This is a genomic window from Kitasatospora sp. NPDC096147 (assembly GCF_044763225.1).
GTDB lineage: Bacteria > Actinomycetota > Actinomycetes > Streptomycetales > Streptomycetaceae > Kitasatospora.
This window is the reverse complement of sequence record NZ_JBIWFX010000023.1, coordinates 57,672-103,202: the sequence shown is the minus strand read 5'-3', so window position 1 is coordinate 103,202 and position 45,531 is coordinate 57,672. Positions and strand designations below refer to the sequence as shown.

The window sequence follows — 45,531 nt, the reverse complement described above, 5'->3', positions numbered from 1 at the left end:
CGACGACGATCTTCGCGGAGGTGGTGGCGCGGCTGGGGGCGGCCGCGTTAGAGCTTGCGAAGTCCACTGAGGACCCTTTCGAGCAGCGTGACGTCCGGCGTTCCGCCCGACTCTCCGGCGGCGGCGGGCTGGTGGATGGCGACGAGACCGGCCTCGGCCAGGTCGGCGACCAGGATGCGGGCGACCCCGAGCGGCACTCCGGCCAGCGCCGAGATCTCGGCCACCGACTTGACCTCACGGCAGAGGCCGACGATCCGGGCGTGCTCCGGCAGCAGCCCGCCGGTCCGCTCGGCGGCCGTGGTGGTCGAGATCAGGGCCTCGATCGCCAGCTGGTACCGGGGCCGGGTGCGGCCACCGGTCATCGCGTACGGGCGGACCAGCGGCTGCTGCTCGTACCCGTCGGACTGGTCACCGTAGCCGTTGCCGTACCCGTTGCTTCCGTACGGGCCGCCGGGTGTCGGGGGCGGGGTCATGAGGGTCCTCCTGGATGCTCTGGTCAGTGGCTGCGCTTCGGGATGACGGTCCGTCAGTGCAGCAGGCTGCCCTGGAGTTCCGCGCGCAGGGCCGGCGTCAGCACGGCTCCGGCGCGGTCCACCAGGAGGGCCATCTCGTAGCCCACGAGACCGATGTCGGAATCGGGGGCCGCGAGCACGGCGAGGGAAGATCCGTCGCTGATGGCCATCAGGAAGAGGAAGCCGCGCTCCATCTCCACGACGGTCTGGTTGACCTCGCCGCCCTCGAAGATCCGGCTGGCGCCGGAGGTGAGGGAGGTGAGGCCGGAGGCGACGGCGGCGAGCTGGTCGGCGCGGTCGCGGGGGAAGCCCTCGGACATGGCGAGCAGGAGCCCGTCGGCGGAGACCACCACGGTGTGGGACACCCCGGGGGTGCTGTCCACGAAGCTGGTGATCAGCCAGTTCAGGTTCTGTGCTGCCTGGCTCATCTGGGTCAACTCAACGCTCCTGCTGGTTCGAGCCGTAACCGGGGTTGTCCTGGGCGCCGCCGCCCTGCGGGCCGAAGCCGTCGAAGCGCGGCGGACGGGTCGGCATGCCGCCGCCCTGCGAGGCGGCCTCGGCACCGGCCTGGCGGCCCTGCTGGATGCCGCGGCGCAGGTTGGTCAAGCGGCCGCGCACCTCCTCGGGGCTGCGGGAGACCTGCGGACCGGTCAGCGGCGATGCCTCGGCGGTGCCCGAGACCAGGTTGGCCTGCGGGGTCCGGCGGGGCAGACCCGACAGGGTCAGCCCGTCCGACGAGGGCTCGCGGACCTGCTCGGCCCGGCGCCAGCGCTCGTCGTTGGCGGACGGGCGCCACGGCGCGTCACCGGGACCGGGGCCGTCCTGGCCCGGCTGCGGCCGGCCGTCCGACTGCGGCTGCGGCGGCTGCTGCGCCGGGGCCTGCGGCCGGGTGGGGGCCTGCTGAGCCTGCTGGGCCTGCGGCTGCGCGGCCGGAGCCTGCATTCGCTGGGCCGGCCGGGGCTGCTCGCCGAGGCCCGGCGCGGAGGTGCCGGGACGCTGCGGCTGGTACGACGGACGGGGGCGGGCCTGCGGGTCGCCGGTCGCCTCGGGCAGACCGCGAGCCGGCAACTCCGCACCGGGGGCGGGCTGCTGACGCGGCGTCCGCTGCGGAGCCGGGGCGCCGAAGCCGTCCTGGGGGCGCTGCCACTGCACGGTGTCGTCGAGACCCGGGCCGGTCGGCAGGGCCATCGGCTGACCCTGCTGCGGGGCCTGCTGCTGCGGCTGCTGCTGGAAGGGCTGCTGGAACGACTGCTGCTGGGGCACCGGGTTGGGCACCGACGGCAGCACCGGCTCGACCAGGCCGAGGCCCAGCGGGTCACGCGGGTCGATCTCGCTGGCCTCGAACCGCGGCCGGCTGAACTGCGCGGTGGACTCGGCCGCCGCCTCCAGCGGGGCCGGGGCCTGCTGCTGGAACTGCGGCTGGGCGGGGGCCTGCTGCGGCGCGGGCGCCTGCGGGCGGCCCTGCGGCTGCGGACGGCGACCGGCCTCGGGCTGGCCGGCCCGGCCGTGCTGCGGCTGCTCGCCCCAGCCCTCGGCACCCTGGGAGGCCGGCTCGGGGCGCTGGCGCTCCTGGCCGAAGCCCGGCTGCGGCCGGCCCGGCTGCTGGCCCTGCGGCTGCCCCGGACCCTGGCCCGGGCCGCGGCGCGGCAGCCCGGCACCCGGAGCACCGAGACCCGGAGCACCCTGCCCCGGAGCACCGGCACCCGGAGCACCGGAGGCACCCGGGGTGCGACGCGGCATCAGACCCTCGGCGGGGTTCTCCCGGCCGGGCTGGCCGCCGTCACGCAGCGACTGGCCCGCGTCCCGGGTGGGCAGGCCGCCCGCCGGAGCACCGGCGGCGGGGCCGCCGAACAGGTTGGGGGAGCCACCGGGCGCACCGGCCGGAGCACCCGGACGGCCACCGCCCTGCGGGCCCTGACCCAGCTGCGGCCGGCTGCCCGGAGCGCCGCCGGGGCGACCCTGCGGAGCCTGCGGGCCCTGGCCGAGCGCGGCGGCGCCACGGCCGGCCAGCGCCTCGGCGGTGCTGCCGCGGCCCTGCTGACGCGGCGTCGGACCGACCCCGCGCTGCGGGGTCTTGCCCGGGCCGCCGGGACGGCCGGCAGCCCGGCGGTCGGCGGAGGTGGTGACGTCGAGCGGGAGCATGACCAGCGCGGTGGTGCCGCCGGAGTCGCTCGGGCGGAGCTGGATCCGGATGCCGTGTCGCAGGGACAGGCGGCCGACCACGAAGAGGCCCATCCGGCGGGAGACCGAGACGTCCACCACCGGCGGGTTGGCCAGGCGCTCGTTGATGTCCGCCAGGTCGTCGGGGGAGAGGCCGATGCCGGTGTCGTGGATCTCGATCAGCACCCGGCCGTCCGGCAGCGCGTGGCCGGTCACCCGAACGCGGGTCTGCGGGCTGGAGAACGAGGTGGCGTTCTCCAGCAGCTCGGCGAGCAGGTGGACGAGGTCGTTGACGACCCGGCCGGCCACCTCGGCCGACGGCACCGAGGCCAGCTCGATGCGCTCGTACTGCTCCACCTCGGAGGCGGCGGCGCGGAGCACGTCGACCAGCGGGACGGGGCGGGTCCAGCGGCGGCCCGGGTCCTCGCCCGCGAGGACGAGGAGGTTCTCGCCGTTGCGGCGCATGCGGGTCGCGAGGTGGTCGAGCTTGAACAGCGAGGCCAGCTGGTCCGGGTCCGCCTCGCGGCTCTCCAGCTCGGAGATGAGCGACAGCTGACGCTGGATCAGGCCCTGGCTGCGGCGCGAGAGGTTGGTGAACATCGCGTTGATGTTGCCTCGGAGCAGCGCCTGCTCGGCGGCCAGTCGGACGGCCTCGCGGTGCACCATGTCGAAGGCGTGCGCCACGTGGCCGATCTCGTCGGCCGAGTCGACGCCGACCGGCTCGACGGTGACGTCGACGTCGTGCGGGTCGCTCTCGGAGAGGGTCTTGACCAGCTCGGGCAGCCGCCGCTCGGCGACGTCCTCGGCGGCGACCTGGAGACGGGTCAGCGAGCGCACCATCGAGCGGGCCACCAGGGCGGCGCCGGCGATGGCGACGATCAGCACCAGGGCGATCAGACCACCGTTGACCAAGGCCTGGGTGTCGGCCTCGTCCTGCAGGGCGCCGGCCCGGCCGTCGAGGTCCTCGAGCAGCTTCTTCTCGATCTTCTGCTCGTTGGTGATCTTCACCGTGGCGCTGTCGTACCAGTCCTTGTAGGTACGGGCCTCGGTCTGCTTGATGCCGTTCGGGTTGAGGACGGCCTTGCTGTACCGGTCGGCGTTGGCGATCTCCTGGTCCCGGGTCAGGCCCCGGCGCAGGGCCTGGGCCTCGGTGTCGCCGTAGATCGCGTTGAAGTTGGTGAGGGCGTTGTCCTCGGAGGTCTTCAGGCGGATGCCGAAGGTCTCGTCGGAGGAGGACAGGTCCGGGCCACCGGGGTTGGCGAGCGCGGCGCTGATCAGCGCGCGCTGCATCGAGGTGTTCTCCTTGGCCAGCGAGAACTGGTAGAGGCCACGGGTGATCTTGACCAGCTCGGTCGAGTTGGACGCGATCGCGATGTCCTGCGTGATGGAGAGCAGGTTCTTGATGATCACGTCGTAGTTGGTGATCGTGGCCTGGATGTTCTTGTGGTCGACGTAGGCGTTGCTGCGGGCCTCGGAGAGCTGGTTGAGGTCACGGCGGACCTGGAGCAGCAGGGCCTTGCCACCGGCGAGGTCGAGGTCGTCGAAGTTGTCCGCGCTGGCCGCGAAGGCCTTGCTCAACTGGTCCGAGACCTTGCGGGCGTTGGCGACGTCGTCGTCCTTCGCGCGCTCCGGGCCGCCGGTGGTCAGCGGGCCGGCGCTGAGGTCGCGCTCGCTCTGCAGGGCGTTCGCCAGGTCGGTGGCGGTGCGGGCCAGGTCGGCGAGGTTGGCCATCTGGGAGAGCTGGCGGGAGTTCTCCATCGAGGACTGCACGCGCAGGCCGCCGAGCGCCAGGGCGACCACCACGGGGAGGAGCAGCAGCGCGATCAGGCGGGTGCGGATCTTCCAGTTGCGCATGGCGAACCGGCTCAGACCGGTGGCCCGGCGGCGGGTCAGCGAGGTGCGCAGCCGTGAGCGTCCGCTCGGCTTCTCGTTCTGATCGGTGCCGTCGGCACCGTCCTGCGGCTCGGGCTCGCCGCCGCCTGCTATCTGCTCACCGGGTCCCGTGAGCGGCGCCGCCTGATGGGGGCCTGCCACGGGCTCACGCGACTCCGGGTCTCCCGCGGCGCCGCTGCCCCTCTTGAAACGTCCCTGCACTGGCGTCGCAACCTCTGGACCGGGCGCCCCTCCCCGCTGGCACGGTTCGGGACGGTGTCGAGTTTTTCCGTCGCATTCCAGCACAGCGTGGGAACTCCAACAAGGGGCGTTACCTGTCAGTGTCCTAGACCACCCAGCGCGCGCACCGTCTCACGGACTGTGCGGTAACAGGCCGGGAATACGGCGCTTTTCGGACACTCGACCGATACATGCCAAGCTGACCTCGGAGTGCCCGATCCGGTAGAGGTCCCGGAATGTCCGAGATATCGGATTTGAGGCGATGTCCCCGCCGTCGGTAAATGTCCGCGATGTGGCATTTCCCCGGCATTTTGTGAGCAAAGTCACAGCGGAATGTATAGCTAAGATCACGGCGACTGTGGAAGAAGATCAGCCTCCCGCGGCGGCCGACCGTCTACCCTTGTGCGCTGTGCCAGGCGTGAGCCTGCCCGGAATCACCCCGGCCGATTCCTCGAATCGGCCCCGAACCCAAGGTGTGACGCAATGTCCCAGCTCTCGAACGGCTCGACCGCCAACCCGCGCCGCACCACGCTGGCCTCGGTCGCGGACTTCGGCCAGCTGCTCGGCTCCCCGGCGGACCGCGCGGTCGAGTACGCCACCGAGCTGCCCACCGCGACCGCCAACCCGCGCCGCACCGTGCTGATGACCGCGCCGGCCCCGCGCCTGCCGCAGGACTGACGCGCACTCACGTCCCGAGGGGCGTCGGCCCGCCGTCGAGCGGTCCGGCGCCCCTCGCGTCATATCCTGGGTCCGTTCCAGTACAGGGCCCGGTCAGGCCGGTGCCCGACCGACCGAGAGGCTCCCCACCGTGCGCATCGCCAGGTTCTCCGTCCGGGAAGGAAGCCCTGCCGCCGGCAGCGTCTCCTTCGGAGTGGTCGAGGGCGACCCCGCCCAGCCCGACACGGTGGTGGTGCACGGCCTGGCCGGCCACCCGATCGTCTCGCTCCAACTGAGCGGCGAGAGCTACCGCCTGCAGGACATCCGGCTGCTCTCCCCGATCCTCCCCAACAAGGTGGTCGCGGTCGGCCGCAACTACGCCGAGCACGCCGCCGAGCTGGGCCACCAGGTCCCCGAGGTCCCGCTCACCTTCTTCAAGCCCTCCACCTCGGTGATCGGTCCGACCGAGGCGATCGCCTACCCGCCGTTCTCCTCCGACGTCCAGCACGAGGCCGAACTGGCCGTGGTGATCGGCCGGATGGGCCGCGAGGTGCCGGTGGCCCGGGCGTCCGAGGTGATCTTCGGCTACACCTGCGCCAACGACGTGACCGCCCGCGACGTCCAGCAGCGCGAGGGCCAGTGGGCCCGCGCCAAGGGCTTCGACACCGCCTGCCCGCTCGGCCCGTGGATCGAGACCGAGCTGGACCCGAGCGACCTGGCGATCACCTGCACCGTCAACGGCGAGCTCCGCCAGGCCGGCCGGACCTCCCAGATGGTCCGCTCGATCGCCGAGCTGATCGCCCACATCTCCGAGGCGATGACCCTCCTCCCCGGTGACGTCATCCTCACCGGCACCCCGGCCGGGGTCGGCCCGGTCCAGGTCGGCGACGAGGTCGCCGTCTCCGTCGAGGGCATCGGCACCCTCTCCAACAAGGTGGTCAAGCGTGGCTGACAACACCCCGGACCCGACCGTCCGGGTCCGCTTCTGCCCCTCCCCGACCGGGAACCCGCACGTCGGCCTGGTCCGCACCGCCCTCTTCAACTGGGCCTTCGCCCGCCACCACGGCGGCACCCTGGTCTTCCGGATCGAGGACACCGACGCGGCCCGGGACTCCGAGGAGTCGTACGGGCAGCTGCTGGACGCCATGCGCTGGCTCGGCTTCGACTGGGACGAGGGCCCCGAGGTCGGCGGCCCGCACGCCCCCTACCGGCAGTCCCAGCGGATGGACATCTACGCCGAGGTGGCGGAGAAGCTGCTGGCCGGCGGCCACGCCTACCGCTGCTACTGCTCCACCGAGGAGCTGGACGCCCGCCGCGAGGCTGCCCGCGCGGCCGGCCGGGCCTCCGGCTACGACGGCCACTGCCGCGAGCTGACGGAGCAGCAGACCGCCGCGTACGTCGCCGAGGGCCGCGCGCCGATCGTCCGGTTCCGGATGCCCGACCGCACCATCGCCTTCGACGACCTGGTCCGCGGCACCCTGAGCTTCGAGCCGGAGAACGTCACCGACTACGGCATCGTCCGGGCCAACGGCGCCCCGCTCTACACCCTGGTCAACCCGGTGGACGACGCCCTGATGGGCATCACCCACGTGCTGCGCGGCGAGGACCTGCTCTCCTCGACGCCCCGTCAGATCGCCCTCTACGCCGCCCTGGCCGAGATCGGCGTCGGCAACGGCACCACCCCGCGCTTCGGCCACCTGCCCTACGTGATGGGGGAGGGCAACAAGAAGCTCTCCAAGCGCGACCCGCAGGCCAGCCTCAACCTCTACCGGGAGCGCGGCTTCCTGCCCGAGGGCCTGCTCAACTACCTGGCCCTGCTGGGCTGGTCGCTGGCCGAGGACCGGGACCTGTTCTCGATGGACGAGCTGGTCGCCCACTTCGACATCGCCAAGGTCAACTCCAACCCGGCCCGCTTCGACCTGAAGAAGTGCGAGGCGATCAACGCGCACCACCTGCGCGAGCTGGCCCCGGAGGACTTCGTCCGCCGCCTGGTGCCCTACCTCCAGGCCCCCGGCCTGCTGCCGGCCGAGCCCACCGCCGCCCAGCTCGACCTGCTGGCGAAGGTGGCCCCGCTCACCCAGGAGCGGATGGTGGTGCTCTCCGAGATCGTCACCATGGCCGGCTTCCTGTTCGTCGACCCGGCCGCGTTCGCCCTCGACCCGGAGGACGCGGCCAAGGTGCTGAACGCCGACGCCCGCCCGGTGCTGGAGGCCAGCGTCACGGCCCTGACCGAGCTGGCCGACTTCACCCCCGAGCCGATCCAGGCCGCCCTGCGCGCCGCCCTGGTGGACGGCCTGGGCATCAAGCCCAAGTTCGCCTTCACCCCGCTGCGGGTCGCGGTCACCGGCCGCCGGGTCTCCCCGCCGCTCTTCGAGTCGATGGAGCTGCTCGGCCGCGAGGAGACGCTGCGCCGCCTGACGGCCGCCCTGGACGCCGTCCCGAAGGGCTGAGCCGCCGGCCGGCGGGGGGCTGCGTGACCAGCCGCGCAGCCCCCCGCCACCCGGCCTGCGGTTATGGATTTTGGAGCAGGGCCGGGAGTCGGGTAATGTTCTTTCTGCGCCGCCCGGGAGGGACAGGGCGAGGGACCAGAAGCCTCGTCAGGAAGCAACCAAGCGGTCGCAACGCCGAGTGAAACCCCGTCAGGGGCCGCGCTCTGGTGGGGTATGGTGTAATTGGCAGCACGAGTGATTCTGGTTCATTTAGTCTAGGTTCGAGTCCTGGTACCCCAGCGCAGTACGAGCAAGACCCAGCAGTACAAGCCCCCGTTGTGTAGCGGCCTAGCACGCTGCCCTCTCACGGCAGTAGCGCCGGTTCGAATCCGGTCGGGGGTACGCACCACAAAAGAACAAGCCCCCGTTGTGTAGCGGCCTAGCACGCTGCCCTCTCACGGCAGTAGCGCCGGTTCGAATCCGGTCGGGGGTACCAGATCCTCTCCACTGTCCCCGTCGGACGAGTTCGCAACCCCGGCACGGACGAAGCACAGGATCGCCAGCTTGCCCCCGTTGTGTAGCGGCCTAGCACGCTGCCCTCTCACGGCAGTAGCGCCGGTTCGAATCCGGTCGGGGGTACCAGAGCGAAAGGCCGGTGGGCTTCACAGCCCACTGGCCCGATGCTTTGTTGGGGTATGGTGTAATTGGCAGCACGAGTGATTCTGGTTCATTTAGTCTAGGTTCGAGTCCTGGTACCCCAGCCAGTAGGAAGCCCCGGAATTCCGGGGCTTTTTTGCATTTCCCGCACGGAAAAGGAGAACGGCCCCCGGAGGGGCCGTTCGGACGGACTCGATTCGGCGGTCAGCCGCGGCGGAGGGCCTCGGTGAGGCGGTTGGCGGCCTCGATGATGGCCTGGGCGTGCAGCCGGCCGGGGTGGCGGGTCAGGCGCTCGATCGGGCCGGAGACCGAGACGGCGGCCACCACGCGGTTGGACGGGCCGCGCACGGGGGCGGAGACCGAGGCCACGCCGGGCTCCCGCTCGCCGATGGACTGGGCCCAGCCGCGCCGCCGGACGCCGCTGAGCGCCGTCGCGGTGAAGCGGGCGCCCTGGAGGCCGCGGTGCAGGCGCTCGGGCTCCTCCCAGGCCAGCAGGACCTGGGCGGCGGAGCCGGCCTTCATCGGCAGGGTGGAGCCGACCGGGACGGTGTCCCGCAGGCCGGACAGCCGCTCGGCGGCGGCCACGCAGATCCGCATCTCGCCCTGCCGGCGGTAGAGCTGGGCGCTCTCGCCGGTGACGTCGCGCAGGTGCGTGAGCACCGGCCCGGCGGTGGCCAGCAGGCGGTCCTCGCCCGCAGCGGCGGAGAGTTCGGCGAGCCGGGGGCCGAGGATGAAGCGGCCCTGCATGTCCCTGGTGACCAGGCGGTGGTGTTCGAGTGCGACGGCGAGACGGTGGGCCGTGGGGCGCGCCAGACCGGTGGCGGCGACCAGCCCCGCCAACGTGGCGGGGCCCGACTCCAGTGCGCTGAGCACCAGAGCGGCCTTGTCGAGAACGCCGACGCCGCTAGTGTTGTCCATGCCCTAAGACTGCAGTCTCAGTCCGCGAGACGCAAGTTCAATTTCCTGAGAAACCCGCCACTCTTGGTGGAGCAGCCCGGCAGACACCCAGGATCGAGCCTCACCAGGCTGTCCACATCCTGGACAACAGAGACGAGCGGCCGGCAGTGCGGCCGGCTGGAGGGATTCCGATGGGACGGACACTTGCGGAGAAGGTCTGGGACGACCACGTCGTCCGGCGCGCGGAGGGCGAGCCCGACCTGCTCTACATCGACCTGCACCTGCTCCACGAGGTGACCAGCCCGCAGGCGTTCGACGGCCTCCGGCTGGCCGGCCGCACCGTCCGCCGGACCGATCTCACGATCGCGACCGAGGACCACAACACCCCCACCCTGGACATCGACAAGCCGATCGCCGACCCGGTCTCCCGGGTGCAGCTGGAGACGCTGCGCAAGAACGCGGCCGAGTTCGGCGTCCGGATCCACTCGCTCGGCGACGTCGAGCAGGGCGTGGTGCACGTGGTCGGCCCGCAGCTGGGCCTGACCCAGCCGGGCACCACGGTGGTCTGCGGCGACTCGCACACCTCCACCCACGGCGCCTTCGGCGCACTGGCGTTCGGCATCGGCACCAGCCAGGTCGAGCACGTGCTGGCCACCCAGACGCTGCCGCTGGCCCCGTTCAAGACCATGGCGATCACGGTCGAGGGCGAGCTGCCCGAGGGCGTCACCGCCAAGGACCTGATCCTGGCCATCATCACCAAGATCGGCACCGGCGGCGGCCAGGGCTACGTCCTGGAGTACCGCGGCTCGGCGATCCGCAGCCTCTCCATGGAGGCCCGGATGACGATCTGCAACATGTCGATCGAGGCGGGTGCCCGGGCCGGCATGATCGCCCCGGACCGGACCACCTTCGACTACCTGGAGGGCCGCCCGCACGCGCCGAAGGGCGCCGACTGGGACGCGGCCGTGGAGTACTGGTCCACGCTGACCACCGACGAGGACGCGGTCTTCGACGCCGAGGTGTTCATCGACGCGGCCGAGCTGACCCCGTTCGTCACCTGGGGCACCAACCCCGGCCAGGGCGCCCCGCTGGGCGCCAACGTGCCGCACCCGGAGGACTTCGAGGACCCGCAGGAGCGGACCGCCGCCGAGAACGCCCTGAAGTACATGGGCCTGGAGGCCGGCACCCCGCTGCGCGAGGTCGCGGTGGACGCCGTCTTCGTCGGCTCCTGCACCAACGGCCGGATCGAGGACCTGCGGGCCGCCGCGGGAATCCTGGAGGGCCGTCAGATCGCCGACGGGGTAAGGATGCTGGTGGTCCCCGGCTCCGTCCGGGTCGCCCTGCAGGCGGTCGAGGAGGGCCTGGACAAGGTCTTCACCGCGGCCGGCGCCGAGTGGCGGCACGCCGGGTGCTCGATGTGCCTGGGCATGAACCCCGACCAGCTGGCTCCGGGCGAGCGCTGCGCCTCCACCTCGAACCGCAACTTCGAGGGCCGGCAGGGCAAGGGCGGCCGTACCCACCTGGTCTCCCCGCAGGTCGCCGCGGCGACCGCCCTGCTGGGCCGCCTGGCCGCCCCGTCCGACCTGTCCGACCGCGCTTCTGTGGAGGTCTGAGCGCCATGGAGAAGTTCACCACGCACACCGGCCGGGCCGTCCCGCTGCGCCGCAGCAACGTCGACACCGACCAGATCATCCCGGCGCACTGGCTGAAGAAGGTCACCCGTTCCGGTTTCGAGGACGGCCTGTTCGAGGCCTGGCGCAAGGACGATTCCTTCGTGCTCAACCTGCCGGAGCGTCAGGGCGCCTCGGTGCTGGTGGCCGGCCCGGAATTCGGCACCGGATCTTCCCGCGAGCACGCGGTCTGGGCGCTGCAGAACTACGGTTTCCAGGCCGTCATCTCCTCGCGCTTCGCCGACATCTTCCGGGGGAACTCGCTGAAGAACGGCCTGCTCACCGTGGTCCTCCCGCAGGAGACGGTGGAGCGGCTGTGGGCGCTGACCGAGGCCGACCCGACCGCCGAGATCACCGTCGACCTGGAGGCCCGCGAGGTCCGGGCCGAGGGCGTCACCGCCTCCTTCGAGTTGGACGACAACGTCCGCTGGCGGCTGCTCAACGGTCTGGACGACATCAGCATCACGCTCCGGAACGAGGGTGACATCGCCGAGTTCGAGGCGACCCGACCCTCCTTCAAGCCGCGTACCCTGCCGGTCGCCTGAGGCTCCGAATCCTGACGCTCCACCGGATGGCCCACCCCCTCAGGGGGGTGGGCCATCCGTCTGTTCCGGGCCCGAGTTGAGCTCCGGATAAACCCCCGCGCAGCGCAACTCCGTACAGATGGCACAATCGTTGCATGCACCGGCACCATGAACCTCCGTACGGGGATGGCGAACCCGCCTCCTCGGAGGGGATGGACACCCCGGAAGTCACGGCGCTCTACGCGCTGGTGGCCGAGCGGTTGAAGCTGGCACACGACCGCGTTCATGCGCTGAACGTGTCAACCGAGGCAAAGACCGCTCTCACTCGTCAGCTCCTGATCGTCACCGAGACCGCCAAGCGCGATCTCCCGGGGGCGGCAAGGAGGTTGACGCGCTTTGTCCAGGACCTCGACGAGGGGCGCCAGCCGCTCGGATGAGGCGCCGAACGCGCAAATCCATTGCGACACTAGGGTGATTCGCGCGTTCAGTAATTGAAAGTCCGCAGATACATACCTAACGTGCGAAAAGAACGGATGGAATCATCCGGCGCTCGTTTCCGAAGGGGAAGACGTGAACAAGGCTCAGCTTGTCGAAGCGGTGGCCGAGCAGCTGGGCGGTCGCAAGGCTGCCGCAGAGGCCGTCGACGCAGTGCTCGACACCATGGTGCGTGCCGTCGTGGCGGGTGACCGCGTGTCGGTCACCGGCTTCGGCACCTTCGAGAAGGTCGACCGCTCCGCGCGGTTCGCCCGCAACCCGCAGACCGGCGAGCGGGTCAAGGTCAAGAAGACCGCCGTCCCGCGCTTCCGCCCGGGCCAGGGCTTCAAGGACCTCGTGGCCGGCAGCAAGAAGCTGCCGAAGGACGGTCCGTCGGTGAAGAAGGCCCCCAAGGGCTCGCTCACCCCGGGCAAGACCGGCACCACCGCCGCGGTCAAGCGTGCTGCCACCAAGCGCGCCACCACCGCTGCCGCCGCCGCTCCGGCCAAGCGCACCGCCGCGAAGAAGACCACGGCCGCCGCTGCCGCTCCGGCCAAGAAGACCGTGGCGAAGAAGACCACCGCCACGGCCACCAAGAAGGCCACCGCCGTCAAGAAGGCGACCGCCACCAAGGCTGCGGCCACCAAGGCGACCGCCACCAAGACGGCCGCCGCCAAGAAGGCCGCCCCGGTCAAGAAGACCACCACGGCCAAGGCCACCCCGGCGAAGAAGACCACCGCCGCGGCCAAGAAGACCACCGCGACCGCGAAGAAGACCGCGCCGGCGAAGAAGACCGCCGCCCGCAAGACCACCTCGCGCCGCTCCACCGCCAAGTAGTTCCTGGCGGAAGGTCAGCCGACGGCGGGTCAACTGCCGTGAGCCGTGGCGGCTCGCATCCGGGGACTCCCCGGAAGCGGGCCGCCACGGCTCTTTCGCGTGCCCGTCACGGGGTGGCGGACCGGGCCGGTCCGGCGGGCTGCTGACGGACGATCGGGAGCTCGTAGACGATCTCCCAGCGGGAGTCCGGGATCACCAGGTCCGCCGTCTCCACCGCCCGGCCGTCGGCGTCGTAGTACGTCCGCTCGATCACCGTCAGCAGGTCGTGCACCGGGATGTTGAGCAGGTGCGCCTGCTCCGCGGTGGCACGGCCGGGGCGCGGCTGCTCGACCACCCGGGTCACCGTGATGCCGATCGCGGCCATCCTGGTCACCACGTTCCGTCCCCGGTACGGCCCGAGTTCGGGGAAGAGCACCTTGGAGCTGCCGGTGACGGCCATCGGCTCCCAGCTGTCGGCCAACTGGGTCGGCCGGCCGTCGATCAGGAACTCGTAGGTGGTGTGCACGGTCTCGGCACCCGGCTCGATCCCGAGCCTGGCGGCGAGCTGCTCGTCGGCCCGGACCTGACTGTGCGTCTGGGACTCCTAGCCGCACCCCTCGCCGACGTCGCCGATGTCGAGCCGGAACGGCGCCGGACCGTCCAGGTCCGGGTGGAGCGAGCGGTACATCCGGTGCCGGGCCGGCGGCTGGCGCAGGAAGGTGCCCGAGCCCGCGTAGCTCTCCAGCAGGCCTTCGGTGATGAGCAGCTCCTGCGCCTTCTGGAGCTTGGTCGCCTTCACGTTGTACTCGACCGCGAGCTTGGCCCGGGACGGCAGGCGCTCGCCGGGCTGCCACTCACCGCGCAGGATGCGCTGCCGGAGCAGGTCAGCGATGCGGAGGTAGTCGCGCTCGGCATTCGGCATCTGACGCTCCTCACGGAGGCGGCCCCCGACGAGTGGGCAGGACGGGCGAACCGGGGCCAACCAGGGTTGACAATCTAATGCATCAGATGGAATCTAATTGCTTAGATTTACTGTCTGTGACCGTACGCTCGCGGGGAGAGTTGTTGCGTGCGAACCACCAGGGTGTTTGACGTGGCCAACCGGCTGGCCAGGGCGGCCGGCGCACGGGCGCGGGTCAGCCTCCGCGACGAGGGCGGCTACCGCGTCTACGTGATCCTGCCACGCGACATCGGCGCCGAGGCCCAACTCGCCGTCCTGGACGTGCTGGTCACCGCCGACCGGTTCGGGCACGACAAGGCCGAGACGGTCGAGGGCGTCTGGGCCGAGATCGACCCGGAGCCGGAGGAGCGGGCGTGAACGGGGAAGCACCGTCGTACGCGGTCGAGATCGAGGACGTCACCGCGCGGGCCGTCTTCGCCCGCCTGCCGGACGCCCTCGCGGCGCTCTGGGAGTCGCTCCGGGCGCTCCCGCTGGGGTGGACCCAGTACGAGGCGTACCGCTACTTCCTCGGCCCGGGGGCGGTCGAGCGGGTCACCGAAACGCTGGACCGGGAGGGTGAGTTGACGCTCTGCTTCGCGATGGCCGGGCGCTCGCACCTGGTGACCGTCGCGCTGTCAGGCCCCGGCGTCCCCGGCCGGGTCCGGGAAGGTCTGCAGGGTGAGGAAGACCACCCGGCGGGCCTCCCCGGCGCCCTCGGTCCGGATCCGCAGGCGCTGACCGGGACGCAGTAGCCGCAGGCCGCCGGCGTCGAAGGCGGCGGCGTCGAAGGGGACCGGGGTGCCGTCGTCCAGGAGGACGGAGCCACTGCGGGTCGCCGGGTCGAAGGTGTAGGAGGTGGCCTGCATGGGGGCAGCATAGCGAGCGCCGCCGCCACGGCCCCGCCGGTGACCGGCGCCGGGGAAAAGGGTCCCTTCGCGGCCTTCTTGTCGGTCGCCGATGCTGCGCGTGACTTCCCTGCGGCCTTGGGCCGGAGTGCGTGCGCTGCCCTCCGCATCCCGGGTCCCGGCCGGGAGGTGACCCCGTCTCGACGGCCCGCCCGCCCGCGCAGCGGAGCCGCACATTGCCGGCCCGGGCCGGTGTGGGTGCTCCGTCCTCCGCATCCCGGGTCCCGGCCGGGAGGTGACCCGTTCTCGACGGCTCGCCCGCCCGCGCAGCGGAGCCGCACATTGCCGGCCCGGGCCAGGAGGCGGTCGCCCTACCGGCAGCCGGCCTCGGCGGTGCGTCCGCGCGGCGCGGGTGCGGGGTCGGCCGGGGTCGGCCGGCCGTCGGCGGGAGGCCCACCGTACGTCCGTGCGTCAAGGACGGGGAGCAGGGCCGCCGTGTGCGGGCCGAGGCCCAGGGCGCGGGCCTCGTGGAGGTCCTCGCCGGTGTCGACGTCGCGGCGGACCGACGGCACGTGCGGGAGGTCGAGTTCGGCCGCGCCGGCGGCGGCGTGGCGGGCCCGGGAGCCGTCGCCGAAGCGCGGGTCCAGCGGGAGCCCGGGCGGGACGGCCAGGAAGGTGGTGCCGAGGCCGGGGGAGTCGGCGAGGAAGGAGCGGCCGGGGCGGGCGGCGGCCGAGGCCAGCACCAGGGCGAGCTCGGCGGGGCGCAGCGCGGGCAGGTCGGCGGAGAGGGCCGCCACGGGGGCGTGCGGGGCCAGCCCGTGGGCGCGCGAAGCGCCGTGCGCCAGGGCCGGGTTGAGCCCGCCGCCGGGTTCGTCGGCGACCAGCAGGGCACCGAGCCGGGCGAGTTCGGCCCCGGCCGCCGGGTCGTCGGTGACCACCAGCACCCGGGCGACCGCCGGGCAGGCCAGCGCGGCACGCACCGTGTCCAGGGCGAAGGCCAGCGCGAGTGCCGCCCGGCGGTCCCCGGCGAACGGGGCGAGCCGGCTCTTGGCCAGGGTGAGCCGTTTCACGGGCAACACCAGCGACCACTCGGGGTGGGGCGCGGGCGCGACGGCTGGTGCGGGGCGTACCGTGTCCTGGGTCATCGGCGCCATTCTGACGCCGGTGCGGGAATCCCGGCCAGGCGGCCCGCCCGTGACCGGCCGGGAACGCGCTCGACAGCGGTCGGGCCAGTGGCGAAACTGGTCCGCCGAGGACGTAACCCGTGGCACCCGGAGTGCCCCGGACGAGGAAAGAGGAGCAGGGGTGGCCCGCTCGAACGCCCGGTTCGGCAACGCCGACTACGGGATCTGGTACCGCTTCGCGGCCGTACTCGTGAAGCCGGTCACCACGGCCCTGGTGAAGCCGGACTGGCGCGGCTGGGAGCACCTGCCCGAGCGCGGCGGCTTCCTAGCCGTGGTGAACCACAACTCGGTGATCGACCCGGTGGTCTACGCGCACTGGCAGTACAACAGCGGCCGGCCGCCCCGGATACTGGGCAAGTCCCAGCTGTTCTCGGTCCCGTTCATCGGCTTCATGCTGCGCAAGACCGGCCAGATCCCGGTGTTCCGGGAGTCCACCGACGCGGCCGAGGCGTTCCGCGCGGCGATCGACGCGATCGACCGGGGCCAGTGCGTGCAGTTCTACCCCGAGGGCACCCTCACCCGGGACCCGGAGCTCTGGCCGATGACCGGCAAGAGCGGCGCGGCCCGGGTGGCGCTGATGACCGGGGCGCCGGTCATCCCGGTCGCGCACTGGGGCGCGCACGAGATCATCCCGCCCTACGGCCGGGGCGGGAAGAGCAAGTTCAACCTCTTCCCCCGGCACCGGGTGACGGTGGCGGCCGGCCCGCCGGTGGACCTGAGCAAGTACCAGGGCCAGGAGCTGACCGCCCAGGTGCTGCGGGACGCCACCGAGGACATCATGGCGGCGATCACCGAGGTGCTGGCCGGCATCCGGCACGAGGAGCCGCCGGCCGAGCGCTACGACATGCGCAGGGCGGCCCGCGAGCGGGCCGACCAGGCCGCCGCGAAGAAGCACCGGGCGGCCGGCACCGGCACCGAGGGGGCGGCCGAATGACCCGCTGCGCCGTCTTCGGCACCGGCTCCTGGGGCACCGCGTTCGCGCTGGTGATGGCGGACGCCGGCTGCGAGGTGGTCCTCTGGGGCCGCCGCAAGGAGTTGGTGGACGCCATCAACACCACCCACGCCAACCCGGACTACCTGCCCGGCACCCCGCTGCCGGCCAACGTCCGGGCCACCACCGATCCGGCCGAGGCACTGGCCGGGGCGGACTTCGCGGTGCTCGCGGTGCCGTCCCAGACGCTCCGTCAGAACCTCGCGGCCTGGGCCCCGCTGCTCGACGAGCGGACCGTGCTGGTCTCGCTGATGAAGGGCATCGAACTCGGCACCGCCAAGCGGATGTCCGAGGTGATCCAGGAGGTCGCCGGGGTCGGCTCGGCCCGGGTCGCGGTGGTCAGCGGGCCCAACCTGGCCCGCGAGATCGCCGACAAGCAGCCCGCCGCCTCGGTGGTGGCCTGCACCGACGAGCAGGTGGCCAAGCGGCTCCAGACGGCCTGTCACACGCCCTACTTCCGCCCGTACACCTCCACCGACGTGGTCGGCTGCGAGCTCGGCGGCGCGGTGAAGAACGTGATCGGCCTGGCGGTCGGGATGGCCGACGGCATGGGCCTGGGCGACAACACCAAGGCCACCCTGATGACCCGGGGCCTGGCCGAGACCACCCGGCTCGGCCTCACCCTGGGCGCCGACCCGTACACCTTCGCCGGCCTGGCCGGGATGGGCGACCTGGTGGCCACCTGCTCCTCGCCGCTGTCCCGCAACCACACCTTCGGCACCAACCTGGGCCGGGGCATGACGGTGGAGCAGACCATCGCCGCCACCCGGCAGACCGCCGAGGGCGTCAAGTCCTGCGAGTCGGTGCTCGACCTGGCCCGGCGGCACGGCGTCGACATGCCGATCGTGGCGGCCGTGGTCGACGTGGTGCACCACGGGCGGCCGACCCAGGAGGTGCTGGCCGGGCTGATGGCCCGTTCGGCGAAGCCCGAGCGGCGCTGAGGACTGACGGTCCGACACCGTGCGGGTGTCCTGCGCCGAGCTCGTGTCCTTCTTGAAACCGGCCGCACGGTAGTCTCAAATGCGATATGAGCATCGAACAGACCTCCCAGAACGCGGCCAAGCCGCGCGTTGCGATCGTCTTCGGCGGGCGCAGCTCCGAGCACGGCGTCTCGGTCGTCACGGCCGCCAGCGTGCTCCGGGCCATCGACCGGAGCAAGTACGAGGTGCTGCCCATCGGCATCACCCATGAGGGCCGCTGGGCCCTGGTCGGCGACGAGCCGGCCCGGATGGCCATCACCGACGGGAAGCTCCCCGACGTGGACGGCATCGCCGAGTCGGCCGAGGGCCAGGTCGCGCTGCCCGGCAGCCCGGCCAGCCGCGAGGTGGTCTGGAGCGAGCCCGGTGCCGCGCCCAAGGTGCTCGGCGAGGTCGACGTGGTGCTGCCGCTGCTGCACGGCCCGTGGGGCGAGGACGGCACCATCCAGGGCCTGTTGGAGCTCTCCGGGGTGCCGTACGTCGGCTCCGGCGTGCTGGCCAGCGCGGCCGGCATGGACAAGGAGTTCACCAAGCGGATCCTGGCCTCGCACGGCATCGGGGTCGGCAGCTACACCGTGGTCCGCCCGCGCGAGTGGGAGAGCGAGCAGGGCCGGGCCGCCGCCCGCGAGCGGATCGCCGCGCTCGGCCTGCCGGTCTTCGTGAAGCCCTGCCGGGCCGGCTCCAGCATGGGCATCACCAAGGTCAAGGACCTGGCCGGGCTGGACGCCGCGATCGACGAGGCACGCCGCCACGACCCCAAGGTGATCGTGGAGCTCGGGGTGACGGGCCGTGAGATCGAGTGCGCGGTGCTGGAGTTCGAGGACGGCCCGCGGGCCAGCGTGGCGGCCGAGGTGAAGGTCGGCGGCGACTTCGAGTTCTACGACTTCGAGGCCAAGTACATCGACTCCTCCGAGGTCGAGATCCCGGCGCGGCTGACCGCGCCGGAGCTGGCCGAGATCCAGCGGCAGGCGGTGGCGGCCTTCGAGGCGCTCGGCTGCGAGGGCCTGGCCCGGGTCGACTTCTTCCTGCTGGAGGACGGCAGCTGGATGGTGAACGAGATCAACACCATGCCCGGCTTCACCCCCATCTCGGCCTACCCGAAGATGTGGGAGGCCAGCGGCCTGCCCTACCCGGAGCTGATCGACCGGCTGCTGACCGCCGCGCTCAGCCGCTCCACCGGCCTGCGCTGACCACGGGTCAGCCGTTCGCCGTCCCCGGCTGCTGCGCCAGCCAGCCGGGGACGGCGGCCTTGATGGCGTCGGTGAAGGAGCTCAGCGGGTCGGCGTAGTTGGGGTAGGCGCCCTCGGGCACCCGGATCTCCACGTAGGCGTCCCGCAGCGTGGTGACGAAGTGGTAGCCGCCGCCCGGGCGCGCGCTCATGCCGAACTGGACGTCGTTCACCTCCGGCGCGGAGGCCAGCGGGTCGTCGTTGAGGTAGTCCGGCCGCTCGCTGCCGCAGACCAGCACGGTGCGCGGCGAGCTGCTCCAGGCGGCCGTGTAGGGCGAGGCGGGTGACGGGTCGTCACGCCGGTGGCCCAGCACAGTCTCCGGCAGCGCCCGGTCCAGCGCCTCGCAGGCGGCCACCGCCTTGCCGGTGGGCCTCGGCGGCTCGACGTCCTCCGGCAGGCTCCAGCTCCAGCCGAGCAGTCCGACGCAGGTCAGCAGGGCGGCCGGAGGAACGCCCCAGCGGACGGCGGCGGGCAGGCTGCTGAATCGGCTCACCCGGTGATGGTAGCCAGCCCTACAGGTTGACCACCGGGCAGGTGAGGGTGCGGGTGATCCCCTCGACCTGCTGCACCTGGGCGACCACCAGGCGGCCGAGCTCGTCGATGGTGGTGGCCTCGGCCCGGACGATCACGTCGTAGGGGCCGGTGACGTCCTCGGCCGAGATCACGCCCTCCACCTTGCCGATCTGCCGGGCCACGGCGGTCGCCTTGCCGACCTCGGTCTGGATCAGGATGTATGCCTGTACCACGGGGGACCTCCAGAGCGGGGCGGACGGACCGGGCGGTCTGATCACCACGCTACCGCTGACCCCCGCCGCTGGGGAGACCCCGGAGGGCGTACGCTGCGCCCAGACGGGGCGACAGGGCAAGTGGAGAGAGGGCGGCAGATGCAGGGGACCGTGGGCGAGCTCGGCGAGTTCGGACTCATCAGGGAGCTCACCGCCCGGCTGCCGACCACCCCGGCCGTGGAGCTCGGGCCGGGCGACGACGCCGCCGTGGTGAAGGCGCCGGACGGCCGGGTGGTGGCCACCACCGACGTGCTGATCGAGGGCCGGCACTTCCGCCGGGACTGGTCCACCGCCTACGACGTGGGCCGCAAGTGCGCCGCCCAGAACCTCGCCGACATCGCCGCGATGGGCGCGGTGCCGACCGCGATACTGCTCGGGCTGGTCGCCCCCGCCGACCTGCCGACCACCTGGGCCACCGAGCTGATGGACGGGCTGCGGGACGAGTGCCAGGTGGCCGGCGCCACCGTGGTCGGCGGCGACGTGGTGCGCGGCGACACCATCACGCTGGCCATCACCGCGCTCGGCGACCTCCAGGGCCGGGCCCCGGTGACCCGCTCCGGTGCCCGCACGGGCGACGTGGTCGCGGTCACCGGCTGGCTGGGCTGGTCCGCCGCCGGGCTCTCGGTGCTGGCCCGGGGCTTCCGCTCGCCGCGCGCCTTCGTGGAGGCGCACCGCCGCCCGGAGCCGCCGTACCACGCCGGCCCGGCCGGGGCCGACCTCGGCGCCACCGCGATGATCGACGTCAGCGACGGCCTGGTGGCCGACCTCGGCCACGTGGCCCGGGCCAGCGGGGTGGACATCGACCTGCGGGCCGCCGAGTTCGACGTGCCCGCGCAGATGGCCGACATCGGCCAGGCGGTCGGCATCGACCCGCTGGTCTGGGTGCTCTCCGGCGGCGAGGACCACGCGATCGTGGCCACCTTCCCGCCCTCGGTCCAACTGCCCGCCCGCTGGCGGGTGGTGGGCGAGGTGACCCGCCCGGCCAGCCCCGGCCGGGGCGGCACCGTGACGGTGGACGGCGCGCCCTGGGACCGGGCGGGCGGCTGGGACCACTTCGCCGCCGAGGAGGACTGAGGCGCGGGGATTCCGGTCGGCGTGCTCCGGGCGGATAGTGTGGGCCCGTCGGCAATGTCCGTTTCGACGGCTGTTGTCCGGCTCGTACGAGAATCCGACCAATCGAGCGGGAGAGCACGCCCCCATGCGCATCGGTGTCCTGACCAGCGGCGGAGACTGCCCCGGCCTCAACGCGGTGATCCGCTCGGTGGTGCACCGGGGCACCGACGTGCACGGCGACGAGATCATCGGCATCGAGGACGGCTTCCTCGGGCTGATCGAGGGCCGGTCCCGGCCGATCTCGCACGACGACGTGACCGGCCTGCTCACCCTCGGCGGCACCATCCTGGGCTCGGCCCGGGTGCAGCGCGAGCGCATCCAGTGGGGCGTGGAACACGCCCAGGAGCTGGCGGCGAAGCTCGGCATCGACGCGCTGATCGCGATCGGCGGCGAGGGCACGCTGACCGCCGCCCGGATGTTCAGCGACGCCGGGCTGCCGGTGGTCGGGGTGCCGAAGACCATCGACAACGACATCGACGCCACCGACGTGACCTTCGGCTTCGACACCGCCGTGCACGTGGCCACCGAGGCGATCGACCGGCTGAAGACCACCGCCGAGTCCCACCAGCGGGTGATGGTGGTCGAGCTGATGGGCCGTCACACCGGCTGGATCACCCTGACCGCCGGGATGGCCGCCGGGGCGCACGGCATCCTGATCCCGGAGAAGCCCTTCGACCTCGAAGCCGTCTCCCGGATGATCGAGGAGCGCTTCCGCCGGGGCAAGAAGTTCGCCATCATCGCCGTCGCCGAGGGCGCGCAGCCGGTGCCCGGCACGCTCCGCTTCGACCACGGCGCGGTGGACCAGTACGGCCACCAGACCTTCGGCGGGATCGGCAACCGGCTGGCCATCGAGCTGGAGAACCTGCTCGGCAAGGAGGCCCGCCCGGTGATCCTGGGCCACACCCAGCGCGGCGGCACCCCCACCGCCCGGGACCGGGTGCTGGCCACCCGCTTCGGCTGGCACGCGGTGGAGGCCGTCCACAAGGGCGCCTTCGGGCACTTCACCGCGCTGCGCGGCACCGACATCCAGCTGATCCCGGTGGCCGACGCCGTCCAGCAGCTGAAGACCGTCCCCGAGGACCGCTGGGCGGAGTCCGAAGCGGTGCTCTGAGCCGGGTTCGGTAGGTTGGCGCCCATGGTTGCTCCTCCTCGCGTACTCACCATCGCCGGATCCGACAGCGGCGGCGGCGCCGGCATCCAGGCCGACCTCAAGGCGATGCTCGCGCTCGGCGTGCACGGCATGAGCGTGATCACCGCCGTCACCGCGCAGAACTCGGTCGGCGTCCAGGGCTACTGGGAGCTCCCGGCCGAGGCGGTCCGGGCGCAGTTCCGCAGTGTGGTGGACGACATCGGCGTGCAGGCGGTGAAGACCGGCATGCTGGCCTCGGTGGAGCTGGTGGAGACCGTCGCCGAGCTGCTCGCCGGGGTCGGTGCCCCGGTGGTGGTGGACCCGGTCGGGGTCTCCAAGCACGGCGACGCGCTGCTCGCCGCCGAGGCGGTGGCCACCGTCCGGGAGAAGCTGCTGCCGGTCGCCACCCTCGCCACACCCAACCTGCACGAGGTGACCCAGCTCACCGGCATCGAGGTGGACGGCGAGGCCGGGATGGCCGCCGCCGCCGAGGCGCTGCTCGGGCACGGCCCGCAGTGGGTGCTGGTCAAGGGTGGCCACCTGGACGGCGAGGCGGCCGACCTGCTGGCCGGGGCCGACGGCTCGCGGCACTGGTACCGGGCGCCCCGGCTGGACAACCGGCACACCCACGGCACCGGCTGCACGCTGGCCAGCGCGATCGCGAGCGAGCTGGCCAAGGGCGCGGAGATGCCGGCCGCAGTGGCCGCGGCCAAGGACTACATCACCGGCGCGATCCGGGGCGGCTTCGCGCTCGGCGCCGGCATCGGCCCGGTGGACCACGCCTGGCGGTGGCGGTCCTGAGACGCACGGAAGGGCGGGCCCGAGGGCCCGCCCTTCCGGTCCGTCCGCTGCGATGCGTCCGTCGTGGTGAGCCCGTCGTGGTGCGCTCAGCGAGGGGGAAAGACAGAAAGCCGACCCGCCCTAGGGCGAATCGGCGATCTGGAGGACCGGCTAACCGGTCTGCGCGTCAGCGCGAGACCTTACCGGCCTTGATGCACGAGGTGCAGACGTTGAGCCGCTTCGGCGTCCGACCGACCGTCGCACGAACCGTCTGGATGTTGGGGTTCCAACGACGGGGGGTACGGCGGTGCGAGTGGGAGATGCTGTTGCCGAAGCCCGGCCCCTTGCCGCAGACGTCGCAGTTGGCAGCCACAGGAGTCACTCCAAGACTTCAGATCATTTACGTTCGAAAACCCCGGCTGAGCGACCGGACCACTAGCGTGGACCGGACCGGTTCAAGGGGTGCGCCCAGGTTGTTCCAGGCAACCGGGAGAGCATACAACGACCACTCCCGCTCAACGAAACTACCACGGTCCGGCCCATGATCGTCCCGGCGGTCACCCGCACCCACCACCGGCACCGACCGGCCCGTTCGCCGGATAACCTGCCAGCATCGCCCCATTCTTTCCGTCGCGTTCATCCGGAGGAGCCAGGTGCCGGCCACGCTAGACGCCACCACCGTCCGCACCTGGAGCCGCCTCGCGCTGACCGCCCTCGGTCAGGCCCGCGAGGAGATCGACGCCCTCAACGTGTACCCCGTACCGGACGGCGACACCGGCACCAACCTCTACCTGACGGTGGAGTCCGCCGCCGAGGCACTCGAACACGGCCCCGCCGACGGCGGGCTGGCCGAGGCCACCGCGCTGCTCGCCCGGGGCGCGCTGATCGGCGCCCAGGGCAACTCCGGGGTGATCCTCGCCCAGTGGCTGCGCGGCCTCGCCGAGGTGCTCGCCCACGGCGGCGAGCCCGCCGACCTGGGCCGGGCGCTGCGCCGGGCCGCCGACTCCGCCTACCAGGCGGTCGCCGAGCCGGTCGAGGGCACCCTGCTCACCGTCGCCGCCGCCGCCGCCGAGGCCGCCCAGGGCCAGGACGGCCGGGACGGGCTGACCGGCACCGCCGCCACCGCCTACCGGGCCGCCCGGGAGGCGCTGCTCCGCACCCCCGGCCAGCTGGCCGTGCTCGCCGAGGCCGGGGTGGTGGACGCCGGCGGCCGGGGCCTGGTCGCGGTGCTCGGCGCCCTCGCCGACGCGGTGGCCGGCAAGACCCCGATGGGCCCGGTGGCCCTGCGCCGGGACCACGGCCCGCGCCCGGCCGCCGGCTGCGAGGGCCACCAGCGCCCGCCCGGTCCTGGCCACCCCGCCTTCGAGGTGATCTACCTGCTGGACGCCCCCGACGAGGTGCTGCCCGGCCTGCGCCGCGAACTCGGCGCGCTGGGCGACTCCCTGGTGGTCGGCGGCGGCGACGGCCTGTGGAACGTGCACGTCCACGTGGACGACGCCGGGGCCGCCGTCGAGGCCGGCGTCCGGGCCGGCCGGCCGTACCAGATCCGGATCACCCACTTCGCCGAGGCCGCCGCCCGGGCGGGCACGGACCGCTCCGACCGCTCCGCGCCGGTGGCCGCCCGGGCCGTGCTCAGCGTGGTCACCGGCCCCGGGCTGGCCGAGCTCTGCGAGGAGGCCGGGGCGCACGTCCTGCTCGCCGACCCCGACCGGCCGCCGGCCAGCGCCGAACTGGCCGCCGCCGCCCGGCGGTGCGGCGCCCGGGAGGTGGTGCTGCTGCTGAACGACCCCGAGCTGCGGGCCGCCGCCGGTGCCGCCGCCGACCAGCTCCGGGAGGAGGGCGTGCGGATCGCGGTGCTGCCGACCCGGTCGCCGGTGCAGGGGCTGGCGGCGCTGGCCGTGCACGAGCCCGGACGTCGCTTCGACGAGGACGTGGTCGCGATGACCTCGGCGGCCGGGGCCACCCGGTACGCCGAACTCGTCGTCGCGGAGGGGGAGTCCTGGACGATGGCCGGGGTCTGCCAGGCCGGGGACGTGCTCGGCCTGATCGACGGCGACGTGGTCGCGATCGGGGCGGACCTGGCGGAGGTCGGCGAGGAGGTGCTCGGGCGGATGCTCGCGGCCGGCGGCGAGCTGGTCACCCTGGTCCTCGGCGAGGGCGCCCCGCCGTGGCTGGCCGAACGCCTGGACGCCCATGCCCGGCGCCAGCGCCCGGAGGTGGACACCGTCCGCTACGACGGGGGGCAGCAGGCGGTGCCGCTGCTCATCGGGGTGGAGTGACGGACGCTCCGCCCTGACGGCACGGCAGGACAGGCGCCCCACCCGACCCGCTGTCAGTCAGTTGCAGCGCCGAGTGGCGTGAGGCTCTGCTGATGTGCGGCTCCGCCGCGTGGGCACGAGCCGGAAGGCGCCCCACCGGCCACTGACCCGCTGTCAGTCAGTTGCAGTGCCCAGGGGCGCGAGGCTCTGCTGATGTGCGGCTCCGCCGCGTGGGCACGAGCCGGAAGGCGCCCCACCGGCCACTGACCCGCTGTCAGTCAGTTGCACCTGCTGCCTTCCCACCCCGCGCCCACGCGGCGGAGCCGCACATCAGCAGAGCCCCGCGCCCCTGGGCGCTGCAACCGGACGTCCCGCCTCGGGGTCACCCGGGCCGGACCTCGCCGTTCGCGGCGGACGGTGCGCGCCCGGTGTCGCTCCGGTGGTGTCCAATAGGGACAGTGGGCGCACTCGACGAATCCCTGACCAAGCTGGTCGGCGACCGCACCGCCAAGGTGCTGGCCGACAGCCTCAAGCTGCGCACGGTCGGCGACCTGCTGCACCACTTCCCGCGCAGGTACGTCGAACGGGGCCAGCTCACCAGCCTCGACGACCTGGAGGTCGACGAGCACGTCACCGTGCTGGCGCGGATCGAGAAGGTCACCCTGATCCCGTTCAAGGCCCGCAAGGGCGACCGCCTCGAAGTGGTGGTCACCGACGGCCGGGGCCGGCTCAGCCTGGTGTTCTTCAACCAGGGCTGGCGGCAGAAGGACCTGCGCCCCGGCAGCCAGGGGCTGTTCGCCGGGAAGGTCGGGGCCTTCAACGGCAAGCGCCAACTCGCCTCGCCGGACTACCAGCTGATCGACGGTGAGGAGGGTGGCGAGGCGGCCGGCCAGTTCGCCGGGCGGCTGATCCCGGTCTACCCGGCCAGCGCCCAGCTGCCCAGCTGGAAGCTCCAGCTCTGCGTCGAGCTGGCGCTCGACAAGCACCTGGCCGACGTCGGCGAGCCGCTCCCCGCCGAGCTGCGGGCCAAGCACGGCCTGATCCCGCTGCCCGAGGCGCTGGAGCTGATCCACCGCCCGCGCAACCAGGCCGAGAAGGAGCGGGCCCAGGAGCGGCTGCGCTGGGACGAGGCGTTCGTCCTCCAGGTCGCGCTGGCACAGCGCCGGGCGGCCGACTCCGCGCTGCCCGCGGTGGCCCGCCGCCCGTCCGCCGACGGGGTGCTGACGGCCTTCGACGCCCGGCTGCCGTTCACCCTGACGGAGGGTCAGCAGAAGGTGTCGGCGGAGATCTTCGCCGACCTGGCCACCGAGCACCCGATGCACCGGCTGCTCCAGGGCGAGGTCGGCTCCGGCAAGACCCTGGTCGCGCTGCGCGCCATGCTCGCGGTGGTGGACGCGGGCGGCCAGGCGGTGCTGCTGGCGCCGACCGAGGTGCTGGCCCAGCAGCACCACCGCTCGATCGTGGAGATGATGGGCGACCTGGCCGAGGGCGGCATGCTCGGCGGTTCGGACCTGGGCACCAAGGTGGTGCTGCTGACCGGCTCGATGGGCACCGCCGCGCGCCGCCAGGCGCTGCTGGACATGGTCAGCGGGGACGCCGGGATCGCCATCGGCACCCATGCGCTGATCGAGGACAAGGTGACCTTCCTGGACCTCGGCCTGGTGGTGGTGGACGAGCAGCACCGCTTCGGCGTCGAGCAGCGGGACGCGCTGCGGGCCAAGGGCAGCCGGCCGCCGCACCTGCTGGTGATGACGGCCACCCCGATCCCGCGCACGGTGGCGATGACGGTCTTCGGCGATCTGGAGACCTCGGTGCTGGACCAGCTGCCGGCCGGCCGCTCGCCGATCTCCACCCACGTGGTGCCCGCGCTGGAGAAGCCCAACTTCCTGGCCCGGGCCTGGGAGCGGGTCCGCGAGGAGGTCGGCAAGGGCCACCAGGCGTACGTGGTCTGCCCCCGGATCGGCGACGAGCCCGAGGACTCCCCGGCGAAGAAGAAGCGCAAGGCGGCCTCCGACGACCCGGAGGACCTCGGCGCCGCCAGTGACGAACGGCGGCCCCCGCTGGCCGTGGTGGAGACGGCGCAGATGCTGCTCAAGGGCCCGCTGGCCGGGCTGCGGGTGGAGATCCTGCACGGGCGGCTGGCGCCGGAGGCCAAGGACGACGTGATGCGGCGGTTCGCGGCGGGGGAGGTGGACGTGCTGGTCGCCACCACGGTGATCGAGGTGGGCGTCAACGTACCGAACTCCACCGTCATGGTGATCATGGACGCCGACCGGTTCGGCGTCTCCCAGCTGCACCAGCTGCGCGGCCGGGTCGGCCGGGGCTCGGCCGCCGGGCTCTGCCTGCTGGTCAGCGAGATGCCGGCCGGCTCCTCGGCCCGGGCCCGCCTCGACGCGGTGGCCGGCACCCTGGACGGCTTCGAGCTGTCCCGGATCGACCTGGAGCAGCGCCGCGAGGGCGACGTGCTCGGCCAGGCCCAGTCCGGGGTGAAGTCCTCGCTCAAGGTGCTCTCCGTGCTGGAGGACGAGGAGGTCATCGCCACCGCCCGCGAGGAGGCCACCCGGCTGGTCGCCGAGGACCCGGAGCTGACGGCCCATCCGGACCTGCGCACGGCACTGGAGAGCCTGCTCGACGAGGACCGCGCGGAGTACCTGGAGAAGGGCTGAAAGCGGAGCCCGATCGGCCGCAACTTCCCAGCTGGGAGCGGCTTTTGGGTCCCCGGAATTGTCAGTGGTGCACGGCAGAATGGGAGTTGTTCAGGGCGCACCCCCAAGGTGCGTACCTGGCACGACTCCTGGGGGTTCTGCCTTGGCATTCCGTCATCTGAACGAGCTTCCGCTGGGCGACAAGGTCTTCCGCATCGAGCTGGCGAGCGAGGACGACCGCGAAGTCACCCTGACCCTGACCGGCTGGCGTGAGGGGGCGGCGGCCAGCCCGCTCGCCTCGGGCAAGCTGCGCCTGCCGGTGGAGGAGGTGGCCAACCTGCGGATCGCGCTCAACCGGGCGCTCCGCGCGCTGGCCATCGTCGCCGACGTCTCCGAGCCCATCCCCGACCGCGACGTGCTGCGCGAGCTCTACCCCGGCCACGGCGCCCCCTGGGTGCCGCAGCACGAGGAGGAGCTGACCCGCCGGTTCCACGAGGGCGAGACGATCGCCCGGATCGCCGCCCGGTTCGGCCGTACGCCCGACTCCGTCCGCACCAAGCTCCGCGAGCTGGGCCACGACCCGCGCAAGCCCGAGTACTGCCCGCCGGACGGCTGCCTGTCCTGGTCCCGCTACGCCTCCCCGGCGATCGTGGGCGGCGAGGGCTCGTAATCCCCCGGGGTGCGGGGAGCCCGCCCGGTCGTCCGCCCACGGCGGCGGGCGGACGGCCGGGCGGCCCCCCGTGCCCCACTCGTGGTTAGGTGTGGGTGAGCCCGTACGAAAGGACCGCCGCACCCCATGACCCGCGTGATCGCCGGCACCGCCGGAGGCCGCCGCCTCGCCGTCCCGCCCGGCCGGACCACCCGGCCGACCTCGGACAAGGCCCGCGAGGCGATGTTCTCCACCCTCCAGGCCCTGCGCGGCACCCTGCACGGGGCCCGGATGCTCGACCTGTTCGGCGGATCGGGCGCGGTCGGCCTGGAGGCGCTGAGCCGGGGCGCCGCGCACGTGCTGCTGGTGGAGGCGGACGCCTCCGCCGCCCGGGTGATCCGGGAGAACGTGAGGACCATCGCGCTGCCGGGCGCCGAGGTCCGCGCGGACAAGGCCGAACGGGTGATCGCCGGTCAGGCCCCGCAGGTGCCGTACGACTTGGTCTTCCTGGACCCGCCGTACTCGGTCACGGATGACGAGGTCCGGGAGATGCTGATCACACTCCTGGCCGGGGGCTGGCTCGACGAGGAGGTACTCGTCACCGTGGAACGCAGCACCAGGGGCGGTGAGTTCGGCTGGCCCGAGGGGTTCGAGCCGGTCCGTTCGCGACGCTACGGCGAGGGCACCCTCTGGTACGGTCGCGCCGCCTCGGACTCCGGCGACGACGCCGACGGCGGAGCCCCGTAACCCCACCCACCCTGTCCCTCAAGGGAGTCCACGCCATGCGCCGAGCGGTCTGCCCGGGTTCGTTCGACCCGATCACCAACGGCCACCTCGACATCATCGAGCGGGCCTCCAAGCTCTACGACGTGGTGCACGTCGCGGTGCTGATCAACAAGAACAAGCAGGGCATGTTCACCGTGGAGGAGCGGATCGAGCTGATCCGGGAGACCACCGCGCACCTGGGCAACATCGAGATCGAGACCCACCTCGGCCTGCTGGTGGACTTCTGCCGGGAGCGCGGCATCCCGGCGATCATCAAGGGCCTGCGGGCGGTCAGCGACTTCGACTACGAGCTCCAGATGGCCCAGATGAACCACGGCCTGACCGGTGTCGAGACGCTCTTCGTGCCCACCTCGCCGACCTACAGCTTCCTCTCCTCCAGCCTGGTCAAGGAGGTCGCCTCGTACGGCGGCGACGTCTCCCACCTGCTGCCCGAGGGCGTCAACCGCCGGCTGGTCGCACGCATCGCCGAGCGGAACGCCTGAATCCGGACAGAGCTGGCGAACCGTCACATTCCCCTGGCGGATGCGCCGGCGGCGTTGTGAGCTGCGCCCGCTCTGGCCGTACAGTCTGTACTCCTGCCCGATGGCGATGCCGTGCCGTGGGGCGCTGCCTCCGCCGCAGTCCGGCGGCACACGGAAAGACGAAGCCCCGTGGACGTGCAGAACAGACTCGACGCGATCGTCTCGGCGGTGGAGAACGCCCGCTCGATGCCCATGTCGGCCTCCTGCGTGGTGAACCGGGCCGAGCTGGTCGGCCTGCTCCAGCAGCTCCGTGAGGCGCTGCCCGCCGAACTCGCCCAGGCCCAGTCGGTGATGGCCGACCACGAGCAGGTGGTGGCGGACGCCCAGGCGCAGGCCGACCAGATCATCCGTGGTGCCCACGACGAGCGCGGTTCGATCGTCTCCGACACCGAGGTGGTGATGCGGGCCCAGGCCGAGGCCGACCGCATCCTCGCCGAAGCCCGGACCGAGGTCGAGACCAAGCGCGCCGAGGCGGACGACTACGTCGACTCCAAGCTGGCCAACTTCGAGGTCGTGCTGACCAAGACCCTCGGCGCGGTCGGCCGCGGCCGGCAGAAGCTGCGCGGCGACGCCAGCGTCTTCGAGCAGCCCTTCGACGAGGAGGCCCAGGACGGCGAGGAGTTCCGCTCCCGGGTCAGCCCGAGCCCCGAGGTCGACGAGTACGTCGACGTGAAGCTCGCCACCCTGGAGACGGTGCTCAGCAAGACCCTGGAGGCCGTCGGCAAGGGCCGCGACAAGCTGCTCGGCAAGGCCCCGATCGACGAGCTGGGCGCCTACCTGGCCGCCGCCGACCAGGCCCAGCAGGCCAAGGACCGGGCCGAGGCGGTCGCGGCCGGCTTCGCCGAGGACGACGAGCAGCCCTGGTACAAGGCCGACGTCCCGCAGCAGCAGAGCTGGCCCGAGCCCACCCCGGCGGCGGCCGGCTGGCAGGCGCCGGAGGAGGCCCAGTACGGCAGCGGCCAGTACGCCGAGGTCTACGGTGGCGGGTACGACCCGGCCGGGCAGCAGCCCCAGCCGGACCCGTACGGCTACCCGCAGCAGCCGCAGCCCGGCTACCAGACCCAGGGCTTCGACCCCGCCTACGGCTACCAGCAGCCCGCCGCCTACCAGGAGCAGCAGCCGCAGCAGTACGACGCCTACGGCTACCCGCAGCAGCAGGTCCCGCAGCAGGTGTCGCAGCAGCAGGCGCTGGACGAGACCAGCTTCTTCGACACCAGCATGATCGACATGACCAGGCTGCGGGAGCTCGGCGGCCGGTGACACCGGGCGAAGTTGGGCCAGGCCGGAGTGTCCGGTAGTCTGACCACTCCGGCCCCTCCAGAGCTGGGCCCGTTCGGCTGCCTGGACGCCGCCGACCACGAACCGATTCATCCGCGCCGCGCAGGGATGCGTGCCGCCAGCAGGAAGTCAGGACACCTTGAACCGCCTCGACCACCGCGACCCGCTCGTGTTCGACACGCATGAGCTCGGCCGTCGCGCGGGCTCGCTGCGCAAGGTGTCCCGCACCCTGCCGGCGCCCGCCGACCTCGGCATCGAGGACGTCATCGGCGTCCCGGCCGGCAGCGACATCGAGCTGGACCTCCGGCTGGAGTCGGTGGTCGAGGGCGTGCTGGTGACCGGCACCGCCTCGGCCCACGTCGAGGGCGAGTGCGTGCGCTGCCTGGAGCCGGTGGAGGACGACCTGGAGGTCGACTTCCAGGAGCTGTACTACTACCCGGAGTCCGACGAGCGTCACCGCGCCCGGACCGCCGGGACGGACGACCTCGACGAGGAGTCCGAGGACGAGACTTACCGCCTGGAGGGCGACTTCTTCGACCTCCAGCCGGTGCTGCGTGACGCGGTGGTGCTCGCACTGCCGCTGCAGCCGGTGTGCCAGGAAGACTGCCTGGGCCTGTGCTCCGAATGCGGAGCGCGCCTGAGCGACGACCCGGCCCACCACCACGATGCCGCCGACCCCCGGTGGGCGGCTCTGCAGGGACTCTCCGCCGCCCCCGGCGACGAGGGTGACGGGATCAAGACCAGCGGTACCCGTGAGGGTCTCGCCGAGAACCAGGAGAAGTAGCCGTGGCTGTTCCGAAGCGGAAGATGTCGCGCAGCAACACGCGCCACCGTCGGTCCAACTGGAAGGCCGTCGTTCCGGCCCTCGTGGCGTGCGACCGCTGCCACGAGCCGAAGCTGGGCCACATCGCGTGCCCGAGCTGCGGCACGTACAACCGTCGCCAGGTCCTCTCGGTCTGATCGGCGGGGTGTACGGATCGATGTCGGAGAGCATTTCCCCCCGCAAGTCGGCTCCTGCCAACGGGAGCAAGGCCGGCGGTCCGGCTTCGACCGAATACGACGTCCTGGAAGGGCGCCTCGGGTACACGCTCGAGCGCGCCCTTCTGGTGCGTGCCCTCACGCACCGCAGCTTCGCCTACGAGAACGGCGGGCTGCCGACCAACGAGCGCCTCGAGTTCCTCGGTGACTCGGTGCTCGGGCTGGTCGTCACGGACACCCTCTACCGCCTCCACCCGGAGGTCGCCGAGGGCACCCTGGCCAAGCTGCGCGCCGCGGTGGTCAACTCCCGCGCGCTGGCCGAGGTCGGCCGGGGTCTGGAGCTCGGCACCTTCATCCGCCTGGGCAAGGGCGAGGAGGGCACCGGGGGCCGCGACAAGTCCTCGATCCTCGCGGACACCGTCGAGGCCGTGATCGGCGCCATCTACCTGGACCAGGGCCTGGACGCCGCCACCGACTTCGTCCACCGCCTGTTCGACCCGCTGATCGAGGAGTCCTCTCAGCTGGGCGCGGGCCTGGACTGGAAGACCAGCCTCCAGGAGCTCACCGCCACGGTGGGCATCGGAGTGCCGGAGTACGTGGTCGCCGAATCCGGCCCGGACCACGAGAAGACCTTCAGCGCGACCGCCCGGGTGGCCGGCGAGGACTTCGGGCAGGGCGTCGGCCGCTCGAAGAAGGAAGCCGAGCAGAAGGCCGCCGAGAGCGCGTGGCGGGCCATCAGGGCCAAGTACGCCGACCAGCTCAACCCCACCAGCAGCTGACCGTTCGTCACGTGTGAGGCGGCCCCCGTGCCCGAGCTCCCCGAAGTAGAGGTGGTCCGGCGCGGTCTGGCCCGCTGGGCCGCCGGCCGCACCGTGGCCGAGGCCGAGGTGCTGCACCCGCGCGCGGTCCGCCGCCAGCCCGGCGGGGCGGACGAGTTCGCCGCCCGGCTGACCGGCGCCACCCTGGGCGCGCCGCAGCGCCGGGGCAAGTACCTCTGGGTGCCGCTCGGCGGGGACCAGGCGCTGATCGGGCACCTCGGGATGAGCGGCCAACTCCTCGTCCAGGACCCGGTGGTGCCGGATGAGACGCACCTGCGGGTGCGGCTGCGGTTCACCGACGGCGGGCGCGAGCTGCGCTTCGTCGACCAGCGCACCTTCGGCGGCCTGGCGGTCGAGGAGGCCGAGCCGGGGGACCCGGAGTCCACCCCGCTCTCCATCGCGCACATCGCCCGGGACCCGCTGGACGAGCGCTTCGACGACGAGGCGTTCGTGACCTCGCTGCGGCTGAAGCGGACCACGGTGAAGCGGGCGCTGCTCGACCAGACGCTGATCAGCGGGGTCGGCAACATCTACGCCGACGAGTCGCTCTGGCGCTCCAAGCTGCACTACGAGCGGCCCACCGCCACCCTGACGCGCCCTCAGGTGCGGACCCTGCTCGGGCACGCCCGGGACGTGATGGGTGCGGCGCTGGCGGTCGGCGGCACCACCTTCGACAGCCTGTACGTGAACGTGAACGGCGAGAGCGGGTACTTCTCCCGGGAGCTGGACGCGTACGGCCGGGAGGGCGAGCCGTGCCGGCGGTGCGGGACGGCGATGCGGCGGGAGCCGTGGATGAACCGCTCCAGCTACTTCTGCCCGAAGTGCCAGCGCGCCCCGCGCTGAGGGCACGGGGCGCGGCGGCCGGTCAGGACCGCTGGGTGAGTTCGGGCTCGGCGGGCTGATCCTCGGTCAGGTCCTGCTCCCCCTGGCCGTAGTGGGCCACCCCGACGGCGCTGACCACGGCGAGGACGAAGCCGAAGGCGGCCAGCCAGCCGAGACCGGCCCGGGCCGAGTCACCGAGCCAGAGCACGCCGACCGCGCCGGGGATCACCGTCTCGCCGACCACCAGGGCGGCGGTGGCGCCGTTCACCGAGCCGATCTGCAGGGCCACGGTGTGCAGGTACATCCCGCCGATGCCGCCGACCAGGATCGCGTAGAGCGCCGGATCGGTGAGCAGCTTGACCAGGTCGAAGGGCTCGACCCCGTTCAGGATCCGGACGCCGACGCCGAGCGCGCCGAAGCCCAGGCCGGAGAGCAGGCCGGCCACGATCGCGCCACCGGCCCCCATCAGCCGGACCACCAGCGCGCCGATCACGATCACCGCGACGGTGACGCCCAGCAGCCACCAGTGGACGGCCATCTCGGCGTGGTGGCCGCCCTCCGGGCCGGCCGCCACCGCGAGCAGGATCAGCGCGGCGCAGAGCACGGCGATCGAGGCCCACTCGGGGCGCTTGAGCCGGATGCCGAGCAGCTTGATGGAGAGCACGGCGGTGATCACCAGGTTGGCGCTGATGACGGTCTGGGAGAGGAACAGCGGCAGCATCCGGGCGGCCAGTGCGCCGAGCCCGAAGCCGATCAGGTCGAGCACCGTGCCGAGGATGAACTCCCAGGTGACGGCGGCCTTGGCGGTGGAGGAGAGGTTCGGGCCGCCGTGCTCGGTGACACCTGCGGAGCGGCCCTTGGCGGCGGCCTCCTCGCGGGCGGAGCGGCGCGAGCCGACCGCCTGGAGTACCGAGCCGGTGCCGTAGCAGGCGGATGCCGCGACGGCGGTGACGAGGCCCAGGATCACCGGGTGCTCCGATCGTGGATGGTGCGGACGTACATGATCGGTGCTAACTATGCCGCGCCTGCCGGGCACCGGGGTCCACCGGCAGGAGGAGGGCGGGCCGGCCCGACCGGCGGGGGAGGGGGAGTGCCCCGGAGTAGGAGGTATGTCCGGTTGGTGGGGGTAGGTTCGGAGCATGAGGACCTTCGCGCTCCACCGACCGGGCCGCTCCCCGGCCGCCGCCGTGCTGGCCGGGCTGCTGGCCGCGTTCCTGCTGCTGACGGCCGGGCCCGCGGTGGCGGCCGGCGGGATCGAGGAGGCGGGCAAGGCGCTGAGACAGGGTCAGGTGTACGTCGATCCGGCGATGGCCGGGCGGTACCCGGAGGCCCGGGCGGCTGCGCTGGCCGAGCGGATCAGGGAGGCCGACAAGCCGGTCTTCGTCGCGGTGGTCCCGGCGAGCGACCAGTACCCGGCGCTGACCACGGCCAAGGACCTGCGGACCAGGGTCGGGATCACCGGCGTCTACGCGATCTGGCGGGGCGAGGAGTTCAAGGCCTTCTCGGACGGGGCGGCGCTGCCCGGCACGGCGGCGGCCTCGATGTCCGGGGCGGCCTTCCGGGCCCACCCCGGCGACGTGGCCGGCACCCTGGACGACTTCGTCGGGCAGGCGCTCGGCCAGGTGAAGGGCAAGGGCGTGGCCTCGTCCTCCTCCTCGGGCGGGGTCTCGGCGGCGGCGATCGTGGTCCCGGTGGCGCTGCTGGCGCTGGGCGGCGGCGGGGTCCTCCTGCTGCTGCGGCGCTCGAAGCGGCGGAAGGCGGAGCGGGCCCGGGCCGAGCTGGAGCAGCTGCGGGTGGTGGTGGACGAGGACATCACCGCCTTCGGCGAGGAGCTGGACCGGCTGGACTTCGTCCCCGGCGCCCCCGGTGCGGACGACGCCCAGCGGGCGGACTACGCGCACGCGCTGGACTGCTACGACCGGGCCAAGCAGCAGATGTCCGCGGCCGGCCACCCGGAGCAGGTCCGCCCGGTGACCGAGTCGCTGGCCGAGGGCCGGTTCGCGCTGGCCACCCTGACGGCCCGTCGGAAGGAGCTGCCGCTGCCGGACCGCCGGCCGCCGTGCTTCTTCGACCCCCGGCACGGCCCCTCGGTGAAGGACGCGGACTGGGCCCCGGCCGGGGCCGCCCGCCGCACCGTGCCGGTCTGCGCGGCCGACGCGGCCCGGCTGACGGCCGGTCAGGAACCGGAGATCCGGACGGTGGAGACGCCGCACGGCCGGGAGCCGTACTGGAACGCCGGCCCGGCCTACAGCCCGTGGGCCGGCGGGTACTTCGGCGGCGGGATGCTGCCAGCCCTGCTGGTGGGCACCATGCTCGGCTCGATGGTGGCCGCCCCGTCCACCGCCTGGGCGGACACCGGGGCGGCCGGCTCCGGCTGGGAGGGCGGCGACTCCTCCGGGGCCGACTTCAACCCCTCGGACTTCGGCGGGTTCGACGGCGGCGGCGGGGACTTCGGTGGTGGAGGGGACTTCGGGGGCTTCTGAGACGGGTGGTGCGAAGCCCCCTGCCCCGGGGCCAGCGGCTGGCCATCAGTACGATGATCAGCCAGAGCGGGGACAAGGGGCACCGCACCACGGGGGTGCCGGACACCCGGGTCGAGGAGGCCTTCGGATGAGCCGGTACACCGAGCCCCGCCCGCTGGGCGGCGACTCCTACCGCCCGCTGTTCGCCCCGCACCTGCAGCCGGGCGAGCGGATCCACGCGGTGGCCGAGGTCCGGCTGAGCGACCTGATCCGCCGGGTCCCGCGCAAGTACCGCCCCGGGGACGCGACCACGGGAGCGATGGCCGCCGTCGCGGCGCTGTCCGAGCTGGTGGCCGCCGTCGCGGAGCTGCTGATCGAGGCGGTCTTCGGCCTCGTCCGGGTGATCCGCCGGATCGCCCGGGGCCGCGGTCTGCAGGGCGGTTGGGAGAGTCAGGCCGGGCGGTTCGTGGTGATGGTGCGGCACGGCTACCGGGGAGCCCGGCCGATGGACAACGACCGGGTGTTCGCGGCCTTCACCGACCGCCGCATCCTGCTGGCCGACCACCTGGTCGGCGCGGGCCTGCGTCCGCTGGGCGACCTGCCGTACGGCCGGATCCGCCGGGTCGAGGACCGCACGGGCGGCATCTCCGACCGGGTGGACCTGCACTTCGCGGACGGCTCGCTGGCCGCGCTCTCGCAGACCCCGGACGAGGCCCGCGCCCTGGTGGCCCTGATCCGCTGACCGGTGGCGGGCCCGTCGCCGGGCATGGCCTAGGGTCGTGGCCATGCACAGCGACGAGCCCGTCCGCTGCACCGCCTGGGTGCGCGGCAAGGTCCAGGAGGTCGGCTTCCGCTGGTGGACCAGGGCTCGGGCGCTGGAGATCGGCGGCCTCACCGGCTACACCAGCAACCTCGGCGACGGCCGGGTCCAGGTGGTCGCCCAGGGCGCGCGGCCGGACTGCGAGCGCCTGCTGGAACTCCTGCGCGGTCCGGGCACGCCGGGGCGGGTCAGCGGCGTCACCGAGATATGGGGCGGCGCCCCCGGCCGCTACCAGGGCTTCGAACTGCGCTGAGCGCTGCCGGGCGCCGGGGAGCACGGGGAGCGCCGGCCGGCACCCGGGGGGTGCACGGAGGAGACCGGTGTGACAACGAGGTGACACCGTGTCGCGACTGCCGGTGTCAGGCGGTTGCCTTCTGGGCAGACTCGTGGTTGACTCCGCAGCGAGCAGTGATCCATATCGCCACGATGGGTCGCCCGCCCGACCGCACGGCGTGTCCACCTCCGCCGCGCAGGTGACAGGGCCGCGGTAGCGTGCGGTGATCGTGTTGACCCGTACCGTCTTTGGTGAGACGCTGAAAGCCCGCGCACCAATATGCGTTCTCCCGGCAGGGTCATGCCGTCGTGAGCCCAGCTCACACGGCTCTCCCGTAGTGCCCAGCCAGCACTGCCGGGCCGCGGACGGGTGCGTGACACCCCTTCCCCCAAGACCTGTACCGAAACGGTTCGGTCACTCAGCGTGGAGGACCACTCATCATGGCAAAGGCGCTTCTCGGGTACGTCGGCGGCCCCGACCCGCGAATGCTCACCGAGGTGCGACGGCTTCAGCAGCGCGTCCAGGACCTGCAGTCCGAGCTCATCCGGATGCAGGCCGAGAACGACGCACTCACCGCCGTCGTGGACGAGCACTCGCTGCTCAGCAGCATCGAGCTGGACCAGCGGGAGCCCGTGCTCACCTGATCCTGACCCGATCGCCAGAGTTCGACGCTGCTGCGCACGAGATCCCCGACGGGGTCGCAGCTACAAGAGGGACGCCGAGACGGCGTCCCTTCGTCGTTCCCGAAACCTTTTGCCGAGGAGATTGCCCGGCTCCGGCGTGGTCAAACCACCGCCTGGCCGTCCCCCGACAGGACGGCCGGATACAGTCGGCATCCGGGAGGTGAACCCCGGACGGCGGCCGAGGTGGAGGAGAGCGGGCACGTGCACCTGAAGAGTCTGACGCTGCGCGGGTTCAAGTCCTTCGCCTCCGCCACCACGCTGCGCTTCGAGCCCGGGATCACCTGCGTGGTCGGGCCGAACGGCTCCGGCAAGTCGAACGTGGTGGACGCGCTCAGCTGGGTGATGGGCGAGCAGGGCGCCAAGTCGCTGCGCGGCGGCAAGATGGAGGACGTCATCTTCGCCGGCACCAGCGGCCGGCAGCCGCTCGGCCGGGCCGAGGTCAGCCTCACCATCGACAACACCGACGGCGCGCTGCCCATCGACTACGCCGAAGTCACCATCACCCGCACGATGTTCCGCAACGGCGGCAGCGAGTACGCCCTCAACGGCGAGACCTGCCGGCTGCTCGACATCCAGGAGCTGCTCTCCGACTCCGGCATCGGCCGGGAGATGCACGTCATCGTGGGGCAGGGCCGGCTGGACTCGGTGCTGCACGCCGACCCGATGGGGCGGCGGGCCTTCATCGAGGAGGCGGCCGGGGTGCTCAAGCACCGCAAGCGCAAGGAGAAGGCGCTGCGGAAGCTGGACTCGATGGTCGCCAACCTCAACCGGGTGCAGGACCTGGTCGCCGAACTGCGGCGGCAGCTGGGGCCGTTGGGGCGGCAGGCGAAGATCGCCCGGCGGGCCGCCGGCATCCAGGCCGAGCTGCGGGACACCCGGCTGCGGCTGCTCGCCGACGACCTGCTGACGCTCCGTCGGGCGGTCGAGGCGGAGATCGCCGACGAGCTGGCGCTGCGGCTGCGCCGCTCCACCGTGGAGCAGGAGCTCGACCGGGCCCAGCAGCGGGAGGCGGTGCTGGAGGCCCAGGTGCAGCAGCTCGGGCCCCGGCTGGAGGAGGCCCGGCAGACCTGGTACCGGCTCTCCGCGCTCGGCGAGCGGACCCGGGGCACCGTCGGCCTGGCCGAGGCCCGGGTGCGGCACGCGCTCACCGCCGGAGCGGGCGAGGAGCGGCGCGGCCGTGATCCGGAGGAGCTGGAGCGGGAAGCCGCCCGGGTCCGGGAGGAGGAGGCGGCGCTCGCCGAGGCGCTGGAGCAGGCCCGGGAGGCGCTGGACGAGGCGGTCGATCGGCGGGCCGAGCTGGAGCGTGAACTCGCCCTGGAGGAAGGGCGGTTGAAGGCCGCCGCGCGGGCCATCGCGGACCGCCGGGAAGGGCTGGCCCGGCTGCACGGGCAGGCCGCCGCCGCCCGCTCGAAGGCGGCCGGGGCGGAGGCCGAGCTGACCCGGCTGGCCGAGGCCCGGGACGCGGCCGTGGAGCGGGCCGGGGCCGCGCAGCAGGAGTACGCCGCCCTGGAGGCCGAGGTCGGCGGCGGGGCCGACGGGGACGAGCGGGCCGAGGCCGGGCTCCGGGAGGCGAAGGAGCGGGCGGACGGGGCCGGGGCGGCCGTCCGCGCGGCCCGGGAGGCGCTGGCGGCGGCCGAGAAGGAGCGGGCCGGGCTGACGGCGCGTCACGAGGCGCTCTCGCTGGGGCTGCGGCGCAAGGACGGCAGCGGGGCACTGCTGGACGGGGCGCTGGCCGGGGTGCTCGGTCCGGCAGCCGCACTGCTCACCGTCGAGCCCGGGTGCGAGACGGCCGTCGCGGCCGCGCTCGGGGCGGCGGCCGAGGCGGTCGCGGTGGACGGGGTGGAGACGGCGGCGGCTGCGCTGCGGCTGCTGCGGACGGAGGACGCCGGGCGGGCGGCGCTGCTGCTGGCCGGTGCCGGGCCGGTGCCCGCGCCGGTGGACGGCGACGGGCCGTGCCGGGTGGCCTCGAAGGTCACCGCGCCCGAGGGGCTGCGCCCGGCGGTGGAGGCGCTGCTGGCCCGGACGGCGGTGGTGGACGGCCTGGACGAGGCCGTCCGCCTGGTGCGGGAGCGGCCCGGGTGGACCGCCGTGACCCGGGACGGCGACCTGCTCGGTGCGGGCTTCGCCCAGGGTGGCGCGGCCGGCGCGCCGAGCCTGCTGGAGACCCGGGCGGCGGTGGCCGAGGCGGCCGAGCGGATCGCCGAACTCGACGTCCGCTGTGCGGAGTCGGCCGAGGCGCTGGCTGCCGCGACCGCGCTGCGTGGTGAACTCCAGGCCGCGGTCGAGGAGTTGACGCTCGCGGCGCGGGCGGCCGAGAAGGAGCGGGCCGCCACCGCCGGGGCGCTGGGGCGGCTCGGCGGGCAGGCCAGGGCGGCGGCGGGCGAGGCCGAGCGGCTGGCAGCCTCCGTCACCCGGGGCGAGGAGGGCCTGGCGCAGGCCCTGGAGGCCGCCGAGGAGCTGGCCGAACGGCTCGCGGTGGCCGAGGAGTTGGCGGAAGCGGGGGAGGACGAGCCGGACCAGGACCGCCGGGACGAGCTGGCGGCGGATGCCGCCGAGGCCCGGCAGGGCGAGCTGGAGGCCCGGCTCGCGGTGCGCACCCACGAGGAGCGGGTGCGCGGCCTGAGCGGCCGGGCCGACCAGCTGGCCCGGGCCGCCGCCGCCGAGCGGGAGGCCCGGGAGCGGGCCGCCGAGCGGCGCGAGCGGGCCCGGCACGAGGCCGGGGTGGCCGGAGCGGTGGCGGCCGGGGCCCGGCAGCTGCTGGCCCGGCTGGAGGTCTCGCTGGGCCGGGCCGAGGCGGAGCGGGCCGCCGTGGAGCAGGACCGTGCCGCCCGGGAGGCCGAGCTGCGGGCCGGGCGCGAGCTGGGGCGCGAACTCAAGGGCGAGCTGGACAAGTTGGTGGACGCCGGGCACCGGGACGAGGTGCTGCGGGCCGAGAAGCGGCTGCGGATCGAGCAGTTGGAGGCCAAGGCGCTGGAGGAGTTCGGCATCGAGGGCGGCGAGCTGCTGGCCTCGTACGGACCGGAGCAGCTCGTCCCGCCGTCGCTGCCGGAGGAGGGGGAGCAGCCGGGCGAGCCGCGCCCGTACGTCCGGGCCGAGCAGGAGAAGCGGCTGCGGGCGGCCGAGCGGGCGTACCAGCAGCTGGGGAAGGTGAACCCGCTGGCGCTGGAGGAGTTCGCCGCGCTGGAGGAGCGGCACCGGTTCCTCGGTGAGCAGTTGGACGACCTCAAGCGCAGCCGCCGGGACCTGATGGACATCGTCCGGGACGTGGACCAGCGGGTGGAGCAGCTCTTCACGGCGGCCTACCACGACACGGCGGCGCAGTTCGAGGGCGTGTTCTCCCGGCTCTTCCCGGGCGGGGAGGGGCGGTTGGTGCTGACCGACCCGGACTCCATGCTGACCACCGGCGTCGAGGTGGAGGCCCGGCCGCCGGGCAAGAAGGTGAAGCGGCTCTCGCTGCTCTCCGGCGGCGAGCGCTCGCTGACGGCGGTGGCGCTGCTGGTCGCCATCTTCAAGGCCCGGCCCAGCCCGTTCTACGTGATGGACGAGGTGGAGGCGGCGCTGGACGAGACCAACCTGCGCCGGCTGATCGCCATCATGGAGGAGCTGCGGGACAGCTCCCAGCTGATCGTGATCACCCATCAGAAGCTGACCATGGAGGCGGCCGACGCGCTCTACGGCGTCACCATGAAGGGCGACGGCATCTCCCAGGTGATCAGCCAGCGGCTGCGCGAGGAGCACCGCGAGCGGAGGCCGCGCGCGGTGCCCCGGCAGGACGCGGCGGTCAGTCCCTGAGCAGCTCGTCCCCGAGCGGGGCGAGTGTCTCCTCGTCCTCGGGAGCGGTCTCCACGGCGGCGGTGCGGGCCTGCGGCAGCAGGGCGTAGGCCAGTGCGCCGACCACGATGGTGACCACCCAGGCCAGCCCGTTGCTGCCGATCCAGCTGCTCGACCAGGGGCCGGCGAACCAGACGTCCTCGGGGCTGAGCGCGGCCCGGGTGAACATCAGGCCGGTGCCGATCGCCAGCAGCCAGGCGGTGAGCGCCTGCCAGCAGAAGCCGCCCCGGAACCAGTAGGCGGAGCTCGGGGTGGTGTCCAGCAGGGCGGCGCCGTCGTAGCGGGTCCGGCCCTGGCGGTGACGGCGCAGCATGTCGACGCCGTAGACGCCGATCCAGGCCGAGAAGGAGACGGCCAGGATGGTCAGGAAGGTGATGAAGGAGCCGTAGAAGCTCTTCGCCACCAGCATCAGCAGCAGGCCGCCGACCAGGCTGATGACCGCGTTGATGGAGACCGCCCAGGCGCGCGGCAGCTTCACGCCCATGGTCTGCGCGGTGAAGCCGGCCGAGTACATCGAGAGGCTGTTGATCAGCACCATGCCGATCAGCGCGATCAGCAGGTAGGGGACGGCGAGCCAGATCGGCAGCAGCTCGCCGATGAAGGCCACCGGGTCGGAGGCGGAGGCCAGGTCCGGGGTGCCGACCGCCATCACCGCGCCCATCAGCACCATCGGGACCACCACGATCCCGGCGCCGCCGATCGCGGTGCCGACGATGCCCCGCCCGCTCGCCCCGCGCGGCAGGTAGCGGGCGAAGTCGGCCCCGGACGGGGCCCAGCTGAGGCCGCCGGCCGCGATGGTGCCGATGCCCGCGACCACCAGCGCGGTGGAGCCGGCCGGCCGGGCGAAGACCTCGGACCAGGTGACGGTGGCGACCAGGTAGCCGAGCACCAGCACGGAGAAGATCCCGAACAGGTAGGCGGACCAGCGGTTGCACCAGAGCAGCGCGTTCCGGCCGAGGCCGGAGACCAGGAAGGTGGTGCCGACGAAGAGCAGCAGGGTGAGGACGATCAGGGGCGTGTTGCTGCGGATGCCGAAGAGCAGGTCGAGGACGGAGAGCAGGGCGTAGGCGCCGGTGACGGCGTTCACCGTCTCCCAGCCGAACCGGGCCACCCAGGTCACCGCGCCCGGCACCAGGTTGCCCCGGACGCCGAAGACCGCCCGGGAGAGCGTCATGGCGGGGGAGCCGCCCCACTTCCCGGAGATGGTCAGCAGCCCGACGATCCCGTAGGCGAGGACGGCGGCGGTCGCGGCGACCAGCAGCACCTGCCAGAGGTTCAGGCCGTTGAAGACGATCAGGCCGGCGCCCATGGTGAGCAGCAGCACGCTGATGTTGGCGGCGAACCAGGTGTGGAACAGCTCGCGGACGCGGCCCTGGCGCTCGTGCTCGGGCACCGGTTCGATGCCGCGGGTCTCCACGGCCTGGTGGTTCTCGGTCATGGGACACAAAGGTATGGTCTGTCCGGCTCATGGCATAAGAGGCGTATGTCCTCGTTCACTGTGGTGGGGGTGTCGCGGATACTGGGTCCGTTATGGAATACGTGATCCTTGCCGTAGTCATCGCGGTCGTCGCCATCGGCGCCGTCGCGGGCCTCGTCGTCAGCGGCAGACGACGTAAGCAGCTGCCTCCCAAGGCCGAGGCACCCGTCATCACGCCCCCGCGCGAGCCGCAGGTCGGCGAGGAGTCCGCAGCGTCGGCCCCGGAGCCGGTCCGCACGGTCGAGGAGGTGACGCTCCCCGAGGAGATCGAGGCCCCCGACGAGGCCCTGACCGCTCCCGAGCTGGACGTCCCCGAACCGACCGCCGGCCGCCTGGTCCGGCTGCGCGGGCGGCTCTCCCGCTCGCAGAACTCGCTCGGCAAGGGCCTGCTCACCCTGCTCTCCCGGGACCGCCTCGACGAGGACACCTGGGAGGAGATCGAGGAGACCCTGCTCACCGCCGACGTCGGCGTGAAGCCCACCCAGGAACTGGTCGACAACCTCCGCACCCGGGTCAAGGTGCTCGGCACCCGCAGCCCCGAGCAGCTGCGCGCCCTGCTCCGCGAGGAGCTGGTCGCCCTGATCGGCGCCGACACCGACCGGGCGCTGAGGACCGCCAGGCACGAGGACGGCCGCCCGGCCGTCGTGCTGGTGGTCGGCGTCAACGGCGTCGGCAAGACCACCACCTCCGGCAAGCTCGGCCGGGTGCTGGTCGCGGACGGACGCAAGGTGGTGCTCGGCGCGGCCGACACCTTCCGCGCGGCTGCCGCCGACCAGCTGCAGACCTGGGGCGAGCGGGTCGGCGCCGCGACCGTCCGGGGCCCCGAGGGCGGGGACCCGGCCTCGGTCGCCTTCGACGCGGTCAAGGAGGGCATCGCGGAGGGCGCGGACACCGTGCTCATCGACACCGCCGGCCGGCTGCACACCAAGACCGGGCTGATGGACGAGCTCGGCAAGGTCAAGCGGGTGGTGGAGAAGCACGGGCCGGTGGACGAGGTGCTGCTGGTGCTGGACGCCACCACCGGGCAGAACGGGCTGGTGCAGGCGCGGGTGTTCGCCGAGGTGGTGGACATCACGGGCATCGTGCTCACCAAGCTGGACGGGACCGCGAAGGGCGGGATCGTCATCTCGGTGCAGCGGGAACTGGGCGTGCCGGTCAAGCTGATCGGGCTGGGTGAGGGCGCGGACGACCTGGCGCCGTTCGAGCCGGGCGCCTTCGTGGACGCACTGATCGGGGACTGACGGCGGCTGCCGCGGGCAGGACGTCCGGTGGCAGCGCCCAGGGGCGCGAGGAACCGCGCGCAGGGGAACGGCAGCACGTGCGGACCGGCTGATGGCCGGTCAGGTGCACGGGGAGCGCCTTCCGCCGCGCGTCGTTCCTCGCGCCCTTTGGCGTGTGGGGCGGTTCGCGTGGTGGGTGGGTGCGGCTTGGGGCGGCACGTGCAGCTGGCTGACGGGGGTCAGGTGCGGGGGTGGGGGCTTCCGACTCGCGCAGTTCCTCGCGCCCCCGGTGGCCGGCGGTCTGCCTCGCTGCGTGCCGGAGCTTCGCGCTCTGGTGGTCGGCGGTCTGACCCGCCGTGTGCCGGAGTCTCGCGACCTGGCGGGGTGTCAGGCGGTGACCGGGGTGCGTTCGCGGGTGCGGTGGCAGGCGTAGGCGATGGTGCCGAGGAGGAGGCGGGCCTCGGGGGGGCAGGCGGCGGTGTCGCGGGAGGGGTGGCGGAGCCAGCGGGCCGGGCCGTGGGGGCCGAGGGTGGTGGGCGGGGCGGCGACGTAGGAGCCCTCGCCGTGGCAGGTCAGGTCGAGGGTGGTGTCGTCCCAGCCCATCCGGTAGAGCAGGTCGGGGAGGCGGCGGGCGGCGCCGGGGGCGACGAAGAACAGCAGCCGGCCGGTGGGGAGGCCGAGCACGGGGCCGACCTGGGTGCCCATCCGCTCCAGCCGGACCAGCGCCTGGAGGCCGGGCTGGGCCGGGACGTCGAGGACGTCGAAGGAGCGGCCGGCGGGCAGCAGCAGGGCGGTGGTGCCATCCCGGAGGGCGTCCAGGCCGGCCGTGCCGGTGCCCGAGGCCGGGTCGACCAGGGCGGTGGTGCCGAGCCCGAGGTGCAGGCCGGGTGCGGCGCAGTGGGCGGCGCCGCAGTCGCAGCGGCCGTCGGCGGGGGTGGCGGAGCCGGTGCCGACCGCCACCGCCCAGCCCCAGCGCCCGGTGTACTCCGCGGCGGCCTCGTACGCGGTGCCACGGGCCCGGCGGCGGGTGCCGAAGCGGAGTTCGCCGAAGAGGGTTTCCATGCCTCCCCCAACAGGTTGGGAATGCCGGTGGTTACGGGGCGCGTCGCCAGTCGCGTCCTGGGCCGG

At 73.1% G+C, this 45,531-nt stretch carries 42 protein-coding genes, 6 tRNA genes and 1 pseudogene; 36 read left to right on the top strand and 13 right to left on the bottom strand.

The features are described 5' to 3' along the window. Positions 1-47 precede the first annotated feature (47 nt). Genes ACIRBX_RS37230 through ACIRBX_RS37220 form a run of 3 tightly spaced genes read right to left on the bottom strand, consistent with a single transcriptional unit; the run spans position 48 to position 4,706 of the window. Positions 48-473, bottom strand: a complete 426-nt coding sequence (locus ACIRBX_RS37230; RefSeq protein WP_402304641.1) for a DUF742 domain-containing protein — start codon at positions 471-473, stop codon at positions 48-50. 53 nt (positions 474-526) lie between these two features. Beyond that, the gene (locus tag ACIRBX_RS37225; protein ID WP_345289569.1) at positions 527-940 is read right to left on the bottom strand and encodes a roadblock/LC7 domain-containing protein; all 414 of its coding nucleotides are present in this window, start codon (positions 938-940) and stop codon (positions 527-529) included. A gap of 10 nt (positions 941-950) precedes the next feature. After that, positions 951-4,706, bottom strand: a complete 3,756-nt coding sequence (locus ACIRBX_RS37220; RefSeq protein WP_402304640.1) for a nitrate- and nitrite sensing domain-containing protein — start codon at positions 4,704-4,706, stop codon at positions 951-953. A gap of 561 nt (positions 4,707-5,267) precedes the next feature. On the opposite strand from ACIRBX_RS37220, the gene ACIRBX_RS37215 reads away from it, so the two are divergent. The 8 genes from ACIRBX_RS37215 to ACIRBX_RS37180 all read left to right on the top strand — a co-directional run bounded on the left by ACIRBX_RS37215 (position 5,268) and on the right by ACIRBX_RS37180 (position 8,634). Continuing rightward, the gene (locus tag ACIRBX_RS37215; protein WP_402304639.1) at positions 5,268-5,462 is read left to right on the top strand and encodes a hypothetical protein; all 195 of its coding nucleotides are present in this window, start codon (positions 5,268-5,270) and stop codon (positions 5,460-5,462) included. Between the two features lie 130 nt (positions 5,463-5,592). Further along, entirely contained in the window at positions 5,593-6,393 is an 801-nt protein-coding gene (locus tag ACIRBX_RS37210; protein ID WP_402304638.1) for a fumarylacetoacetate hydrolase family protein, read from the top strand. Continuing rightward, positions 6,386-7,891 (top strand): glutamate--tRNA ligase, encoded by a 1,506-nt coding sequence (gltX, locus tag ACIRBX_RS37205; RefSeq protein ID WP_402304636.1) that lies wholly within the window; start codon positions 6,386-6,388, stop codon positions 7,889-7,891. The genes ACIRBX_RS37210 and gltX overlap by 8 nt, the downstream gene beginning before the upstream one ends. A 207-nt stretch (positions 7,892-8,098) precedes the next feature. Further along, positions 8,099-8,170: transfer RNA gene (locus tag ACIRBX_RS37200), tRNA-Gln, on the top strand. A gap of 29 nt (positions 8,171-8,199) precedes the next feature. Next, positions 8,200-8,272: transfer RNA gene (locus ACIRBX_RS37195), tRNA-Glu, on the top strand. Between the two features lie 18 nt (positions 8,273-8,290). Next, positions 8,291-8,366: transfer RNA gene (locus ACIRBX_RS37190), tRNA-Glu, on the top strand. 70 nt (positions 8,367-8,436) lie between these two features. Then, positions 8,437-8,512 (top strand) — tRNA-Glu (locus ACIRBX_RS37185). A gap of 47 nt (positions 8,513-8,559) precedes the next feature. Next, positions 8,560-8,634: transfer RNA gene (locus ACIRBX_RS37180), tRNA-Gln, on the top strand. Between the two features lie 97 nt (positions 8,635-8,731). Here the strand turns inward: ACIRBX_RS37180 and ndgR are convergent. Then, positions 8,732-9,445, bottom strand: coding sequence for an IclR family transcriptional regulator NdgR (gene ndgR, locus ACIRBX_RS37175; protein WP_030275730.1), 714 nt, complete (start codon positions 9,443-9,445; stop codon positions 8,732-8,734). 170 nt (positions 9,446-9,615) lie between these two features. Here ndgR and leuC point away from each other — a divergent pair, with 170 nt between their 5' ends. The 4 genes from leuC to ACIRBX_RS37155 all read left to right on the top strand — a co-directional run bounded on the left by leuC (position 9,616) and on the right by ACIRBX_RS37155 (position 12,929). Next, complete coding sequence (gene leuC / locus ACIRBX_RS37170; RefSeq protein WP_402304634.1) at positions 9,616-11,037, top strand: 3-isopropylmalate dehydratase large subunit; 1,422 nt, start codon at positions 9,616-9,618, stop codon at positions 11,035-11,037. Positions 11,038-11,042: 5 nt separating this feature from the next. Then, the gene (gene leuD / locus ACIRBX_RS37165; protein WP_402304631.1) at positions 11,043-11,639 is read left to right on the top strand and encodes a 3-isopropylmalate dehydratase small subunit; all 597 of its coding nucleotides are present in this window, start codon (positions 11,043-11,045) and stop codon (positions 11,637-11,639) included. A 191-nt stretch (positions 11,640-11,830) separates the two neighbouring features. Then, on the top strand, positions 11,831-12,055 hold the full coding sequence (locus tag ACIRBX_RS37160; protein WP_402304628.1) for a hypothetical protein: 225 nt from the start codon (positions 11,831-11,833) through the stop codon (positions 12,053-12,055). Positions 12,056-12,188: 133 nt separating this feature from the next. Further along, positions 12,189-12,929, top strand: a complete 741-nt coding sequence (locus tag ACIRBX_RS37155) for an HU family DNA-binding protein (protein ID WP_402304625.1) — start codon at positions 12,189-12,191, stop codon at positions 12,927-12,929. Positions 12,930-13,035: 106 nt separating this feature from the next. Here ACIRBX_RS37155 and ACIRBX_RS37150 read toward each other — a convergent pair. Next, positions 13,036-13,830, bottom strand: a pseudogene (locus tag ACIRBX_RS37150) (GntR family transcriptional regulator). Positions 13,831-13,977: 147 nt separating this feature from the next. On the opposite strand from ACIRBX_RS37150, the gene ACIRBX_RS37145 reads away from it, so the two are divergent. Continuing rightward, the gene (locus ACIRBX_RS37145) at positions 13,978-14,226 is read left to right on the top strand and encodes a hypothetical protein (protein WP_402304623.1); all 249 of its coding nucleotides are present in this window, start codon (positions 13,978-13,980) and stop codon (positions 14,224-14,226) included. 257 nt (positions 14,227-14,483) lie between these two features. Here the strand turns inward: ACIRBX_RS37145 and ACIRBX_RS37140 are convergent, their stop codons facing one another. Together ACIRBX_RS37140 and cofC are read right to left on the bottom strand one after the other, a co-directional pair. After that, a complete protein-coding gene (locus ACIRBX_RS37140; RefSeq protein WP_402304621.1) occupies positions 14,484-14,714 on the bottom strand; it encodes a hypothetical protein in 231 nt (76 codons plus the stop codon). A 350-nt stretch (positions 14,715-15,064) separates the two neighbouring features. Next, complete coding sequence (cofC, locus tag ACIRBX_RS37135) at positions 15,065-15,838, bottom strand: 2-phospho-L-lactate guanylyltransferase (RefSeq protein ID WP_402304619.1); 774 nt, start codon at positions 15,836-15,838, stop codon at positions 15,065-15,067. Between the two features lie 160 nt (positions 15,839-15,998). Here cofC and ACIRBX_RS37130 point away from each other — a divergent pair, with 160 nt between their 5' ends. From ACIRBX_RS37130 to ACIRBX_RS37120, 3 genes are all read left to right on the top strand, one after another. After that, positions 15,999-16,811: a lysophospholipid acyltransferase family protein gene (locus tag ACIRBX_RS37130; protein ID WP_402304616.1), complete on the top strand. Its 813-nt coding sequence runs from the start codon at positions 15,999-16,001 to the stop codon at positions 16,809-16,811. Further along, complete coding sequence (locus ACIRBX_RS37125) at positions 16,808-17,809, top strand: NAD(P)H-dependent glycerol-3-phosphate dehydrogenase (protein WP_402304613.1); 1,002 nt, start codon at positions 16,808-16,810, stop codon at positions 17,807-17,809. The genes ACIRBX_RS37130 and ACIRBX_RS37125 overlap by 4 nt, the downstream gene beginning before the upstream one ends. Positions 17,810-17,895: 86 nt before the next feature. Next, positions 17,896-19,035, top strand: a complete 1,140-nt coding sequence (locus tag ACIRBX_RS37120) for a D-alanine--D-alanine ligase family protein (RefSeq protein WP_402304611.1) — start codon at positions 17,896-17,898, stop codon at positions 19,033-19,035. A 7-nt stretch (positions 19,036-19,042) separates the two neighbouring features. Here the strand turns inward: ACIRBX_RS37120 and ACIRBX_RS37115 are convergent, their stop codons facing one another. Both ACIRBX_RS37115 and ACIRBX_RS37110 read right to left on the bottom strand, forming a co-directional pair. Beyond that, on the bottom strand, positions 19,043-19,567 hold the full coding sequence (locus ACIRBX_RS37115; RefSeq protein ID WP_402304609.1) for a DUF3515 domain-containing protein: 525 nt from the start codon (positions 19,565-19,567) through the stop codon (positions 19,043-19,045). 19 nt (positions 19,568-19,586) lie between these two features. Then, entirely contained in the window at positions 19,587-19,820 is a 234-nt protein-coding gene (locus ACIRBX_RS37110) for an Lrp/AsnC family transcriptional regulator (RefSeq protein ID WP_402304606.1), read from the bottom strand. A 138-nt stretch (positions 19,821-19,958) separates the two neighbouring features. Here ACIRBX_RS37110 and ACIRBX_RS37105 point away from each other — a divergent pair, with 138 nt between their 5' ends. The 3 genes from ACIRBX_RS37105 to thiD all read left to right on the top strand — a co-directional run bounded on the left by ACIRBX_RS37105 (position 19,959) and on the right by thiD (position 22,902). After that, positions 19,959-20,933 (top strand): thiamine-phosphate kinase, encoded by a 975-nt coding sequence (locus ACIRBX_RS37105; protein ID WP_402304602.1) that lies wholly within the window; start codon positions 19,959-19,961, stop codon positions 20,931-20,933. A 124-nt stretch (positions 20,934-21,057) separates the two neighbouring features. Beyond that, positions 21,058-22,083, top strand: coding sequence for a 6-phosphofructokinase (locus ACIRBX_RS37100; protein ID WP_402304600.1), 1,026 nt, complete (start codon positions 21,058-21,060; stop codon positions 22,081-22,083). Between the two features lie 24 nt (positions 22,084-22,107). Further along, entirely contained in the window at positions 22,108-22,902 is a 795-nt protein-coding gene (gene thiD / locus ACIRBX_RS37095; protein ID WP_402304598.1) for a bifunctional hydroxymethylpyrimidine kinase/phosphomethylpyrimidine kinase, read from the top strand. A 166-nt stretch (positions 22,903-23,068) separates the two neighbouring features. Here thiD and rpmB read toward each other — a convergent pair whose 3' ends face one another. Further along, entirely contained in the window at positions 23,069-23,254 is a 186-nt protein-coding gene (rpmB, locus tag ACIRBX_RS37090) for a 50S ribosomal protein L28 (RefSeq protein WP_082598345.1), read from the bottom strand. Positions 23,255-23,534: 280 nt separating this feature from the next. Between rpmB and ACIRBX_RS37085 the strand changes: the two genes are divergently transcribed. The 10 genes from ACIRBX_RS37085 to mutM all read left to right on the top strand — a co-directional run bounded on the left by ACIRBX_RS37085 (position 23,535) and on the right by mutM (position 33,657). Beyond that, a complete protein-coding gene (locus tag ACIRBX_RS37085) occupies positions 23,535-25,160 on the top strand; it encodes a DAK2 domain-containing protein (protein ID WP_402304596.1) in 1,626 nt (541 codons plus the stop codon). 437 nt (positions 25,161-25,597) lie between these two features. Beyond that, entirely contained in the window at positions 25,598-27,805 is a 2,208-nt protein-coding gene (gene recG, locus ACIRBX_RS37080; RefSeq protein WP_402304593.1) for an ATP-dependent DNA helicase RecG, read from the top strand. 142 nt (positions 27,806-27,947) lie between these two features. After that, on the top strand, positions 27,948-28,454 hold the full coding sequence (locus ACIRBX_RS37075) for a hypothetical protein (protein ID WP_345285497.1): 507 nt from the start codon (positions 27,948-27,950) through the stop codon (positions 28,452-28,454). 126 nt (positions 28,455-28,580) lie between these two features. Further along, positions 28,581-29,180, top strand: a complete 600-nt coding sequence (gene rsmD, locus ACIRBX_RS37070) for a 16S rRNA (guanine(966)-N(2))-methyltransferase RsmD (protein WP_402304590.1) — start codon at positions 28,581-28,583, stop codon at positions 29,178-29,180. 35 nt (positions 29,181-29,215) lie between these two features. Next, positions 29,216-29,701, top strand: coding sequence for a pantetheine-phosphate adenylyltransferase (gene coaD, locus ACIRBX_RS37065; protein WP_402304587.1), 486 nt, complete (start codon positions 29,216-29,218; stop codon positions 29,699-29,701). 168 nt (positions 29,702-29,869) lie between these two features. After that, complete coding sequence (locus ACIRBX_RS37060) at positions 29,870-31,000, top strand: cell division initiation protein (protein WP_402304586.1); 1,131 nt, start codon at positions 29,870-29,872, stop codon at positions 30,998-31,000. 157 nt (positions 31,001-31,157) lie between these two features. Continuing rightward, positions 31,158-31,802: a YceD family protein gene (locus ACIRBX_RS37055; RefSeq protein WP_402304584.1), complete on the top strand. Its 645-nt coding sequence runs from the start codon at positions 31,158-31,160 to the stop codon at positions 31,800-31,802. 2 nt (positions 31,803-31,804) lie between these two features. Continuing rightward, positions 31,805-31,978: a 50S ribosomal protein L32 gene (gene rpmF, locus ACIRBX_RS37050; RefSeq protein ID WP_030056747.1), complete on the top strand. Its 174-nt coding sequence runs from the start codon at positions 31,805-31,807 to the stop codon at positions 31,976-31,978. 20 nt (positions 31,979-31,998) lie between these two features. Beyond that, the gene (rnc, locus tag ACIRBX_RS37045; protein WP_402304583.1) at positions 31,999-32,775 is read left to right on the top strand and encodes a ribonuclease III; all 777 of its coding nucleotides are present in this window, start codon (positions 31,999-32,001) and stop codon (positions 32,773-32,775) included. A 27-nt stretch (positions 32,776-32,802) separates the two neighbouring features. Further along, on the top strand, positions 32,803-33,657 hold the full coding sequence (gene mutM, locus ACIRBX_RS37040) for a bifunctional DNA-formamidopyrimidine glycosylase/DNA-(apurinic or apyrimidinic site) lyase (RefSeq protein WP_402304580.1): 855 nt from the start codon (positions 32,803-32,805) through the stop codon (positions 33,655-33,657). 22 nt (positions 33,658-33,679) lie between these two features. Here mutM and ACIRBX_RS37035 read toward each other — a convergent pair whose 3' ends face one another. Continuing rightward, positions 33,680-34,603 (bottom strand): hypothetical protein, encoded by a 924-nt coding sequence (locus ACIRBX_RS37035; protein ID WP_402304578.1) that lies wholly within the window; start codon positions 34,601-34,603, stop codon positions 33,680-33,682. A 172-nt stretch (positions 34,604-34,775) separates the two neighbouring features. Between ACIRBX_RS37035 and ACIRBX_RS37030 the strand changes: the two genes are divergently transcribed. From ACIRBX_RS37030 to smc, 6 genes are all read left to right on the top strand, one after another. Continuing rightward, complete coding sequence (locus ACIRBX_RS37030; RefSeq protein ID WP_402304575.1) at positions 34,776-36,119, top strand: hypothetical protein; 1,344 nt, start codon at positions 34,776-34,778, stop codon at positions 36,117-36,119. Between the two features lie 127 nt (positions 36,120-36,246). Beyond that, the gene (locus tag ACIRBX_RS37025) at positions 36,247-36,840 is read left to right on the top strand and encodes a hypothetical protein (RefSeq protein ID WP_402304574.1); all 594 of its coding nucleotides are present in this window, start codon (positions 36,247-36,249) and stop codon (positions 36,838-36,840) included. Positions 36,841-36,883: 43 nt separating this feature from the next. Beyond that, positions 36,884-37,171 (top strand): acylphosphatase, encoded by a 288-nt coding sequence (locus ACIRBX_RS37020; RefSeq protein ID WP_402304573.1) that lies wholly within the window; start codon positions 36,884-36,886, stop codon positions 37,169-37,171. Between the two features lie 461 nt (positions 37,172-37,632). Further along, the gene (locus ACIRBX_RS37015) at positions 37,633-37,836 is read left to right on the top strand and encodes a hypothetical protein (RefSeq protein WP_402304570.1); all 204 of its coding nucleotides are present in this window, start codon (positions 37,633-37,635) and stop codon (positions 37,834-37,836) included. Between the two features lie 221 nt (positions 37,837-38,057). Next, positions 38,058-38,131: transfer RNA gene (locus tag ACIRBX_RS37010), tRNA-Leu, on the top strand. Further along, complete coding sequence (smc, locus tag ACIRBX_RS37005; protein WP_402304648.1) at positions 38,083-41,667, top strand: chromosome segregation protein SMC; 3,585 nt, start codon at positions 38,083-38,085, stop codon at positions 41,665-41,667. Before ACIRBX_RS37010 ends, smc begins: the two co-directional genes overlap by 49 nt. Here smc and ACIRBX_RS37000 read toward each other — a convergent pair. Then, entirely contained in the window at positions 41,657-43,144 is a 1,488-nt protein-coding gene (locus ACIRBX_RS37000; protein ID WP_402304568.1) for a purine-cytosine permease family protein, read from the bottom strand. The genes smc and ACIRBX_RS37000 overlap by 11 nt on opposite strands. A 92-nt stretch (positions 43,145-43,236) precedes the next feature. On the opposite strand from ACIRBX_RS37000, the gene ftsY reads away from it, so the two are divergent. Then, complete coding sequence (gene ftsY, locus ACIRBX_RS36995; RefSeq protein ID WP_402304565.1) at positions 43,237-44,424, top strand: signal recognition particle-docking protein FtsY; 1,188 nt, start codon at positions 43,237-43,239, stop codon at positions 44,422-44,424. Between the two features lie 366 nt (positions 44,425-44,790). Here the strand turns inward: ftsY and ACIRBX_RS36990 are convergent, their stop codons facing one another. Continuing rightward, positions 44,791-45,465 carry a bifunctional DNA primase/polymerase gene (locus ACIRBX_RS36990; protein WP_402304562.1) on the bottom strand — a complete coding sequence of 225 codons (675 nt, stop codon included), beginning with the start codon at positions 45,463-45,465 and terminating at the stop codon, positions 44,791-44,793. Positions 45,466-45,531: the final 66 nt, after the last annotated feature.

Bases quoted from the DNA above. Each gene is read 5' to 3' on its own strand.
- ACIRBX_RS37230 (WP_402304641.1), bottom strand. From the start codon at position 473: ATGACCCCGCCCCCGACACCCGGCGGCCCGTACGGAAGCAACGGGTAC.
- ACIRBX_RS37225 (WP_345289569.1), bottom strand. From the start codon at position 940: ATGAGCCAGGCAGCACAGAACCTGAACTGGCTGATCACCAGCTTCGTG.
- ACIRBX_RS37215 (WP_402304639.1), top strand. From the start codon at position 5,268: ATGTCCCAGCTCTCGAACGGCTCGACCGCCAACCCGCGCCGCACCACG.
- ndgR (WP_030275730.1), bottom strand. From the start codon at position 9,445: ATGGACAACACTAGCGGCGTCGGCGTTCTCGACAAGGCCGCTCTGGTG.
- leuC (WP_402304634.1), top strand. From the start codon at position 9,616: ATGGGACGGACACTTGCGGAGAAGGTCTGGGACGACCACGTCGTCCGG.
- leuD (WP_402304631.1), top strand. From the start codon at position 11,043: ATGGAGAAGTTCACCACGCACACCGGCCGGGCCGTCCCGCTGCGCCGC.
- ACIRBX_RS37160 (WP_402304628.1), top strand. From the start codon at position 11,831: ATGGACACCCCGGAAGTCACGGCGCTCTACGCGCTGGTGGCCGAGCGG.
- ACIRBX_RS37140 (WP_402304621.1), bottom strand. From the start codon at position 14,714: ATGCAGGCCACCTCCTACACCTTCGACCCGGCGACCCGCAGTGGCTCC.
- cofC (WP_402304619.1), bottom strand. From the start codon at position 15,838: ATGACCCAGGACACGGTACGCCCCGCACCAGCCGTCGCGCCCGCGCCC.
- ACIRBX_RS37125 (WP_402304613.1), top strand. From the start codon at position 16,808: ATGACCCGCTGCGCCGTCTTCGGCACCGGCTCCTGGGGCACCGCGTTC.
- ACIRBX_RS37120 (WP_402304611.1), top strand. From the start codon at position 17,896: ATGAGCATCGAACAGACCTCCCAGAACGCGGCCAAGCCGCGCGTTGCG.
- ACIRBX_RS37105 (WP_402304602.1), top strand. From the start codon at position 19,959: ATGCAGGGGACCGTGGGCGAGCTCGGCGAGTTCGGACTCATCAGGGAG.
- ACIRBX_RS37100 (WP_402304600.1), top strand. From the start codon at position 21,058: ATGCGCATCGGTGTCCTGACCAGCGGCGGAGACTGCCCCGGCCTCAAC.
- thiD (WP_402304598.1), top strand. From the start codon at position 22,108: ATGGTTGCTCCTCCTCGCGTACTCACCATCGCCGGATCCGACAGCGGC.
- rsmD (WP_402304590.1), top strand. From the start codon at position 28,581: ATGACCCGCGTGATCGCCGGCACCGCCGGAGGCCGCCGCCTCGCCGTC.
- coaD (WP_402304587.1), top strand. From the start codon at position 29,216: ATGCGCCGAGCGGTCTGCCCGGGTTCGTTCGACCCGATCACCAACGGC.
- rnc (WP_402304583.1), top strand. From the start codon at position 31,999: ATGTCGGAGAGCATTTCCCCCCGCAAGTCGGCTCCTGCCAACGGGAGC.
- ACIRBX_RS37030 (WP_402304575.1), top strand. From the start codon at position 34,776: ATGAGGACCTTCGCGCTCCACCGACCGGGCCGCTCCCCGGCCGCCGCC.
- ACIRBX_RS37025 (WP_402304574.1), top strand. From the start codon at position 36,247: ATGAGCCGGTACACCGAGCCCCGCCCGCTGGGCGGCGACTCCTACCGC.
- ACIRBX_RS37020 (WP_402304573.1), top strand. From the start codon at position 36,884: ATGCACAGCGACGAGCCCGTCCGCTGCACCGCCTGGGTGCGCGGCAAG.
- ACIRBX_RS37015 (WP_402304570.1), top strand. From the start codon at position 37,633: ATGGCAAAGGCGCTTCTCGGGTACGTCGGCGGCCCCGACCCGCGAATG.
- ACIRBX_RS37000 (WP_402304568.1), bottom strand. From the start codon at position 43,144: ATGACCGAGAACCACCAGGCCGTGGAGACCCGCGGCATCGAACCGGTG.
- ftsY (WP_402304565.1), top strand. From the start codon at position 43,237: ATGGAATACGTGATCCTTGCCGTAGTCATCGCGGTCGTCGCCATCGGC.
- ACIRBX_RS36990 (WP_402304562.1), bottom strand. From the start codon at position 45,465: ATGGAAACCCTCTTCGGCGAACTCCGCTTCGGCACCCGCCGCCGGGCC.